The sequence below is a fragment of the Polynucleobacter sp. Fuers-14 genome, assembly GCF_018882045.1.
Classification (GTDB): domain Bacteria; phylum Pseudomonadota; class Gammaproteobacteria; order Burkholderiales; family Burkholderiaceae; genus Polynucleobacter.
The window spans coordinates 1-55,552 of record NZ_JACVPG010000011.1 but is presented as its reverse complement, the minus strand read 5'-3'; the positions used below and the strand labels follow the sequence as shown (position 1 = coordinate 55,552).

64 protein-coding genes, 1 pseudogene and 1 riboswitch (1 of these 66 cut by a window edge) are annotated in these 55,552 nt (G+C 46.0%); of the genes and pseudogenes, 23 read left to right on the top strand and 42 right to left on the bottom strand.

The genetic code is table 11. The features are described 5' to 3' along the window. The 4 genes in view from glmU to ICN40_RS07320 are tightly spaced (at most 23 nt apart) and all read right to left on the bottom strand, a layout consistent with a single transcriptional unit that may run on beyond the window. Positions 1–960, bottom strand: the 5' portion of a protein-coding gene (gene glmU, locus ICN40_RS07335) for a bifunctional UDP-N-acetylglucosamine diphosphorylase/glucosamine-1-phosphate N-acetyltransferase GlmU (RefSeq protein ID WP_216243162.1). 534 nt of this gene lie to the left of the window's left edge; 960 of the gene's 1,494 nt are visible here — the first part of the coding sequence; its start codon is at positions 958–960; the stop codon falls past the left edge of the window. Then, positions 957–1,865 (bottom strand): tRNA 2-thiocytidine(32) synthetase TtcA, encoded by a 909-nt coding sequence (ttcA, locus tag ICN40_RS07330; RefSeq protein ID WP_216243161.1) that lies wholly within the window; start codon positions 1,863–1,865, stop codon positions 957–959. Before ttcA ends, glmU begins: the two co-directional genes overlap by 4 nt. 23 nt (positions 1,866–1,888) lie before the next feature. Further along, the gene (locus tag ICN40_RS07325; protein ID WP_072582625.1) at positions 1,889–2,284 is read right to left on the bottom strand and encodes a dihydroneopterin aldolase; all 396 of its coding nucleotides are present in this window, start codon (positions 2,282–2,284) and stop codon (positions 1,889–1,891) included. 23 nt (positions 2,285–2,307) lie between these two features. After that, positions 2,308–3,117 carry an SDR family oxidoreductase gene (locus ICN40_RS07320; protein WP_216243159.1) on the bottom strand — a complete coding sequence of 270 codons (810 nt, stop codon included), beginning with the start codon at positions 3,115–3,117 and terminating at the stop codon, positions 2,308–2,310. A 25-nt stretch (positions 3,118–3,142) separates the two neighbouring features. On the opposite strand from ICN40_RS07320, the gene ICN40_RS07315 reads away from it, so the two are divergent. Continuing rightward, positions 3,143–4,330, top strand: coding sequence for a class I SAM-dependent methyltransferase (locus ICN40_RS07315; protein WP_216243157.1), 1,188 nt, complete (start codon positions 3,143–3,145; stop codon positions 4,328–4,330). Between the two features lie 9 nt (positions 4,331–4,339). Here ICN40_RS07315 and ICN40_RS07310 read toward each other — a convergent pair whose 3' ends face one another. From ICN40_RS07310 to ICN40_RS07300, 3 genes are read right to left on the bottom strand one after another with little or no spacing between them, the layout of a single operon-like run. Further along, positions 4,340–5,470 carry a polynucleotide adenylyltransferase gene (locus ICN40_RS07310; RefSeq protein WP_216243155.1) on the bottom strand — a complete coding sequence of 377 codons (1,131 nt, stop codon included), beginning with the start codon at positions 5,468–5,470 and terminating at the stop codon, positions 4,340–4,342. Further along, the gene (locus ICN40_RS07305; RefSeq protein WP_216243153.1) at positions 5,470–6,378 is read right to left on the bottom strand and encodes a complex I NDUFA9 subunit family protein; all 909 of its coding nucleotides are present in this window, start codon (positions 6,376–6,378) and stop codon (positions 5,470–5,472) included. The genes ICN40_RS07310 and ICN40_RS07305 overlap by 1 nt, the downstream gene beginning before the upstream one ends. A 36-nt stretch (positions 6,379–6,414) precedes the next feature. After that, entirely contained in the window at positions 6,415–8,373 is a 1,959-nt protein-coding gene (locus ICN40_RS07300) for a lytic transglycosylase domain-containing protein (protein WP_255561283.1), read from the bottom strand. A 93-nt stretch (positions 8,374–8,466) separates the two neighbouring features. On the opposite strand from ICN40_RS07300, the gene ICN40_RS07295 reads away from it, so the two are divergent. Further along, positions 8,467–9,084: a 5-formyltetrahydrofolate cyclo-ligase gene (locus ICN40_RS07295; protein WP_255561282.1), complete on the top strand. Its 618-nt coding sequence runs from the start codon at positions 8,467–8,469 to the stop codon at positions 9,082–9,084. A gap of 1 nt (position 9,085) precedes the next feature. Here the strand turns inward: ICN40_RS07295 and metF are convergent, their stop codons facing one another. The 3 genes from metF to metK form a co-directional block, all read right to left on the bottom strand. Next, on the bottom strand, positions 9,086–9,916 hold the full coding sequence (gene metF / locus ICN40_RS07290; RefSeq protein ID WP_216243149.1) for a methylenetetrahydrofolate reductase [NAD(P)H]: 831 nt from the start codon (positions 9,914–9,916) through the stop codon (positions 9,086–9,088). 37 nt (positions 9,917–9,953) lie between these two features. Next, complete coding sequence (ahcY, locus tag ICN40_RS07285; protein ID WP_072582617.1) at positions 9,954–11,399, bottom strand: adenosylhomocysteinase; 1,446 nt, start codon at positions 11,397–11,399, stop codon at positions 9,954–9,956. 61 nt (positions 11,400–11,460) lie between these two features. Beyond that, a riboswitch (S-adenosyl-L-homocysteine riboswitch) is annotated at positions 11,461–11,573 on the bottom strand. Between the two features lie 67 nt (positions 11,574–11,640). Continuing rightward, entirely contained in the window at positions 11,641–12,807 is a 1,167-nt protein-coding gene (gene metK, locus ICN40_RS07280; RefSeq protein WP_216243147.1) for a methionine adenosyltransferase, read from the bottom strand. Positions 12,808–13,010: 203 nt separating this feature from the next. Here metK and ICN40_RS07275 point away from each other — a divergent pair, with 203 nt between their 5' ends. From ICN40_RS07275 to dapF, 3 genes are read left to right on the top strand one after another with little or no spacing between them, the layout of a single operon-like run. Beyond that, positions 13,011–13,871 carry a lysophospholipid acyltransferase family protein gene (locus ICN40_RS07275; protein ID WP_216243144.1) on the top strand — a complete coding sequence of 287 codons (861 nt, stop codon included), beginning with the start codon at positions 13,011–13,013 and terminating at the stop codon, positions 13,869–13,871. Between the two features lie 23 nt (positions 13,872–13,894). Continuing rightward, entirely contained in the window at positions 13,895–14,794 is a 900-nt protein-coding gene (locus ICN40_RS07270) for a lipid A biosynthesis acyltransferase (RefSeq protein WP_216243142.1), read from the top strand. A gap of 59 nt (positions 14,795–14,853) precedes the next feature. Further along, positions 14,854–15,711: a diaminopimelate epimerase gene (dapF, locus tag ICN40_RS07265; protein ID WP_216243370.1), complete on the top strand. Its 858-nt coding sequence runs from the start codon at positions 14,854–14,856 to the stop codon at positions 15,709–15,711. Positions 15,712–15,723: 12 nt separating this feature from the next. On the opposite strand, the gene pyrE is transcribed toward dapF, so the two are convergent. Continuing rightward, on the bottom strand, positions 15,724–16,392 hold the full coding sequence (gene pyrE / locus ICN40_RS07260) for an orotate phosphoribosyltransferase (RefSeq protein WP_216243140.1): 669 nt from the start codon (positions 16,390–16,392) through the stop codon (positions 15,724–15,726). Between the two features lie 8 nt (positions 16,393–16,400). Here pyrE and ICN40_RS07255 point away from each other — a divergent pair, with 8 nt between their 5' ends. Next, positions 16,401–17,183 (top strand): exodeoxyribonuclease III, encoded by a 783-nt coding sequence (locus ICN40_RS07255; RefSeq protein ID WP_072582611.1) that lies wholly within the window; start codon positions 16,401–16,403, stop codon positions 17,181–17,183. 40 nt (positions 17,184–17,223) lie between these two features. On the opposite strand, the gene ICN40_RS07250 is transcribed toward ICN40_RS07255, so the two are convergent. The 12 genes from ICN40_RS07250 to gatC form a co-directional block, all read right to left on the bottom strand. Then, entirely contained in the window at positions 17,224–18,477 is a 1,254-nt protein-coding gene (locus ICN40_RS07250) for an MFS transporter (protein ID WP_216860755.1), read from the bottom strand. A gap of 70 nt (positions 18,478–18,547) precedes the next feature. Continuing rightward, positions 18,548–19,141 carry a methionine biosynthesis protein MetW gene (gene metW, locus ICN40_RS07245; RefSeq protein WP_216243137.1) on the bottom strand — a complete coding sequence of 198 codons (594 nt, stop codon included), beginning with the start codon at positions 19,139–19,141 and terminating at the stop codon, positions 18,548–18,550. After that, positions 19,138–20,277, bottom strand: a complete 1,140-nt coding sequence (locus tag ICN40_RS07240) for a homoserine O-acetyltransferase (protein ID WP_216243135.1) — start codon at positions 20,275–20,277, stop codon at positions 19,138–19,140. Before ICN40_RS07240 ends, metW begins: the two co-directional genes overlap by 4 nt. After that, positions 20,274–20,924 (bottom strand): nucleoid occlusion factor SlmA, encoded by a 651-nt coding sequence (gene slmA / locus ICN40_RS07235; RefSeq protein ID WP_216243133.1) that lies wholly within the window; start codon positions 20,922–20,924, stop codon positions 20,274–20,276. Before slmA ends, ICN40_RS07240 begins: the two co-directional genes overlap by 4 nt. Before the next feature lie 10 nt (positions 20,925–20,934). Next, positions 20,935–21,837: an acetylglutamate kinase gene (argB, locus tag ICN40_RS07230; protein ID WP_072582606.1), complete on the bottom strand. Its 903-nt coding sequence runs from the start codon at positions 21,835–21,837 to the stop codon at positions 20,935–20,937. Positions 21,838–21,850: 13 nt separating this feature from the next. Continuing rightward, positions 21,851–22,228 (bottom strand): RNA polymerase-binding protein DksA, encoded by a 378-nt coding sequence (gene dksA / locus ICN40_RS07225; protein ID WP_072582887.1) that lies wholly within the window; start codon positions 22,226–22,228, stop codon positions 21,851–21,853. Positions 22,229–22,450: 222 nt separating this feature from the next. Continuing rightward, complete coding sequence (locus tag ICN40_RS07220) at positions 22,451–23,521, bottom strand: GTP-binding protein (protein WP_216243131.1); 1,071 nt, start codon at positions 23,519–23,521, stop codon at positions 22,451–22,453. 69 nt (positions 23,522–23,590) lie between these two features. Continuing rightward, entirely contained in the window at positions 23,591–24,592 is a 1,002-nt protein-coding gene (locus ICN40_RS07215; RefSeq protein WP_216243129.1) for a tyrosine recombinase XerC, read from the bottom strand. Next, positions 24,573–25,247, bottom strand: a complete 675-nt coding sequence (locus tag ICN40_RS07210) for a DUF484 family protein (protein ID WP_216243127.1) — start codon at positions 25,245–25,247, stop codon at positions 24,573–24,575. The genes ICN40_RS07215 and ICN40_RS07210 overlap by 20 nt, the downstream gene beginning before the upstream one ends. A gap of 27 nt (positions 25,248–25,274) precedes the next feature. Next, on the bottom strand, positions 25,275–26,744 hold the full coding sequence (gatB, locus tag ICN40_RS07205) for an Asp-tRNA(Asn)/Glu-tRNA(Gln) amidotransferase subunit GatB (protein ID WP_216243369.1): 1,470 nt from the start codon (positions 26,742–26,744) through the stop codon (positions 25,275–25,277). Continuing rightward, entirely contained in the window at positions 26,744–28,261 is a 1,518-nt protein-coding gene (gene gatA, locus ICN40_RS07200) for an Asp-tRNA(Asn)/Glu-tRNA(Gln) amidotransferase subunit GatA (protein ID WP_216243126.1), read from the bottom strand. The genes gatB and gatA overlap by 1 nt, the downstream gene beginning before the upstream one ends. Further along, positions 28,258–28,551: an Asp-tRNA(Asn)/Glu-tRNA(Gln) amidotransferase subunit GatC gene (gene gatC, locus ICN40_RS07195; RefSeq protein WP_216243125.1), complete on the bottom strand. Its 294-nt coding sequence runs from the start codon at positions 28,549–28,551 to the stop codon at positions 28,258–28,260. Before gatC ends, gatA begins: the two co-directional genes overlap by 4 nt. Before the next feature lie 59 nt (positions 28,552–28,610). Here gatC and ICN40_RS07190 point away from each other — a divergent pair, with 59 nt between their 5' ends. From ICN40_RS07190 to rodA, 5 genes are read left to right on the top strand one after another with little or no spacing between them, the layout of a single operon-like run. Then, positions 28,611–29,654 carry a rod shape-determining protein gene (locus ICN40_RS07190; protein ID WP_068319852.1) on the top strand — a complete coding sequence of 348 codons (1,044 nt, stop codon included), beginning with the start codon at positions 28,611–28,613 and terminating at the stop codon, positions 29,652–29,654. Between the two features lie 24 nt (positions 29,655–29,678). Further along, positions 29,679–30,614 carry a rod shape-determining protein MreC gene (gene mreC / locus ICN40_RS07185; protein ID WP_215358759.1) on the top strand — a complete coding sequence of 312 codons (936 nt, stop codon included), beginning with the start codon at positions 29,679–29,681 and terminating at the stop codon, positions 30,612–30,614. Then, positions 30,611–31,135 carry a rod shape-determining protein MreD gene (gene mreD, locus ICN40_RS07180; protein WP_216243123.1) on the top strand — a complete coding sequence of 175 codons (525 nt, stop codon included), beginning with the start codon at positions 30,611–30,613 and terminating at the stop codon, positions 31,133–31,135. Before mreC ends, mreD begins: the two co-directional genes overlap by 4 nt. An 8-nt stretch (positions 31,136–31,143) precedes the next feature. Continuing rightward, a complete protein-coding gene (gene mrdA, locus ICN40_RS07175) occupies positions 31,144–33,051 on the top strand; it encodes a penicillin-binding protein 2 (protein WP_216243121.1) in 1,908 nt (635 codons plus the stop codon). Continuing rightward, positions 33,033–34,184 (top strand): rod shape-determining protein RodA, encoded by a 1,152-nt coding sequence (gene rodA / locus ICN40_RS07170; RefSeq protein WP_216243119.1) that lies wholly within the window; start codon positions 33,033–33,035, stop codon positions 34,182–34,184. The genes mrdA and rodA overlap by 19 nt, the downstream gene beginning before the upstream one ends. 89 nt (positions 34,185–34,273) lie before the next feature. Here the strand turns inward: rodA and ICN40_RS07165 are convergent, their stop codons facing one another. Both ICN40_RS07165 and ICN40_RS07160 read right to left on the bottom strand, forming a co-directional pair. Beyond that, entirely contained in the window at positions 34,274–34,594 is a 321-nt protein-coding gene (locus ICN40_RS07165) for an HU family DNA-binding protein (RefSeq protein ID WP_011903860.1), read from the bottom strand. Between the two features lie 77 nt (positions 34,595–34,671). Continuing rightward, positions 34,672–35,037 carry a hypothetical protein gene (locus ICN40_RS07160; RefSeq protein ID WP_072582885.1) on the bottom strand — a complete coding sequence of 122 codons (366 nt, stop codon included), beginning with the start codon at positions 35,035–35,037 and terminating at the stop codon, positions 34,672–34,674. A gap of 157 nt (positions 35,038–35,194) precedes the next feature. Here ICN40_RS07160 and ICN40_RS07155 point away from each other — a divergent pair, with 157 nt between their 5' ends. Next, positions 35,195–36,091, top strand: a complete 897-nt coding sequence (locus tag ICN40_RS07155) for an aspartyl/asparaginyl beta-hydroxylase domain-containing protein (protein WP_216243367.1) — start codon at positions 35,195–35,197, stop codon at positions 36,089–36,091. Between the two features lie 15 nt (positions 36,092–36,106). Here the strand turns inward: ICN40_RS07155 and ICN40_RS07150 are convergent, their stop codons facing one another. After that, a complete protein-coding gene (locus ICN40_RS07150) occupies positions 36,107–36,403 on the bottom strand; it encodes a DUF167 domain-containing protein (RefSeq protein WP_216243117.1) in 297 nt (98 codons plus the stop codon). Positions 36,404–36,425: 22 nt separating this feature from the next. Between ICN40_RS07150 and can the strand changes: the two genes are divergently transcribed. The 4 genes from can to ICN40_RS07130 are packed head-to-tail and all read left to right on the top strand — an operon-like array spanning position 36,426 to position 40,198. Further along, a complete protein-coding gene (can, locus tag ICN40_RS07145) occupies positions 36,426–37,097 on the top strand; it encodes a carbonate dehydratase (RefSeq protein WP_072582594.1) in 672 nt (223 codons plus the stop codon). A 1-nt stretch (position 37,098) separates the two neighbouring features. Further along, positions 37,099–37,998 carry a lipid A biosynthesis acyltransferase gene (locus ICN40_RS07140; RefSeq protein WP_216243114.1) on the top strand — a complete coding sequence of 300 codons (900 nt, stop codon included), beginning with the start codon at positions 37,099–37,101 and terminating at the stop codon, positions 37,996–37,998. A gap of 25 nt (positions 37,999–38,023) precedes the next feature. Beyond that, complete coding sequence (locus tag ICN40_RS07135) at positions 38,024–38,776, top strand: metallophosphoesterase (RefSeq protein WP_216243112.1); 753 nt, start codon at positions 38,024–38,026, stop codon at positions 38,774–38,776. A gap of 3 nt (positions 38,777–38,779) precedes the next feature. Next, positions 38,780–40,198 carry a protein kinase gene (locus ICN40_RS07130; protein WP_216243110.1) on the top strand — a complete coding sequence of 473 codons (1,419 nt, stop codon included), beginning with the start codon at positions 38,780–38,782 and terminating at the stop codon, positions 40,196–40,198. Between the two features lie 3 nt (positions 40,199–40,201). On the opposite strand, the gene ICN40_RS07125 is transcribed toward ICN40_RS07130, so the two are convergent. After that, the gene (locus ICN40_RS07125; RefSeq protein ID WP_216243108.1) at positions 40,202–41,530 is read right to left on the bottom strand and encodes a dicarboxylate/amino acid:cation symporter; all 1,329 of its coding nucleotides are present in this window, start codon (positions 41,528–41,530) and stop codon (positions 40,202–40,204) included. Positions 41,531–41,630: 100 nt separating this feature from the next. Between ICN40_RS07125 and ICN40_RS07120 the strand changes: the two genes are divergently transcribed. After that, positions 41,631–42,368: a pseudouridine synthase gene (locus tag ICN40_RS07120; protein WP_072582590.1), complete on the top strand. Its 738-nt coding sequence runs from the start codon at positions 41,631–41,633 to the stop codon at positions 42,366–42,368. 57 nt (positions 42,369–42,425) lie between these two features. Further along, positions 42,426–44,054, top strand: a complete 1,629-nt coding sequence (locus ICN40_RS07115; protein WP_216243365.1) for a peptide chain release factor 3 — start codon at positions 42,426–42,428, stop codon at positions 44,052–44,054. A gap of 22 nt (positions 44,055–44,076) precedes the next feature. On the opposite strand, the gene ICN40_RS07110 is transcribed toward ICN40_RS07115, so the two are convergent. The 3 genes from ICN40_RS07110 to ICN40_RS07100 are packed head-to-tail and all read right to left on the bottom strand — an operon-like array spanning position 44,077 to position 44,937. Continuing rightward, a complete protein-coding gene (locus ICN40_RS07110; protein WP_216243106.1) occupies positions 44,077–44,322 on the bottom strand; it encodes a hypothetical protein in 246 nt (81 codons plus the stop codon). 22 nt (positions 44,323–44,344) lie between these two features. After that, positions 44,345–44,545, bottom strand: a complete 201-nt coding sequence (locus ICN40_RS07105) for a DUF2798 domain-containing protein (RefSeq protein WP_255561294.1) — start codon at positions 44,543–44,545, stop codon at positions 44,345–44,347. A 32-nt stretch (positions 44,546–44,577) separates the two neighbouring features. Further along, a complete protein-coding gene (locus ICN40_RS07100) occupies positions 44,578–44,937 on the bottom strand; it encodes a DMT family protein (protein ID WP_215358772.1) in 360 nt (119 codons plus the stop codon). A gap of 128 nt (positions 44,938–45,065) precedes the next feature. Here ICN40_RS07100 and ICN40_RS07095 point away from each other — a divergent pair, with 128 nt between their 5' ends. Further along, the gene (locus tag ICN40_RS07095) at positions 45,066–45,248 is read left to right on the top strand and encodes a hypothetical protein (RefSeq protein ID WP_072582586.1); all 183 of its coding nucleotides are present in this window, start codon (positions 45,066–45,068) and stop codon (positions 45,246–45,248) included. Here the strand turns inward: ICN40_RS07095 and ICN40_RS07090 are convergent, their stop codons facing one another. After that, positions 45,249–45,479: an EamA family transporter gene (locus tag ICN40_RS07090; protein ID WP_216243103.1), complete on the bottom strand. Its 231-nt coding sequence runs from the start codon at positions 45,477–45,479 to the stop codon at positions 45,249–45,251. A 77-nt stretch (positions 45,480–45,556) separates the two neighbouring features. Here ICN40_RS07090 and ICN40_RS07085 point away from each other — a divergent pair, with 77 nt between their 5' ends. The 4 genes from ICN40_RS07085 to ICN40_RS07070 are packed head-to-tail and all read left to right on the top strand — an operon-like array spanning position 45,557 to position 47,921. Beyond that, positions 45,557–46,060, top strand: a complete 504-nt coding sequence (locus ICN40_RS07085) for an MOSC domain-containing protein (RefSeq protein ID WP_255561281.1) — start codon at positions 45,557–45,559, stop codon at positions 46,058–46,060. 1 nt (position 46,061) lies between these two features. Continuing rightward, positions 46,062–46,457 (top strand): GNAT family N-acetyltransferase, encoded by a 396-nt coding sequence (locus tag ICN40_RS07080; protein WP_216243101.1) that lies wholly within the window; start codon positions 46,062–46,064, stop codon positions 46,455–46,457. A gap of 21 nt (positions 46,458–46,478) precedes the next feature. Beyond that, complete coding sequence (locus ICN40_RS07075; protein ID WP_216243099.1) at positions 46,479–47,123, top strand: histidine phosphatase family protein; 645 nt, start codon at positions 46,479–46,481, stop codon at positions 47,121–47,123. Positions 47,124–47,150: 27 nt separating this feature from the next. After that, on the top strand, positions 47,151–47,921 hold the full coding sequence (locus ICN40_RS07070) for a MipA/OmpV family protein (RefSeq protein ID WP_216243096.1): 771 nt from the start codon (positions 47,151–47,153) through the stop codon (positions 47,919–47,921). Positions 47,922–47,954: 33 nt separating this feature from the next. On the opposite strand, the gene ICN40_RS07065 is transcribed toward ICN40_RS07070, so the two are convergent. From ICN40_RS07065 to ICN40_RS07015, 11 genes and pseudogenes are all read right to left on the bottom strand, one after another. Beyond that, positions 47,955–48,479, bottom strand: a complete 525-nt coding sequence (locus tag ICN40_RS07065) for a sulfite exporter TauE/SafE family protein (RefSeq protein ID WP_216243094.1) — start codon at positions 48,477–48,479, stop codon at positions 47,955–47,957. Between the two features lie 129 nt (positions 48,480–48,608). Next, entirely contained in the window at positions 48,609–48,770 is a 162-nt protein-coding gene (locus tag ICN40_RS07060) for a hypothetical protein (protein ID WP_216243092.1), read from the bottom strand. A 38-nt stretch (positions 48,771–48,808) separates the two neighbouring features. Continuing rightward, positions 48,809–49,909 (bottom strand): patatin-like phospholipase family protein, encoded by a 1,101-nt coding sequence (locus ICN40_RS07055; protein ID WP_216243090.1) that lies wholly within the window; start codon positions 49,907–49,909, stop codon positions 48,809–48,811. Positions 49,910–49,964: 55 nt separating this feature from the next. After that, entirely contained in the window at positions 49,965–50,363 is a 399-nt protein-coding gene (locus ICN40_RS07050; RefSeq protein ID WP_216243088.1) for an MAPEG family protein, read from the bottom strand. 10 nt (positions 50,364–50,373) lie between these two features. Then, positions 50,374–51,057, bottom strand: a complete 684-nt coding sequence (locus tag ICN40_RS07045; protein ID WP_216243087.1) for a haloacid dehalogenase type II — start codon at positions 51,055–51,057, stop codon at positions 50,374–50,376. Positions 51,058–51,094: 37 nt separating this feature from the next. Beyond that, positions 51,095–51,778: a DUF2461 domain-containing protein gene (locus ICN40_RS07040; RefSeq protein ID WP_216243086.1), complete on the bottom strand. Its 684-nt coding sequence runs from the start codon at positions 51,776–51,778 to the stop codon at positions 51,095–51,097. 25 nt (positions 51,779–51,803) lie between these two features. Beyond that, positions 51,804–52,235, bottom strand: a complete 432-nt coding sequence (locus tag ICN40_RS07035) for a DUF3106 domain-containing protein (RefSeq protein ID WP_216243085.1) — start codon at positions 52,233–52,235, stop codon at positions 51,804–51,806. Positions 52,236–52,300: 65 nt separating this feature from the next. Then, a pseudogene (locus tag ICN40_RS07030) lies at positions 52,301–53,256 on the bottom strand (sodium-dependent bicarbonate transport family permease). 56 nt (positions 53,257–53,312) lie between these two features. Next, positions 53,313–54,209: a cation diffusion facilitator family transporter gene (locus tag ICN40_RS07025; protein ID WP_216243084.1), complete on the bottom strand. Its 897-nt coding sequence runs from the start codon at positions 54,207–54,209 to the stop codon at positions 53,313–53,315. 282 nt (positions 54,210–54,491) lie between these two features. Further along, positions 54,492–55,253 (bottom strand): YoaK family protein, encoded by a 762-nt coding sequence (locus ICN40_RS07020; protein WP_216243083.1) that lies wholly within the window; start codon positions 55,251–55,253, stop codon positions 54,492–54,494. Positions 55,254–55,355: 102 nt separating this feature from the next. Beyond that, positions 55,356–55,552 (bottom strand): IS3 family transposase (locus ICN40_RS07015; RefSeq protein WP_216243082.1); only part of this gene is annotated, 197 nt, incomplete at its 5' end.

Genomic DNA, 55,552 nt, shown 5'->3' with positions numbered 1-55,552 from the left:
AACGCCTTTGCCGATCACGCTATTGCGAATCACGCAATATGGTCCAACCTTAGTACCAGCATCTAGAGTTACACAACCTTCAAATACACAACCAACATCAATTGATACATCAGTGCCGCACTCTAAGGTGCCACGTACATCAATACGCGCAGGATCAGCAAGCGATACGCCTGCATCCATTAATTGATAAGCATTATTGAGTTGGTGTACACGCTCTAATGCAGCAAGTTGATCACGACTATTGACACCAATAGTTTCAAACTCATCATCAGCTTGCGTTGTTCGAATCGGCACGCCATCTTTAACAGCCATAGCAATCACGTCAGTCAAGTAGTACTCGCCTTGTGCATTGCTGGCGCGTAAAGACTTGAGCCACTTCTTTAATGAGTTCGTTGGCAATACCATGATGCCGGTGTTAATTTCTTGAATCGATTTTTGCGCTGGCGTTGCATCCTTCTCTTCAACAATCTCTTTTACAGAGCCGTCAGCATCACGAACAATCCGGCCATATCCAGTTGGATTGGCAAGGTTTTGCGTGAGGAGCGCAAGTGCACTGTCTTGACCGCGAACACCATCAGCTAACTTCGCTAATTTGGCTAGCGTCTTTTTTGTAGTGAGGGGAACATCGCCATACAAAACTAAGGTTGGCTCTTGAACATCTAATTTAGGCAGGGCTTGCAATAGCGCGTGACCCGTGCCTTTTTGTTCAGCTTGCAGCGCAGTGCTTACTTTGTCAAAGCTTGGATCTTCCTTGCCAGCATTTAATAAGAATGTCTTTACATCTGCCGCACCATGACCAACCACTACAACGGGGCCAGATTTAGACTTTTTGTCTTGTAGTGAAAGCGCAGTACTGAGAACGTGCTGGAGCAGGGGTTTGCCTGCGAGAGTTTGCAGGACCTTGGGCAGAGCGGATTTCATCCGCTTTCCTTGCCCAGCAGCCAAAATGACGATATTCATAAAGGGGGATTATAAGTCCCCTGAATCATGGTTCCACAGGCTAATTCATCTAATTCGGCCTCATCAATTGCCCTGTCGCCAGAAGATCTAGAAGCAATACCCGCTAACTCGGTGGAAATCTCCAGGTTTTTGAAATCAAAGGCTTCGCCGTCCATTAAATGAGATGGAACAATATGATGCATAGAGCGAAATAGATTCTCCACCCGACCAGGATGCTTCTTCTCCCAATCGCGCAGCATTTCTTTCATGACCTGGCGCTGCAAATTGGGCTGACTTCCACATAAATCACAAGGAATAATCGGGAAGTTCATATCTGCCGCATAACGTTCAAGCAGTTTCTCAGGGACATATGCCAAGGGGCGAATCACAATATGCTTGCCATCATCAGAGCGCAACTTGGGCGGCATCCCCTTTAGCTTGCCCGCATAAAACATATTGAGCATCAAAGTTTCTAGAATGTCATCACGGTGATGGCCTAAAGCAATCTTTGTTGCCCCCAACTCATCCGCCACACGATACAAAATTCCTCGGCGTAAGCGTGAGCACAATCCACAAGTTGTTTTACCCTCAGGGATCACACGCTTCACAATGCTGTAAGTATCTTGTTCTTCGATGTGATACTGAACACCTAATTTCTTCAAGTAATTGGGCAAGATTTCGGCGGGGAAATTAGGCTGCTTCTGATCTAAGTTCACCGCAATAATTTCAAAATTGATTGGTGCACGCTCACGCAGCTTCATCAGAATATCGAGCATGGCATAGCTATCTTTACCGCCCGATACACACACCATCACTTTGTCACCATCTTCAATCATGCCAAAGTCACCAATGGCCTGACCTACCAAGCGGCAGAGTTTCTTCTCTAGCTTGTTTTCTTCGAAGACAACTTTACGAATATCGCCCATAAGAGTTCTTTTCTAAATTCTATTTAAGAAGTCTTGATACGAAATACTTCAACGCCTACCGAGTGGCAATCTGGATAGACATCTGGCTTAGCCGTACTTACACGCGCAGCCAACACCTTTGGGTGAAGCAACATTGCCGTCACGATGTCATCGCAGAAGGTTTCCTGCAAATGAATATGCCCCTGAAAGGCCCGAGCCTTAATAGTTTCGCGCATGAAGTCGTAATCCACCACTTCATCCAACTGATCATTCGTTGGCGTATTCATATCAAGGGGAATATATAAGTCCACATTGAGGATGACGCGCTGCTCTGCTTTTTTCTCAAAGTCATGAACTCCGATGTTGATATAAATCTCATAGTCCCGGAGAAATAAACGGCGACAGTCAACAAGAGCGGGATGAGAAAGAATAGCGTGCATGTATGTTTGCTTTTTAAAAATACTTAATTAGTTTTGAACATCACATCACGTGATGATGGCAATAAATGTTGCCCGCCGTCCACATATAAGGTGGTTCCGGTGATGGCGCTAGAGTCCGCCAAAAATACGGCTGCCTTTGCAATATCTGCTGGTGTTGAGGATCTTCCCAGTGGCGTCATTTGATGTGCTTTGGAAAAACCATCCATTGTTTGATCGCCTGATGGCAAAGAGATTCCTGGTGCTAATCCGACTACACGCAGATGGGGCGCGAAATCCATTGCCAATAATTCAACCGAGGAAAGCAATGCTGCCTTAGATAATGTGTAGGACAAATAATCTGGATTAGGGTTAATCAACTTTTGATCTAGCAGTTGAATTACCGCTGGAATGACACCAAATATATTTGGGTTACTTTTTTGAAACTCAAACATCTGCTGAGATAGCAAAATTGGCGCGGTTAAATTGACTTGCATATGGTCTTGCAAACTTTTTCCACTTGACGGGGTGCTGGAGTTAGCGCGATCGTATTCAAAGATAGATGCGCTATTTACTAAGCAGGCTAAATTAGGGAATGCTTTGCTGACAGCCAAGAAAAGATCTTTGGTGGCAGCCTCATCAGCCAAGTCAGCCTGGAAAGCTTGGACTTTCACACCCATCATTTCGATTTCTCTGATGGTTTCTTGAGCCTCTTGCTCGGATCGCCCATAATGAACGGCAACATCCCAGCCCTGACGGGCAAACTGCAAGGCAATTTCTCGACCCAGGCGCTTGGCGGCGCCAGTCACTAAAACTGCTTTTCCTTGCTGGGATGGGGGCGTTGAACTAGGGTTCAATTAAATTCTCTTAGACTAGCGAGCTATGGATATTACCTTGACCAGCCTTGAAACGGAGCATAGTGCGCTTCTAAAGGCCCAAATAGCCTCTCAAATCGCCTTACAGGGCGGCTGGCTGCCATTCTCTCGCTATATGGAAATGGCTTTATATGAGCCCGGCATGGGCTATTACAGCGCTGGCGCTCACAAATTAGGTGCCGGCGGCGATTTCACTACTGCCCCCGAATTAAGCCCTCTCTTTGGCGCAGCCATTTGCTCAACCCTCCTACTGGTACTTGAGGGACTCAAGGAAAAAGGCCTTCCCACTCAAATCTTGGAGTTTGGCGCTGGAACAGGCAAGCTTGCTACCTCAATACTGACCCGCCTCAATGATCTTGGCTTTCATTTGGATCGTTACGACATTATCGAAATTTCACCAGACTTAGCACAGCGCCAACAAGAAAGAATTAGAAATACTGTTGGACAACTTCATCTTAAGACCCAATGCAATTGGTTAACGGAGTTACCCGAAAATTTCAAAGGCATCATTCTGGCCAACGAAGTGATTGATGCGATTCCTTGTGATGCCATCATTTATCAAAATGGATTTTGGTATTGGTACGGTGTTGCATTTGAGAATGACAAACTGATCTGGAAAGTAGGCCCTCCAGTCGAACAACAATTACTTCCTGAAAACCTTCTCAACGGCAACTTCTCAGAAGGCTACATCACTGAACTACAAACGCCAGCAAATGCTTGGATGCAGCAAGTTGCCAAACATTTAGACACCGGCCTATTCCTCACGTTTGACTATGGATTTCCTGAGAGCGAGTACTATCACCCGCAAAGGCTTGAGGGCACCCTCATGGCCCATCATCGCCACCATGCAATTCAAGATCCATTTCATCTACCTGGTCTTTGCGATTTAACAACGCACGTTGAATGGTCCCAAATTGCTCGTAGCGCGTTGGCTGAAAATGTGGATGATGTATACCTTACCAACCAGGCTGCGTATCTATTAGATGCTGGCATTGGTGACATTGCTTTAGAAATTGGTGACCCAAGTAATCCAGAAACATTTCTACCGATATCCAACTCTTTGCAAAAGTTATTGTCTGAAGCGGAAATGGGCGAACTCTTTAAGGCCTTTGCATTTTCTAAGAAATTAGATAGCCTGCTACCGGGACATGTACTTGAAGATCTGCCTGGTCTACGCGGCAGAAATAGGCTGTAGACGCTTGTTTTAAGAAGCTAGAGCCATAGTAATTGCAGACAACCGCGCAGACTCAAATGCACCGCCAATGCGCTCACCATTAGATCGATCTTCTGCAGAAACGCCAGCAATAATTTCGGCGGTATTGATAGCTTGAGTAGTACGCATTGCATTGATCAAAGGGGAAACAGGCATTCCCAATTTATCCGCAAGATTCAAAAGTGCTTGTGCTCGATCTGGCTTACGCCAAACATCTGCACGGTTGAACCAATTCAAAACGTCAACCGCCTGATAAGAAGCATTGGGATACTTGTTTATCAAGACCCTAAGATCGCTGAATATTTCACTGAAATCTCGCACATCAATTGGCATGCGCACACATTCAGCCCATGAACGAATTTCATTTGCGGGCAAATTCATTAAGGCAATTGCGCAGCGCTCTTCAATACTATTTCCAGCTAAGGAAAAATACGCGATGAGCTCTTCACGAAACGACTCTTCAGACAGTTGGGTGGTCAATGAAGGTCCCAGTATCGTTCTGGCAGCACCGGCATCCAATAAAACCTGAAATAGGCGCATCGGCTTAGAAGCAACTAAGCCCCTGGCTAATTCCTGCCAAATACGCTCCGCCGATAAAGCATTTAGCTCACCTGATTGGACAATTGCCTTTAGGGCGCTGAGCGTTTCAGGAGCAACACTAAATTCAGGAAAGCGTGCAGCAAAGCGAGCAATACGCAGGAGCCGCAATGGATCTTCTGCAAATGCATCTGACACATGACGAAATACTTTGGCAGCCAAATCTTCTTGACCGTTATAAGGATCAATAATAGGGCCGAATTGCTTTCCATCAGCGCCCACTTCTTGCGCCATTGCATTGATTGTTAAATCACGACGCTCTAAGTCTTGCTCCAGAGTGACAGAAGGGTCGGCATAGAAGTTAAAGCCTTTGTAGCCTTTACCAGTCTTGCGCTCAGTGCGCGCCAGTGCATATTCAGCCTGCGTCTCTGGATGCAAAAATACTGGGAAATCTTTGCCTACAGGACGAAAGCCCTTAGCAATCATCTCATCTACGCTGGAACCCACCACAACATAATCAATGTCGTGCAAAGGCAAGCCCATGAGGGTGTCCCTAATGGCTCCGCCTACTGCGTAGATTTTCATTACTGCATACCCTCTAGGCTGCGACGACTCATTTTGAATACTTCCGGCAACGCATCAACACTATTCACTGGCAAAGTATTGGGTACTTGCATAGATGCAATATTGTCACGAGACATCAATGTAGGACCTGGCAAGAATTCGAATGCCAATGCCTGTAGATAACCCACAAAAGCTGGCACGGGAATGATGAGGCACGAGGTTTTAGCCTTACGAGCGGCAAACTCAACAATCTCTTTCATGGTGTAAACCGTTGGGCCAACCAAGTCATAGGACTGACGAATTGTTTGAGGCATCGATAAGGATTTAACAAATGCACTTGCAACATCATCTACGCTCACCGGCTGAAACTGCGCCTGGGAATTTGCCAAAGGCATAGCTGGAAACAACTTAGTCAACTTAGAAAACAAATTAATAAATTGATCCTGCGCCCCAAAAATGACTGAAGGCCTAAAGATAGTCCAATCTAAATTACTGGCCTTGACTGCAGCCTCGCCATCACCTTTGCTGCGCTGATACATCGATGGACCATGAGAGTCGGCACCCAATGCGCTCATATGTAAATAGCGCTTTAAGCCATGGAGCTGCATTGCCGTAATGATGTTTTTAGGCAGCTCCACATGCGCAGCTTTAAATACCTTTCCATAAGGCTTAGCCGGCTTATCGTGAAGTACTCCGACCAAATTGATCACGGCACCATTTTGCTTAATGCGCTCACAAAGGCTCTGCAGCTCATCAAACTCATGAACATCAGCCTCTTCGACATGCACCTTGGGCAACAGGCGTAATTCACGTGCAGCGCCTAAATGGCTTGTTGGAACCAATACGGAATAACCTGCTAGTTGAAGTTGCGCAGCAATGACTCGCCCCACAAATCCATTGCCACCGATTAGAAGAATGTCATATTTCATAGGAAGCTTTCTTTGCTTAGCTCGGTGTTTGATTGTTTAAGGAAGCTCAGATTGAGTAGCAGCCTTGGGTGTAATAACACCTAGGCGCTGTTTTAAAGATTGTGGCTGACCACTCATCACCGATGAATAGTAATTTGCATTAGAGAGCACATTCTTCACGTACACACGTGTCTCAGTAAACGGAATAGTTTCAGCAAAAATAGCACCCTCTGTAGGGCCAGATAATTTTTCCCGCCAAGCCTTTGAGCGCGAAGGGCCTGCGTTATAGGCTGCAGAGGCCAAAACCCAAGACCCATCTAAATCGATCAAAACCATATTTAAATAATTACTACCTAAAGTTAAATTGGTATTCATATCACTCAATTTGTCATTGGTGTAATTGGGCATCCCAATTTTCTTAGCTACGTACTTTGCAGTATTCGGCATCACCTGCATTAAGCCAGATGCACCCACAGAAGAGGCAGCATTCATAATGAAGCGTGACTCTTGACGAATTAAGCCGTAAGCCCAAGCAAGATTGAGATCTATTTGACGCGCAATTGGAGATAGCTCTTCTTTGTACGGAGTTGGGTAGCGCAAGCTAAAGTCATGCTCTTGCTTGGTACGATCGGCAGTGTTGACGACGCGGTCATATAAATTGATTCGCTTTGCATACTCGGCAGCGGCCAATAATTGCTTGTCAGTCATATTGCGCAGCTCCCAATTCCATTCACGATTACCTTCGAAGCGAAGATTCATGGAATACAAGCGCTCACCACGAATAAAGCCCTTGCGGCTGGCCATTGCATCTATCTCCTGCTCAGTCACTTTCGTTTTAGCAGGCGCATTATTCGATTTGCCTAATTCTTCACGCGCAAGCTGGCCGTAGAAGTTATATTGATCCGCAATCATTTCAAAACTGTCTTTGGCCTTTGCGTCCTGCCCTTCAGCTTTGAGCGCACGACCATACCAATAGGTCCATGCGGGATCTTTAGCCCGCACCGCTGGGTTCATGCCATCAATCGCATTTTTAACTAGAGCCCAATCTTTAGCGCGCAAGCCTGCGCGCACTTTCCACTCTTGTGATTCGACCGAAAGGAGTTCGTTATAGCCCAGCTCTTGCTGTAAGCGATAGGCATCATCCGCATTGGGATCTAATTTTTTGGCTAAAAATTGTCCGATCACGCCCCAAGCAACGGCTTGGTTTTCTTTGCTATAGCGTGAAGCGTTTTGAGAAAAGTCGCGATAGGCCTTTGATGGATCAGCTTTTACAGCCTTAACAATATCTGCGATCGGATCTTCACCGCCAAGGCGACGTGCCATCGTGTCATAACCCCTCTCGCTAGCCGCACGCCCAATAGCTTTAGCCTCACTCGGGGACATGCCACCTGCGGCCACCAAAGATGGAACCAATTCTTGGCATGCTTGCCCAAAATAACTTGGGTCAAGCAACACTGCTCGTGAATCAATCGCTAATTTAGTTGGGTTCTCGCCTTGTGATAATTTTGATAACAGGGAATAGCACTTCACTTGTGTATCGTCATCCAATACAAACTTAGCGTACTCCATATCAAAGCGTGCCCAGTCCCTACGCTTACCCAAAACCAATAACCAATCATTGCGCATACGGTCAGCCAATGCTGTGCCTTGATATTGATTTAAGAATGCGACTACTTGAGCATCTGCGCCATAGTCATTACGTGCGCCGCCAGCACTATCAAATAATTGCGGCTTGATTCGGAAGTAGGCTACATAGTCATCAAATGGGTAATTAACCAAATTGGATGAAAGTTGTTGCGTACGAAATACATCATTCTTCTTTGCAGCTTCGCGCAAATCGATAAACATCCGATCGGTATCGGTAATTTCAGCTGGAGCAACCTTGCTTTCATAGGACTTGGGCAGACTTGGCTTCTTCAGCTTTTCAGCATAGGAATTGGACGCGCCTAACGCTAGGCCCAAAACCAGAATTTTGGCCCACTCAAGGTATTTGCTGTTTACTGTTACAAACTTCATTCTTCCGATTCAACCCTATCTCTATTTGCAAGGCTAGAGGCCTTGCAGTAATTGATTACTATATCCTTTAATTTTCGCCTGATAATGGTCGATATGCACGGTAATTCACCAAAAACTCTTCGCCAAGATTTATTAAAACAACGCAAAGAAATTGCTGCTGGGAATGGCTATGCTTCTGTAGAAGCGGGCTTGATTGCAGGCCTCAATCATTTTTTAGCAAATGAAGGCAAACTCATTCGCTCAATCGCCCTTTATTGGCCCATTCAAGATGAAATTGATTTACGCCCCACTTTATTAAGCTGGATGAAGAATGTCCCTCAGCGTCGCTTAGCGCTGCCCTATGCACGCCCGGATAAGCATCTTGAATTCTACGAGTGGCAAGAGGGCGATGCATTAATTCCAAGCGCTCACGGAGTTCCTGAGCCTAGCCCAGAAAATACCGCCAGGCCACAACTCATTCCTGACTGTATCCTGATTCCCTGCGTTGGCTGGTCTAGCTCTGTTGTGAGCGGTAAAGCACACTACTGGCGACTAGGCTATGGCGGCGGGTATTTTGATCGAACCCTAGCGCAGTTGCGAAAAGACAATCCAAACCTCATTTGCATGGGGGTTGGATTTGATTGGCAAAAATTAGATGATTCTCAATGGGCTGCTCAAACACATGACGAGCACCTGGATATGCTGTTGACGGAGTCTGGCTTACTTATTTGATTTACTTCGTTAAATCCAAATTGTCTGCAATCGCTAAAACTGCATCAGCCTGATTTAGCGAGTAAAAATGAATGCCAGGTGCGCCAGCAGTTAACAACTGATCGCACAAGTCGGTCACCACTTCTTCACCAAATGCACGAATAGACGCGACGTCATCACCGTAGGATTGAAGGCGTAAACGAATCCAGCGTGGAATTTCTGCGCCACAGGCATCAGAGAATCGCAATAATTGGCTGCTATTGGTAATCGGCATAATGCCGGCAATAATTGGCTGTGTAACGCCTAATTCATAAGCCTCGTCTACGAAGCGGAAGTAAGCATCGCTGTTGTAAAAATACTGAGTAACCGCGGAGTTAGCGCCCGCCTTCATCTTTTGCACAAAGAAATCGATATCACTAGCAGGTGACTTCGCTTGTGGGTGCGTTTCTGGATAAGCAGCTACATCGATATGGAACCAATCGCCTGTTTCTGAGCGAATAAATTCTACCAATTCATTGGCATGATGAAACTCGCCATACTGACCCATGCCAGATGGCAAGTCACCGCGCAAAGCCACAATTCGCTTTACGCCCAAGGCTTGATATTGCTTGAGCATCTCGCGCACGCTTTCACGTGAGCTGCCAACACAAGATAAATGGGGGGCAACGGCTGCACCAGCAGCATGAATGTCACTCACCACTTTTAATGTGCCAGACTGAGTAGAACCACCGGCACCAAAGGTCACGGAATAAAACGCTGGCTTGAGTGTTTCAGAAAAACGCTCGCGCACCAGATGCAACTTACTCTCACCCTCAGGTGTTTTTGGAGGAAAGAATTCGACGCTTAATTCCATGATTTTGGGCCTAGGTATCTATTGAAAAGTAATTGGATTAATAACGGTAATGGTCAGCCTTATATGGACCTTCCTTCGTTACGCCAATGTAAGAAGCTTGCTGATCTGACAACACGGTTAACTCAGCATTGAGAGTCTTGAGCTGTAAGCGTGCAACCTTCTCATCCAAGTGCTTGGGCAATGTGTAAACGCCAACTGGGTATTTATCTGTGCCGACTGCATTCCACAATTCAATTTGTGCAATCACTTGGTTTGCAAATGAAGAGCTCATGACATATGAAGGGTGTCCCGTGCCACAACCCAGGTTGACCAAACGACCTTTAGCCAAAATAATGATGCGCTTTTCAGGCTTGCCATTGGCAGCTGGGAAAATCACATGGTCAACTTGTGGCTTGATTTCTTCCCACTTGTATTTCTCAATACCAGCAACATCAATCTCATTATCAAAGTGGCCAATGTTACAAACGATAGCTTGATTCTTCATCTTGGCCATGTGGTCATGTGTAATCACATGGTAGTTGCCTGTTGCAGAAACAAAGATGTCCGCTTTATCAGCAGCGTAATCCATCGTCACAACACGGTAGCCTTCCATTGCCGCTTGCAATGCACAGATTGGATCTACCTCAGTTACCCAAACCTGAGCTGATAAAGCGCGCAATGCTTGAGCTGAACCCTTACCCACATCCCCATAACCACAAACCACGGCGACCTTACCGGCCACCATCACGTCAGTAGCACGCTTGATCGCATCTACTAAAGACTCACGGCAACCATAGAGGTTGTCGAACTTACTCTTAGTAACAGAGTCATTTACGTTGATTGCCGGGAATTTCAAATCACCCTTGGCAAACATTTGATACAGGCGATGTACGCCAGTAGTCGTTTCTTCTGTAACACCCTTAACTTTTTCTAAGCGTGTTGAGTACCAAGTTGGATCTTGCGCCAATTTTTTCTTGATAGCAGCAAACAAAATAGTTTCTTCTTCGCTAGTTGGATTGTTCAAGCAAGCTTGATCTTTCTCAGCGCGCGCTCCAAGGTGCAACAACAAAGTAGCATCGCCACCATCATCCAAAATCATATTGGTGTAGCCGCCATCAGCCCACTCAAAAATGCGGTGAGTAAAGTCCCAATACTGCTCAAGGGTTTCACCTTTAATAGCAAATACTGGCGTGCCGTTAGCAGCAATGGCTGCAGCAGCATGGTCTTGTGTAGAGAAAATATTGCAAGATGCCCATTGAACTTCAGCACCGAGTGCCTCTAGCGTCTCGATCAACACTGCAGTTTGAATGGTCATGTGCAATGAACCAGTAATGCGTGCGCCACGCAATGGCTGTTGTGCAGCAAATTCATCACGAATGGCGATCAGGCCAGGCATTTCAGTTTCAGCAATGGCAATTTCTTTGCGGCCAAAGTCAGCCAAAGAAATATCAGCAATTGCGCAACGAGTTGCAACAAAGTTATTTAAATCAGAAACGGTATTCATTAATGCTCCAGCTAAATACGATCCAATGCTGGAGTAAAAACTCGCTAGCCATTGAATCATGGGTTAGCGAGCGCGGTTGCAATTAGCAAACTCCGGGGGTTACCTTAGAGCCCACTCCCTTCAAGCCTGGGGAAGTGCTGGGTCTCAGCATTCCTTGCAACGCTCCTTGAAGGTATGCCGTAATTGTAAACAATTACGGCATATTTCGCCTCAATACACCTACAAACTGCGTATTTCCTACTTACAGACCAGCTGCAGCACGTAATGTGGCTGCTTTGTCTGTTTGCTCCCAAGTAAATTCTGGCTCTTCACGACCAAAGTGGCCATAAGCAGCAGTCTTTTTATAAATTGGGCGCAAGAGGTTAAGCATCTTCACAATTCCTTTAGGACGCAAGTCAAAGTGCTCAGAAACCAATTGAGCAATCTTCTCATCCGAAATCTTGCCAGTACCAAAAGTGCTCACCATCACTGAAGTTGGTTTAGCAACACCAATCGCGTAAGAGATCTGAATCAAGCACTTGCTTGCCAAACCAGCAGCAACCACGTTCTTCGCAACATAACGACCAGCGTATGCAGCAGAGCGGTCAACCTTAGATGGGTCCTTACCAGAGAAAGCGCCGCCGCCGTGAGGGGCCGCACCACCGTAGGTATCCACAATAATTTTACGACCAGTTAAACCACAATCACCCTGTGGGCCACCGATAACAAAACGTCCAGTTGGGTTTACCAAGAAATTAATAGCGCCTTTGATCAAATGCTTAGGCAATACTGGTTTGATGATTTCTTCGATGACTGCTTCACGTAATTTTTCGAGAGAAATTTCTTCATCGTGTTGAGTAGACAACACCACAGTATCAATAGAATCCGGCTTGCCATCCACATAGCGCAAGGTCACTTGTGACTTCGCATCAGGACGCAACCAGTTCAAACGGCCATCGCGACGCAATTGTGATTGGCGCTCAACCAAGCGGTGTGATAAGTGAATTGGCAAAGGCATGAGCTCTGCAGTTTCATCACAAGCGTAACCAAACATGAGGCCTTGGTCACCAGCGCCTTGATCTAAGCCGTCATCATGGGCTTTATCAACACCTTGAGCGATATCAGGGCTTTGCTTATCGTAAGCAACCAATACTGCACAACCTTTGTAGTCGATACCGTAGTCAGTGTTGTCGTAACCAATTTCACGCAAAGTGTTGCGAGCAACTTGAATGTAGTCAACGTTAGCGTTTGTAGTGATTTCACCAGCCAAAACGACTAAGCCGGTGTTGCACAAAGTTTCTGCTGCAACACGCGCAGTCGGATCTTGAGCCAAGATGGCATCGAGAATCGAATCAGAGATTTGGTCTGCTACTTTATCGGGGTGACCTTCAGAAACCGATTCTGAGGTAAAGAAGTAATCATTTGCCATTGCATATTCCTTTAATAATTAACACGATCATTGGGACAACTCGACGTGCCAGGAACTACAACGGCGACGCTTTAGCAGAATTTATGAATCGCCCTGCAAGTTGCCTTAACTCAGCGATAGAGTGATTTTATCCGAAAAATGCCTAATTCAGCAACGCATGCTGAAATCCACACACTGAGAGCGGCATTGAATATCATTAGAGGGTGCGAAAACTCCTTCTCAAGCTCTGCCTTAATGCGATTGCCGTGCTTCCTCTTGCGCTAGTGCAAGTGATTGGGGCCTTTTTAGGCACGCTTGCCTATCTAGGGTCCAAACAATATCGCTCACTCTTTAGACCCCAATACGAAGCAGTAGTTGACGCACGGGGCCTGCCATTCAAGCTTTGGGATGCAGTAAGGGCCTCTGGAATGCTGTTTTCAGACAGCTTGTGGATTTGGCGCAACCCTGCAAAAGCACTGAAATTAGTGGAAGTGCAAAACTGGGATGTGGTTGAGGCGGCGATAGGCGAAGGGCACGGCTTAGTCATGCTGACTCCTCATCTTGGTGGCTTTGAGATCATTCCTCGTGTTCTCGCACAGCATTTCCCAGCAACTATTCTCTATCGACCTTCACGCCAAGAATGGCTCAATGAAGTAGTAGAAGAAGGTCGCGCTTATCCGAATATGCATTTCGTGCCGACCAACCTCAATGGCGTGCGCCAAATGACTAGAGCGCTCACCAGAGGCGAGGCGATTGGCATTCTTCCGGATCAAGTACCCAGTGGTGGCGAAGGTGTTTGGGTCCCATTCTTTGGGCGTCCTGCATACACAACGCCATTACCAGCGCGTCTAGCCAATCGGAATAACACGCCAGTAGTCATGTTTACCGCTAAGCGCAAAGGTATTGGCCAAGGATGGCTCATGCAGGCTACTCGTCTTGCGCCTTTATCTGAAGATGCCAATCTTGCCGCTGCAGAACTCAACGTTGCAATTGAAAATGCAGTTCTGGTTGCGCCAGAACAATTTATTTGGTCATACAACCGCTATAAGCATCCCGCCGGTGCAGAATTACCCCCAAGCAATTAAATAAATTCGTTATCATTTTTGAAATGACCTGGTTACAAAACCTCTTCAATTTCTTGGCGCTCAGTCTTTTGCGTCTCTTTGCCTTCCTGCCTTATACGATCACCATCCATGTGGGCTACGGCCTGGGCTGGCTTGCCGCCCATATTCCAAACAGCCGCACCCACGTAGTGAACACCAATTTACGTTTGTGCTTTCCCAATCTTAGCGAAAAAGAACTTGAAAATCTGGCGCTTGAGCACTGGAAATTATTTGGCCGCAGCGTATTAGAGAGAAGTCGCATTTGGCTGGGTAGTGGCAAACAAATTACCGATATCGTCACCATTGAATCAGCGATTACTTTGGGAGATCGCAAGCCACGCCTACTGATTAATCCACACTTTGTTGGGCTTGAAGGCGGCTTTATGGCGCTTTCAGTATTGGCCAATCAACACGACTGGCCCCGAGGCGCAGGCCTTTATCAAAACATGAAGAATCCCTTCTTCAATCAAAAAATGATTGAGTGGAGAAATCGTTTTGGTGGGAAGTCCATTGAGCGACAGAGCCGCTTACGTGACCTGATTCGTGAAATTCAAACGGGTAACTTTATTTTCATTGCACCCGATATTGACTTGGGTCCACGTGACTCCGTCTTTGTGCCCTTCTTTGGCATACAGACCAATACCATTACCTCAGTCTCTCGCCTGGCAAGACTCAGTGGCGCTGAAGTATGTTTAATGACAACTACCTTAAACAAAGACCGTAAAGGCTATACCTGCCATATTAGTGAGCCATTGCCAAACTTCCCTAGCGATGATGTTGAAAAAGATACTGCTCGCCTAAATCAATATATCGAGGAACTTGTTCAAGAAAGACCAGCAGAGTACTATTGGGTTCATAAGCGTTTTAAACACAGGCCCGAAGGCGAACCCAGTCTTTACGATTAAACGGAATTATTTTGAGCACCAATACCAACAATTCAGTACGCAAGCTTCGCTTCACCAAAATGCATGGTGCTGGCAATGATTTCATTGTGCTCAATGGTATCGACCAAGACTTAAGCGGTATCACCAAGGATCAATGGCAAGCCTTAGCCCATCGTCAATTTGGCGTTGGTGCCGATCAAATTCTCCTGGTTGAAAAAGCCACGCGCCCTGATGCTGATTTTCGGTACCGCATTTTTAATTCGGATGGCGGTGAAGTTGAACAATGCGGTAATGGCTCGCGCTGCTTTGTACGATTTGTGCAAGGCCAGGGCGGCCTATCCAATAAGAATCCTTTGCGCGTGGAAGTGGCACACACCGTTCTGACTCTCAAGTCCCATCCGGATGGCCAGGTGGAGGTGGATATGGGTGCGCCAATTTTTGAACACAGCCATATTCCATTTAATGCGACTGGTTTGGCAAGCGTTCAAGAATTTCAAGAAACCCTCTATGCACTCCCTTTGAATTACCCCGCTACCCACGACAGTTTGGTTGGCGTCCTCTCAATGGGCAATCCACATGCGGTCCAAGTAGTTGGTGATATCGATAGTGCGCCCGTTTTAGAAGAGGGTCCTGAAATTGAAAAGTTTGCTGCGTTTCCAAAAAAGGTAAACGTAGGTTACCTACAAGCGATCAATCGCAATGAAATCAAACTTCGCGTCTTTGAACGGGGCGCTGGAGAAACCTTGGCCTGCGGTACCGGCGCTTGTGCAGCCGTGGTTTCAGGGATTCGCAGAGGCTTGCTAGACTCGCCTGTAAAAGTGCATACCCGCGGTGGAGATTTGCAGATTGCTTGGGGCGGAATAATTAATGGCGTAGCCCAGCCCGTCATCATGACTGGACCAGCCGTTACTGTCTTTGAAGGTGAAACAACAATCTAAAAGTAGCTGCTTTTAGATTCCATATTGATCGCGATAGGCTTTAACAGCGGGCAAGTAATGAGTGAGCTGAGCATCACTAGAAGAGGTTAGGAAAGACATTAAGCCAGCTAAGTTAGCAATCGTGACAACTGGCAAACCAAACTCTTGTTCTACGGCCTGCACTGCAGACTTGTCTCCAATTTCAACAGCATTCCCTGAGCGCTCCATCCGATCCAAAGCGATCAATACTGCTGCAGGCTCTCCTCCCGCTTTGCGAATAAGATCTACGGATTCCCTAACTGAAGTGCCAGCAGAAATCACATCATCAATGATGACCACTTTGCCTTTTACAGGCGCACCAACCAGCATGCCACCTTCCCCATGATCTTTAGCTTCTTTGCGGTTGTAAGCATATGGAACGTTAATCCCATCATCTGCCAGTGCAATGGCTGTTGCCGCTGCAAGTGTGATTCCCTTATATGCCGGTCCATAAAGCATATCGAACTGGATACCCGATTCTTGCAAGGCTTTGGCGTAATAACGACCCAATGCACTTAGACGAGCTCCATCATTAAATTCACCAGCGTTAAAGAAATAAGGTGAGAGTCTTCCCGCTTTGGTTTTAAACTCCCCGAAGGACAAAACCTTTGCCTCTAAGGCAAAACGAATAAAGTTATCTTGATTTGAATTATTTGAGCTCATAGGCCTACATGTTACGCATCATTTCCGCGAACCTCAACGGTATCCGTTCCGCAGTCAAAAAAGGCTTTCTGCCATGGGCTGTGAAGCAAAAGGCTGATTTCATTTGTATGCAGGAGCTTAAGGCTCAGCGCGATGATCTAGAGGACGCCATTCTGAATCCCGACGGCATGCATGGCTACTTCCATCATGCGGAGAAAAAGGGCTACAGCGGTTGCGGTATTTATACGCCCCATAAGCCAGATGAGGTCTTGTACGGCTATGGCAATGAAGAGTTTGATGCTGAAGGGCGCTATGTTGAAGCCCGCTTTAAAGGTTTATCAGTGATCTCTGTTTATATGCCCTCAGGCTCAAGCTCTGAGGAGCGCCAAGAGGCTAAATATCGCTACCTCGACAGCTTTCTGCCACATCTCGTCTCTCTCAAAAAATCAGGTCGTGAAATAGTCCTATGCGGCGATGTCAATATTGCCCATCAAGAAATTGACCTGAAGAACTGGAAAGGGAATCTCAAAAATTCTGGCTTCTTACCTGAGGAGCGCGCGTGGCTTACCAATCTCTTTAGCAAAGTAGGTTACGTAGACGTCTATCGACATCTTGAACCAGAGGCAACAGAAACTTGCTACACCTGGTGGAGTAATCGAGGCCAAGCCTATGCTAAGAATGTTGGCTGGCGAATTGACTATCACATCACCACCCCTGGTATTGCTGCTACAGCCAAGAAAACTGCGGTGTACAAGGACGAGAAATTCTCAGACCATGCACCACTTACCGTGGATTACGACTGGAAGATTTAACAAGTAACGGGGAGAATTTACTTTCCCCATCACTCCGCTTTTACTCCCCCTCTTTTTTGGTCTGCACGATCTTGAAATGAATCGTTGCCCAAATAAGAAGTAGGACTGGGGCGCCAATAATGGCAGTGCCGTAGAAGAATGCTTCGTACCCAAAGTTATCAACAAACACTCCGGAGAAGCCCGCCAACCATTTGGGCAAGAGCAGCATCATCGAACTAAACAGGGCGTACTGGGTAGCTGAGTAACGGATATTAGTAAGTGATGACAAGAAAGCTATAAAGGCTGCACTAGCGATACCAGAACTTAAATTATCTGCAGAGATGACCCAAATCAAACCATGTAAATCATGTCCTTGAGTGGCCAGCCAAGCAAACAATACATTGCTGACCGCCGAGAGAACTGCACCCACAAATAGAATTCGCAGCACGCCAAAACGCAATGTGAGCACACCGCCTACAAAAGCGCCGACCAAGGTCATCACCACACCGAATACTTTACTGACGGCTGCAACTTCATCTTTGGTGTAACCCATATCAACATAAAACGGATTGGCCATGATGCCCATCACGACATCACTAATACGGTAGATGGCAATTAAAGACAAAATCAAAATGGCATGCCAGCGATAGCGCGTAATAAATTCTGCAAATGGCTCAACCAAGGTTTGATAAAGCCAGGCCTTAGCAGTGCGTACTTTGGCTAATTCGTATCTTGCTGGCTCTTTACTCAAGAGCGTTGTAATCACTCCCACCCCGATAGAAGCTGCCATACAAAGATAAGCAAACTGCCATGCGCTGGCGTCGTAGCCGCTGCCTGTTTCAGCCCGAGCAGCAAGCCAAAGCACGCCGGCGCCAGCCCAAATTAGGGCAAGACGATATCCAGTTTGATATGTAGCAGCAAGGGCTGCTTGATGGTCACTATTGGCTGACTCGATACGAAAAGCATCTAATGCGATATCTTGAGTGGCAGATCCAAAAGCTACCAAGAGCGCACACCAAACAATGGAATTGAGTGCCAGCTTGGGATCTAAAGTCGACATACCGACCAGGCCCAAAATAATGAGTGCTTGCGCAAAGAGTAGCCAGCTGCGGCGGCGTCCAAAAAATTTAGTTAAGAGCGGGATTTGTAGGCGATCAACAAGTGGAGCCCAAACCCACTTAAAAGCATAGATCAAACCAACCCAAGTTAAGTAACCAATGGTGCTGCGATCAATGCCGGCTTCACGCAACCAAAAGCTCAGTGTTCCCAGAATAAGTAGTAAAGGGAGGCCCGCGGAGAAACCCAAGAACAACATGCGCAAACAAGGCCATTCGAGATAAACCCGAAAGTCTTGAAGCCAGGACTTCACTACATGGAGTTGCTTGTTAGGCACGACGAATGCGGAATAAAGCGAGGCTACCAAATAAATTTGGCATCAAAGTCACTTGGCGACCCTCATGCAAGATGCATTGATCGATTACCTTCAGGCCAAGGCTTGAGGCTAACTTCTCAAAGTCAGCAACGGTGAGCACGCGCACGTTGGGCGTGTTGTACCACTGATAAGGCAAACTCTTAGATACTGGCATGCGGCCCAGGCCAACGGCCAATCGATGAGACCAATGTCCAAAGTTTGGAAAGGAGATCACTGACTCTTTACCTACACGAACGACCTCACGCAAAATCTTTTCAGTTTGATGAATGGTTTGCAGAGTTTGTGACAGCACAACCGTGTCAAAACTACCGTCCTCAAAGAGAGCTAAGCCGCCCTCTAAATCTTGCTGAATAACATTCAAGCCTTTTTGCACGCAAGAGAGTACGCGAGAATCATCAATCTCAACGCCATAAGTGTGAACAGGTTTTTGTTTCTGCAAAAATTCTAAAAAGCTACCATCACCACAACCGAGGTCCAGCACTTGAGTATTTGGTGCAATCCAATTAGCTATGGCAGCAAAGTCGGCGCGCTTATTGAAATGACTCATGCTTGAACCTCGCGCATTTGCTTAAAGTAAGCTCTAACAAGATTGTGATAACGCTCATCATCCAATAAGAATGCGTCGTGTCCATGTGGCGCATCAATCTCCGCATAGGTCACTTCACTCTTGTTACTCAGCAAAGATTGCACAATCTCGCGACTGCGATCAGGCGAGAAACGCCAGTCGGTTGAAAAGCTGACAACCAAAAACTTGGCTTGTACTTCCGCTAAAGCGCGATTCAGACTGCCATCGTAACGACGTGCCGGATCAAAATAATCTAGCGCACGCGTAATCAATAAATAAGTATTGGCGTCAAAGTAGCTTGAAAACTTATCACCTTGATGACGTAAATAACTCTCAACCTCAAACTCAACATCAAAGCTGAAGCGATAGTCATTTGACTCGCCATTAGGACGCTGCAATTCTCGTCCAAATTTTTCTGCCATGTCATCATCAGACAAATAGGTGATGTGACCAACCATACGCGCCAAACGTAAACCGCGTTTTGGTACAACGCCATGCTCGTAATAGTTACCACCATGAAAATCAGGGTCAGACAGAATGGCATTACGCGCCACTTCATTGAAAGCAATGTTTTGTGCGCTCAGCCTTGGGGTAGAGGCCACCACCACGCAGTGATCTATGCGCTTAGGAAACTGAATGGCCCAAGCCATAGCCTGCATGCCGCCCAAGCTTCCGCCCATCACCGCAGCAAACTTCCGAATGCCCAATTTATCAGCCAGGCGGGCCTGAGTATTCACCCAATCCTCAACCGTGACTACAGGAAAATCAGCGCCATATGGCTTGCCGGTAGCGGGATTGATGCTCATTGGCCCAGTAGAACCAAAACAAGAACCTAAATTATTAACGCCTATGACAAAAAAGTGATCGGTATCCACCGGCTTGCCCGGACCAATCATGTTGTCCCACCAACCAATATCTTCTGGATCTTCTGGACTTGGTCCCGCTACGTGGTGAGATGCGTTGAGCGCATGACAAACGAGAACAGCATTACTTTTATCGGCGTTGAGCTTGCCATAAGTTTCAATCACTAAATCATAGCCAGACAAGATGGCGCCACTCTGCAAAGGCAGGGGCTCGGCAAAATGAATAGTATTTCTAGAGAGGTGTAGCTCGCTCATTCTGACAGGAGAAGGCGCAGACTAACATCAGAGGCTTCAGTTGGCAGTTTCTTAAATCCGCTACGGGCAAAGCGATGCCAACGACCCAAAACAAAACTCATCAACATGGCCGCACGGATGCTGACCTCTTCCTGACCCAGCTGCGCCCAATTACCACCTTGGGTTTGGGCGATACGCAGAGCTTGCTTAAGAGATGCCTCGACACGATCGAGCACTTGAGTAATGCGCTCTTGAAGACGATCATCTTCTTGCAATAAAGCATCGCCCAATAAAACACGAGTCATGCCAGGATTCTTTTCAGCAAAGAATAAAAGCATTTGCAAGATACCGCGCGCCTGAGCAAGACCAGACTCTTCTTTTTGATTAATTTGATTAATCAATCCAAAAACAGTTTGCTCAATAAAAGAAATTAGGCCCTCGAACATTTGCGCCTTGCTGGCGAAGTGACGATATAGAGCCGCTTCTGATACTTCAATCTTGGCTGCTAAAGCCGCCGTAGTGACACGCTCACCCTTAGGGTTTTGTAACATCTCAGCAAGCACTTGTAGAATCTGTAAGCGGCGTTCGCCTGGGCGAGGGCGCTTACGAGCTACACCAGCGTCAGCGTTTCTGTCGTTGATGTTTGCTGGATCTAAGGACTCGCGCATGTTTATCTACTTATCTAGAGCGGATCATCGTACCAAACGCTTGCTCGGTCAGAATTTCTAACAATAAAGAATGCTCAATGCGGCCATCAATGATGTGCACTGAATTCACGCCGCTCTTAGCCGCATCTAATGCAGAAGAAATCTTCGGCAACATGCCGCCAGAAATAGTGCCATCAGCAAAGAGTGCATCAATTTCTCGCGCAGTTAAATCTGTCAGTAACTTACCGTCTTTATCCATCACGCCCGGAATGTTAGTCATCATGACCAACTTCTCCGCGTGAAGAATTTCAGCCATCTTGCCAGCCACCAAGTCAGCGTTAATGTTGTAAGCCTGGCCTTCTGCACTAAAGCCAATAGGAGAAATCACCGGAATAAACGCGTCATCTTGCAGAGCCTTAACGACAGCAGGATTAATTGCTTCAATTTCACCAACAAAACCGATATCTATTTTTTTGCCTGGCTCCGTGTCACTCGGAATCATCATTTTTTTAGCATGAATCAAGCCGCCGTCTTTACCTGTCAAGCCAACAGCCTGGCCACCAAAGTGGTTGATCAACATCACAATATCCTGCTGCACCTCGCCACCTAGAACCCACTCCACTACTTCCATGGTTTCTTCATCGGTTACGCGCATACCTTGAATAAAAGTGCCGGTCTTACCAATCTTCTTTAAGGCCTCATCAATTTGTGGGCCTCCGCCATGAACCACTACTGGGTTCATGCCGACCAGTTTTAACAAGATAACGTCGCGCGCAAAACTTTCTTTGAGGCGCTCTTCCACCATCGCGTTTCCGCCGTACTTAATCACAATAGTCTTGCCGTGATACGCGCGGATATAAGGCAAAGCCTCAGCAAGAATCTCCGCCTTTAATAGAGGAGAGATATCACTAATAGTTGGTAAATGCTTAGTCATCGCTACTTAAAATTTATTCGCCAAATAATTTTTGACGGAGTTCACGACGCTCTTGAGCCTCAAGAGATAGATTGGCTGTAGGCCTTGCAATTAAACGGTTCAAGCCGATTGGCTCACCAGTTTCTTCGCACCATCCATAGTCGCCAGACTCAATGCGCGCCAATGCTTGCTCTACTTTTTTGAGCAGCTTGCGCTCACGATCACGCGTGCGCAATTCCAATGCATGCTCCTCTTCGATCGTTGCACGATCAGCGGGATCAGGAACCAAAATATTTTCACGCAGATGCTCTGTTGTCTCAGAGGCATTCTTCAAAATGTCGTTTTTTAGAGTGAGCAGTTTTTGACGGAAAAAATCTAACTGCGCAGCACTCATGTAGTCCTTGTCGGACATCTTGAGCAACTCTGCCTCAGTTAATGGAGCACCTTTTGCAACCTTAGCGCTTGCAGCCTTGCTACTAGCTTTTGCAGCGGTTGCTGGTTTTGTTGCTGTTTTTACCGTCATCTCATTCTTTCCTGGTTTGAAGCATTATTGCCTCATTCTGCCAAACTTTTACGGCCCTTTTATTAATATTCATCAATATGGGCCGTGGCGGCGGATTGTACCCGAATCTTGCTAGGCCAAACAGCCCTCAAGCCCTGCCAATAGGGTGTCCTTGGGCAAATCGATGCCTATGAAGACCATACGGGTTTGCTTGGGTTCTGTGCCCCATGGGCCAGCTAAATCACTGCCCATCATCTGGTGAACGCCCTGGAACACTACTTTTCGGCTGCTTCCCTTCACGTAGAGCACGCCTTTATAGCGCAACATCTTCTCTCCAAAGACCTCCAAAATGCCCCCCAGGAAGTCTTCCAACTTTTTGTGATTAAAGGGTTTATCACTACGAAAAACAAAGGATTGGATGCGATCAGTATGGCCAGCATGGCCATGGTGTTGGTGCTGGTGGTCGTGACTATGATCATGGCCACAGGTACTATGATCATGATCGTGACTATGGTCGTGACCACAATCCGCATGGTCATGGTCGTCCTGCTCCAAGAAATGAGGGTCAATATCCAGCTTGGCATTGAGATTGAAGCCCTTGAGGTCTAAGACAGCATTCAAGGGCACCACACCCTTAGAAATGCCTGTAATAGGCGCCCTTGGATTCATATGCATCAGGCGATTACGTAAGGCATCCACTTCAGCAGGCGTCACTAAATCGGTCTTAGTAATAAATATTTGGTCGGCAAAGCCAACTTGGCGCTGAGCCTCTTCGTGCTCATTGAGTTGTTGCTGACCGTGCTTGGCATCCACCAGAGTCACTACAGCATCTAAAACATAATGATCCGCTACATCATCATCCATAAAGAATGTCTGAGCGACGGGGCCAGGATTGGCAACACCTGTGGTTTCAATGACAACGCGATCAAAGCTAATCTTCTTATCTTTGCGCTGCTCCCAAAGCTCATTTAAAGCATCCACGAGATCGCCGCGAATGGTGCAGCAAATACAGCCATTGCTCATTTGCACAATGTTCTCTTGGTTATCCTGCACCAAGATGTCGTTATCAATATTCTCTTCACCGAACTCATTCTCAATGACGGCAATTTTTTTGCCATGCTCTTCAGTCAAGATGTGTTTAAGCAAAGTGGTTTTGCCGCTTCCCAAGAAGCCCGTCAAAATCGTTACCGGAATTAATGCCATGGATGATCCAATCAAAATCTAAAAGCCAACAATTCCCAAAGTGGGAAACCTTCTATCTTACCGAGTTCCTCAGCCTTTGCCAGCCTTTGCGCGGGGATGCGCTTTATCGTATGCCTGAGCTAGGTGCTGAAAATCTAAAGACGTATAAATCTGGGTACTAGCAATGCTAGCGTGCCCCAGCATCTCCTGCACCGCTCTTAAATCTTGTGAGGATTGCAGCACGTGGCTGGCAAAGCTATGGCGCATCATATGAGGGTGCACATGAGTGGGTAAACCAGCACGCATGGCTAAAGTACGCAATCTCGCTTGCACCGTACGCGGCGATAAGCGCTTACCTGTTGCCGACAAAAACAAGGCGATGGATTCTTCTGGATAAGTTCCAGCATCGCGCAGCTCTCGCCATGTAGCAAGTGATTTCATGGCAGGGGCTCCAACTGGAACAGAGCGTCGTTTGCCGCCCTTACCTAAAACCGTTACTTCAGCAGCATCCCAATCGAACCAGCCAGCAGATTCCTGTTGGCGATCTTTGCTTTGCATTACATCAATCCCCAAGAGCTCTGAAAGGCGCAAGCCAGAGGAATATAGCAAATCAATAATGGCAGCGTCGCGGATGGATTCCAAATCCTTTTTTTCTTCGGCCTCTTTGACTGCTTGGTTTACCAAGGAAAGCGCCTGCTCGACGGATAATGCCTTGGGTAAAGACTTCAGACGCTTGGGTGCCTTGACGTCGTCAACCGGATTGGCAATTAAATTGCTGGTTACCTTGCCGGCACGGGCATCGCGTCTGGCATCTTTTTCAGTAAGCCAGTCATACCATCCTCGCCATGCTGAAAGGGCTCTCGCAATACTTCTTGAAGATTTACCTTTGGAATGCAAGCGGCCAGCCCAACGACGTACATGGCCGTTACTCACTCTTAACAACTCAATACTGTCTTCAAGAGCAAAGTTTTGCAGGTCACTCAGGTCCATGCCGTACGCTTTAAGCGTATGCGGCGAAAGTTGACGCAACACATGTAACTCATGCAAATACTCTTGCATGAGAGGATGTAGTTCAGTCGACTTTAATTTCATAAGCCTGGATACGATCCAAAGCTGCAGCAGTTAATTCGGCAATTTGACGCAAATAGAAAGCGCCCATATCCGCCGTAAAGCGGGATTCATCCTTGCTGGCTAACAGCAACACCGCGGGCGATTGAGTGGCACCAATACTTTTGCCTAATGGCAACCCAATGGCCACCATGCTTTGCCATTCAGGATTAATGCTTGTCTGGCTTGCTAACAAATCTACGCTAGCTGCTGCCAACTCCTTAGCAGAGCCGCATAACGGGGTATCTACCCAAGGGCCAAAAGCAGAGTTAGGCGATAGTAATTGCGCAGACTCTACTTCGAATACTTCGGCTAAGCCCGAAGTTATCGCAGACTCCACATCAGCCTTATTGTTGGCCTTCATCAAACGCAATAACCAAGCAACCAAACTTTGTTGGGTTTTGTCATTACGACTTCCAAAGTGCAACATCTCACTTAAGCGACGATTGAGCTCTTGATTTTGTGTACGCAATACCGTCATCTGACGCTCTTGCAAAGAGATCGCACGATCCTCATGTGGATGCTTAATCCGAATCTCATTAAAGAGATCAGCGTAACGCTCAAAGAAGCCTGGGGTTACACGTAACCACTCTGCAACCAATTCTTCTTGTTCGGCTTGCTTTGGATCGATTGCACTCATGTATTTCTTTCTAAATATGTTCTTTGGTTAACCAAGCTTTTTACGTAAGAGCTCGTTTACCTGACCAGGGTTTGCCTTGCCTTGCGAGGCTTTCATGATCTGGCCAATGAGAGCGTTAAACGCCTTCTCTTTGCCCGAGCGGAACTCTTCAACCGATTTCTGGTTAGCTGCTAACACCTGATCAATGATGGCCTCAATGGCTCCACTATCACTAATTTGTTTCAGCCCTTTGGCGTCAATCACCTGATCAACGGTACTGATAGCTTTACCTGCAATCGCTTCTTCCCAAAGAATGGCAAAGATATCTTTAGCGATCTTGTTGGAGATAGTGCCATCAGCCACACGCGTTAGTAATGGCGCTAAATGCTCCGCTTTTAATGGCGCCTCAGCAGTAGCAATACCTGCACGATTTAAGGAGGAAGCAAATTCACCAGCAATTAAATTGGCTGCGGCTTTTGCCAATGGCTTACCTACAATTACTAATAGCTCTTCAAATACTTTTGCGGTGTCTCGGTCCTGCGTTAGTAGCTGCGCATCGTATGCACTTAAGCCAAACTCGGTTTGCCACTGCTCGCGTAATTGGGCTGGCAGCGCAGGCATTTTACTAAGGACATCTGTAATCCATGCATCATCAATCACAACGGGCAATAAGTCAGGATCGGGGAAGTAGCGATAGTCGTTTGCATCTTCTTTACTACGCATACTGCGGGTTTCTTGCCGATCAGGATCGTAAAGTCGGGTTTCTTGAACAACGGTACCGCCATCCTCAATCAACTCGATTTGACGACGCACTTCATATTGAATGGCTTCTTCCAAAAAGCGGAAGGAGTTCAAGTTTTTAATTTCGCAACGGGTACCAAATTCAGTCTGGCCTTTGGGACGCACAGAGACGTTCGCATCACAACGGAAAGAGCCTTCTTGCATATTGCCGTCACAAACCCCAAGCCATACCACCAAGCCATGCAAAGCCTTGGCATAAGCAACGGCTTCAGCGGCGCTGCGCATGACTGGCTCAGTCACGATCTCGAGGAGTGGTGTACCTGCGCGGTTCAGATCAATCCCGCTAGAAGGTTCGCCATGAGGACCTGTAAAGCCCTCTTCATGGACGGATTTACCAGCATCCTCCTCCATATGGGCGCGAGTCAATTCAACTACTTTTATTTCATCCCCGACCAAGATCGCCAGATGACCACCAACAACCACTGGGATCTCCATCTGACTGATTTGATAGCCCTTAGGTAGATCAGGATAAAAATAATTTTTGCGGGCAAAGATACTTGCTGGCGAAATCTTCGCATTCACTGCCAAACCAAAACGAATCGCATGTTCAACAGCCTGACGATTAAGCACCGGCAAAACACCAGGTAGTGCTAAATCCACTGCGCATGCTTGCGTGTTTGGGGCTGCACCAAAGCGTGTACTTGCACCGCTAAAAATCTTGGATTGAGTTTGTAGCTGAGCGTGGGTCTCTAGACCAATGACGACTTCCCATTGCATCATGCCACCTCGCTTGCTGGACGCAAATGCCAATCGCTGGCTTGCTGATATTGATGCGCCACTTGCAACAAGCGTGCTTCAGAAAAATAATTGCCAATGAGCTGCATGCCAATAGGCAAAATATTTCCATTAAATCCACATGGGACACTCATCGCCGGTAAACCTGCCAAGTTTGTAGAAAGCGTATAAATATCTTCTAGATACATTTGCACGGGATCTTTAGATTTCTCGCCCAAACGCCAAGCCACATCAGGGGCTACAGGCCCCAGGATGACATCGCACTGATTGAATGCAGCCTGAAAGTCTGCCGCAATAATGCGACGAATTTTTTGTGCCTGCAGGTAATAAGCATCATAGTAACCATGACAAAGAACATACGTTCCAATCATGATGCGGCGTTTAACTTCGGCACCAAAACCTTCGGTACGTGACTTGGCATACATATCATTGAGATCGCGATACTCATTGGCACGAAACCCATAACGCACGCCATCAAAGCGACTCAAATTACTCGATGCTTCTGCTGGCGCTAAAACGTAATACACTGGTATGGATAACTTGGTTTTAGGCAAACTCACTTCAACCAACGATGCACCTAAGTTTTCTAAAAGCTTGGCTGCTTCATTAACGGATTTCGCTACATCACTTGCCAAACCTTCAGCAAAGAATTCTTTTGGCAAACCAACACGCAAACCTTCCAATGGTTTTGCGGGATTGGTATTACCTTCCTTCCAATGTTGATTGAGATAACGACCGTAATCTTCACCAGAATCAGCCAAGGAGGTAGAGTCACGCGGATCATGCGAAGACATTGCAGACAGCAACAAGGCGCAATCTTCTGCAGTTTTGCCCATCGGCCCAGCTTGATCTAGCGAGGAAGCGTAAGCAATCATGCCGTAGCGCGACACGCGCCCATAACTGGGCTTAATACCGGTTAATCCACAAAATGCTGCTGGCTGACGAATGGAGCCGCCCGTATCTGTGCCAGTCGCAATTGGAGCCAAACCAGCCGCAACAGCTGCAGCCGAGCCACCCGATGAACCGCCGGCCACGTGGGCAGAATTCCATGGGTTTAGTACAGGGCCATAGGCAGAGTTCTCGTTAGACGAGCCCATCGCAAACTCGTCCATATTGGTTTTACCCAAACAAACCATTCCAGCGCCATGGGGATTACCTTCGTCTGGGATTCCCAGATTGGCAACCACCGTGGCATCAAAAGGACTTTGATATCCAGCCAAGATTTTGGACGCCGCAGTGGACTTCCAGCCACGCGTTACAAAGACATCTTTGTGGGCAACAGGGATGCCCGTCAACTTACCAGATTTTCCAGATAAAATAAGCTGATCTGCTTTATTTGCTTGCTCTAAGCTTAAGTGAGCATTCACATCAAGGTATGCATTCCACTGTTTTCCAGCCTCAATACGATCCAAAAAGTATTGGGTTAATTCCTTGCTGGAGACCTCTTTTGCAGCCAGTGCTTTTGCCATCAAAGCGATAGGGGTGTTGTGCCAACTCATTCGATCACCTTTGGCACCAAGAAATAGCCGTCATGCTGAGCAGGGGAAGATTGCATGTTTTCGGCACGATGGTCTGATTCGGTAACCTGGTCAACACGCATGGGTTGGGCCAAATCACGCAAAAAGAGAATTGGGTGAGCCAAAGGCTCAAGACCACTTGTATCAACGGCTTGCATTTCCTCAACCAAGGAAAAAATGGCCTGTAATTGAGGCAAAACTGCCTCGGCTTCTGCCTGGTTTAACTCAAGCCTAGATAGGTGCGCAATGCGCTGGACATCATCAAGTTTCATGGGACGAGAGTATCATTCCTATATATTTTCATTAACACTTTCTATTTTCCCACTACATCATGTTTGGTTTTTTCCGCAGCTACTTTTCCAATGACCTAGCCATCGACCTAGGAACCGCTAACACCTTAATTTATATGCGTGAGCGGGGTATTGTCCTCGATGAACCTTCTGTTGTGGCAATTCGCCAAGAAGGTGGGCCAAACGGCAAAAAGACCATTTTGGCCGTCGGCAAAGAGGCAAAAGCGATGTTGGGTCGTGTTCCAGGGAATATTGAGGCCATTCGCCCAATGAAGGATGGCGTTATCGCTGACTTCACCATCACCGAACAAATGCTCAAGCAATTTATCAAACTTGTGCATGAAAGCAAATTATTAAAGCCGAGTCCACGCATCATCATTTGCGTTCCTTGCGGATCTACCCAAGTTGAACGTCGTGCGATTCGCGAATCTGCATTAGGCGCTGGTGCATCACAAGTATTTCTGATTGAAGAACCAATGGCAGCTGCAATTGGTTCTGGCTTGCCTGTCTCAGAAGCTGCGGGTTCGATGGTTGTCGACATCGGCGGCGGTACAACTGAAGTTGGCGTCATGTCATTAGGCGGCATGGTTTACAAAGGCTCTGTTCGTGTTGGTGGCGATAAGTTTGATGAAGCGATTACCAATTACATTCGTCGTAACTACGGGATGTTGATTGGCGAACAAACTGCTGAGCTGATTAAGAAAACGATTGGCTCAGCTTTCCCTGGCGCTGAAGTGCGCGAGATGGAAGTAAAGGGTCGCAATCTTTCTGAAGGTATTCCACGTAGCTTCACCGTTACTAGCAACGAAATTCTGGAAGCATTAACTGATCCATTGAATCAAATCGTGACTGCGGTAAAAGCAGCTCTCGAGCAGATTCCACCTGAGTTGGCATCCGATATTGCTGAACGCGGCATGATGCTTACTGGCGGCGGAGCCTTATTGCGCGACCTCGATCGCCTCTTGCTTGAAGAAACTGGTTTGCCAATTCATGTGGCAGAAGATCCCTTAACTTGCGTGGCTCGTGGTTGCGGTATCGCACTCGAGCGCATGGATAAGTTAGGCGGAGTGTTCTCGCACGAGTAAGCGACATACACGTCGACCAGGGAATTGCAACATAGCGCTCCACCACTTTTCAGACAGGGCATTCCGGCCTTACTTAAACTGATTGTCTGTCTGTCGATCAGCATCGCTCTGATGCTGATCGATTTTCGTTTCAAAGCACTCGACCCCATTCGCAACAACGTCAATTGGATTTTGCGTCCACTTGAATATGTCATGATGGCGCCGCGCAATGCCTTCGAAGCGACGTCTGAGTATTTCACAACCAGATCGACTCTTGATCAAGAAAACCAAGTAATGAAAGTGCGTCAAGCAGAACTTTCTTTGCTGGCAAATCAATCTGAATTTTTGATGGTGGAAAACCAAAACCTGCGCGAGCTCATGACTTTGCAAAAACAGGTTCCATTCAAAACATTGCCGGTAGAAATTCTGTTTAACCCACCCAATCCAATTTCACAACGCATCGTAATCAATCGCGGCAGTAATGATGGTCTAAAGCTTGGCAACCCGATTGCCAATGATTCCGGGATTTTGGGCCAAGTGGTCCGTCTCTATGAGCGCTCTGCTGAGGTTTCCCTGTTGGAGGACCGTGATTTTGCCGTTCCAGTCCAAGTGGCCCGCAACGGCCTTCGTGCAGCCGTATTCGGCGCAGGGCGCGGCAACCCACTGGAACTTCGCTATTTACCGGTAGCCAGTGATTTGGAAGTTGGCGATATTTTGCTGACCTCGGGGATCGATGGCGTTTACCCTCCAGGGTTTGCAGTAGCAGTGATTAGCAAAATAGAGCGCAATGTTGATAAGAACTCTTCTAACGTCTTTTGTGTTCCCGTTGCGGCAGTAAATCGCTATCGTCAAGCGCTTGCACTGTTGTACGATCCGCAACTTGATGCCAAAGCGGCAACTGTGAATAACAAATCCACTTCTGGTGCGCCGCTCAGCAATACGCCGGGCAGACGCCAAACTCGCGCGCGAGGCATGCAATGATCGATTTCCAGAGCGGCTATATTCTGCGCCCGGTAAATCCGGTCTTTATTTATTTCAGCCTATTTTGTGCGCTGCTATTAAACCTATTACCCATTGGTAATTACGGTTGGGTGCCAGATTGGTTAATCCTGTGTATTGTTTTTTGGAATATTCATCAGCATCGCTATGTCAGTGTCATCACGGCCTTCATTTTGGGCTTGATGATGGATGTACATAATTCCGATTTATTAGGATTGCACGCCTTTAGTTACTCTCTGGTCGCCTACCTTGCTATCTCATGGCACAGGCGTATCGTGGCCCTTACTGTTCTTTCGCAAGCCCTACACCTACTTCCCATTTTCTTATTGGTATCGCTATTTCCTGTGCTGGCACACTGGCTGCTCAGCGGTGAAGTCTATTGGTGGGCCTTAACAGGCGCGATCCAGGCTTTGATTGAAGCAATACTTTGGCCGCTAGCTACCCGCATCTTGCTTGCGCCGCAACGTCGCCCTATAGATGTTGATCACAATCGACCCCTTTAAGAAGCGGCATGGTTTCTTTTAAAAAACCGGATCTCGACTCTTTTCAAGAGCGCATTCATATTGCGACTCTATTTGTCACGTTTTGCTTTTTACTACTCATTACCCGTCTTGTATGGCTACAACTAATAAGCCACGGAAAATACGCACTTCTGGCTGAAAGCAATCGCATTGCCTTGGTTCCAGCGCCGGCAAATCGCGGGCTCATTATTGATCGCAATGGCATCGTTATTGGTCGAAATTATTCTGCCCTTACCTTGGATGTGAACGCTGAAGAAGTCAAAGGGAATGTAGATCAGCTCATCAATGATCTTTCTGAAATCGTTGCTATTTCGCCTCGGGATCGTCGCAATTTCAAGCGCTCCCTGGAGGATTCTCGCAATATGGGCACTTTCCCCCTGCGCTCCATGCTCAACGAGACCGAAACTGCCCGATTTATGGCCAATCGCTATCGCTTTCCTGGGGTAGAAATCCGGGCTAGAAGCTTTCGGGAGTACCCATACAACGAATTAGCCTCTCACCTGATTGGCTATATTGGCCGCGTTTCGCAACGCGACAAAGAGCGCATGCAGACTGAAATTGAGGACGCCAAGGCCGATGATCCCGATGCTTTGCAGGCTTCCTTTTTGCGTGGCATTCAGTACGTAGGCAAGATTGGTTTAGAGCAAAGCTATGAAAATGTTTTGCGTGGCGTGCCTGGTTACGATCAAGTAGAAATTACTGCGGGCGGCAAACCGGTGCGTACACTTTCAAGCTCCCCTTCAGTTCCCGGCAAAAATGTAGTTCTCTCCGTTGATATCAAGCTCCAATATTTAGTTGAGCAACTATATGGAAATTTCCGCGGTGCATTTGTGGCCATTGAACCAGCGACAGGTGATGTATTGGCTTTTGTCTCTAAGCCCAACTTCAATCCGAATGATTTTGTGGAAGGCATTGATTCGGTGACTTGGAAAGAGTTGAATGACTCTCCACAGAAGCCGCTCTATAACCGCCCACTAAAAGGAATCTATCCACCCGGATCTACTTACAAACCTTTCATGGCATTAGCCGCTTTAGAAAATAAAAAGCGTACTCCATCACAAACAATTTCGGATCCTGGCTACTTTGACTTTGGCAACCACACCTTCCGGGATGATAAAAAAGGTGGTCACGGAATTGTCGATATGCAAAAGTCGATTGTTGAATCTTGTGACACGTATTACTACATGCTTGCTCGAGACATGGGGGTAAACATGATTGCCGATTTTATGAAGCCATTGGGCTTTGGTCAAATCACTGGCATTGATTTACAAGGCGAAGCAAGGGGTGTTTTGCCATCCACCGAGTGGAAGAAAAATACTTTCAAAAAACCTGAGCAGCAAAAGTGGTACGAGGGTGAAACTATTTCCTTGGGTATTGGACAGGGTTACAACGCTTTCACAATCTTGCAATTAGCCCATGCCATGGCAAACGTAGCTAATAACGGTATTGTGATGAAGCCGCACTTAGTCAAAGCCATTGAAGATCCATTTACTCGCAACAGAGTGCTGACAACCCCAAAAGAAAGTTATCGGATCGATCTCAATGCTGAGAATATTGAAGTGATTAAGAAGGCCATGGTCGAGGTTAATAACTCTGGCACATCTGCCGCAGCATTTAAAGGAACTGGATATCAAGCGGGCGGAAAAACCGGAACTGCGCAGGTATTTAGTTTGAACTCCAAAGATTACAAACATGGATCCACAGCAGAATTTTTGCGCGACCATGCCTTGTATATCGCATTTGCTCCAGCGGATAAACCAACCATTGTGATTGCGATGGTTGTAGAGAACGCAGGCTTCGGCGCGCAGTATGCCGCTCCGATTGCACGTCAAGCATTGGACTACTACATTGAGGGCAAGTGGCCCAAGGAGGTTCCGGAATGGAAAAGAGCCCCTTAATCAAAGTTAAAAGATTTTTCTCCAGCATCTTCGCTGGTTTAGACCGCCAGCTAGGCTTTATTCTGCTTGGCTTAGCGGCTGTTGGCTTTTTTACTTTTTTATCTGCAAGTCAAAATACTCCCGTACAAATTACAGATGAATTGCGCAATCTCGCACTCTCGTTTTTAGTGATGTGGATCGTTTCACGCATTCCACCAAAGTGGCTAGAGATGGGTGCAGTTTGGATTTATGGATTTGGTGTTGCCCTCTTAATCGCAGTAGCCGTATTCGGACTCATTAAAAAGGGTGCTCGTCGCTGGCTCAATATTGGAGTTGTCATTCAGCCATCCGAGATCATGAAGATTGCGATGCCACTGATGCTTGCTTGGTACTTTCAAAAGCGAGAAGGCATTCAAAAATCCTGGGACTATGGTGTTGCTACTGTGATTTTAGCGATACCCGTTTTTTTAATCGCACGCCAACCAGACCTGGGAACTGCGTTACTCGTTTTTGCAGCAGGACTATACGTCATCATCTTGGCGGGCCTGCCGTGGAAATGGATACTGCCATTTGTTGGCTTGGGCGCCATTGGCATTTTGTTAATTATTATTTTTGGCGGCACTATTTGTGCCAATGATGTAGTGTGGCCATTTGTGCACGACTATCAAAAGCATCGCATATGCACTCTGCTAGATCCGACTAGCGACCCACTCGGTAAAGGCTTTCATACCATTCAATCCATGATTGCTATTGGCTCTGGCGGATTCTTTGGCAAAGGTTGGTTCCAAGGAACGCAAGCGCATCTAGAATTTATTCCAGAAAAACATACTGACTTTGTCTTTGCAGTGTTCTCTGAGGAATTTGGTTTATTAGGCAACCTGGTATTGATTGCCTTGTTCTTCGCACTCATTAAAAGAGGCTTAGCGATCTCGGCGAGCGGGCCAAACTTATTTACGCGCCTCTTAGGTGCGTCAGTGACTTTAATTTTCTTTACCTATGCATTTGTCAACATTGGTATGGTGAGCGGTCTCTTGCCGGTAGTTGGAGTGCCACTTCCATTTATTAGTTATGGTGGCACTGCATTGGTGACACTTGGCTTTGGCGCAGGAATATTAATGAGCATCCATCGTCACCGTCGTTTAGTGCAAAGCTAACTCAGCGTAGTGATGAATTGAATTGATTGAGATTTTTGATGCAATAAAAAAGCCCGGCATGCCGGGCTTTTTTATCAACAAAGGAAGAATTACTTCTTACGCTTGTTAACTGAATCTTTAAATGCTTTGCCAGCAGAAAACTTAACAGTTTTTGCAGCAGCAATTTTGAGTGGCTCGCCAGTTTTTGGGTTACGACCCATACGTGCAGCACGTTTGCCAGAAGCAAAAGTACCAAAGCCGATCAGTTGTACTGAGTCACCTTTAGTAACAGCTTTGATAATTGTGTCGATTGCAGAATTCAATGCGAATTCAGCTTTGGCTTTAGAAATCTCCGCGTCGTCAGCAATCGCTGCGATTAGTTCGGCTTTGTTCAAGTGAAGCTCCTTATAGATATTGATGTCAGCGCACATTACGCTTACATGATTTTAACCACAAAAAATTACAAAAATAAAGTTGCGTTACAGCAATTTTTTACTACGACTACAAATTACTCATCCAAAACGGTGATATCAGAAACAAAATACTCGGTATCGCCAAAACAGGTAGTTGGCAAACCAATGTGTTGCTCATACTTAAGAGCCACCTTTTTACCCAAATTAGCATTTATTTTTTGCGCTACAGCATCTTCACGCACCGTAAAGAAGAATTTTTCTGACATTGTGCCTGGCATAGAAACCATGGCTAATTCGCCTTCCCAGGTTTTGCATACGTAACCGCGATTAGAGAATTTCTGGACATACCCCGCACGCTCACCACTGCCATAGCTCCAAGTTAGCATTCCCCACGTATAGACTGAAATACCCACTAACCCAATTAAAACAAGGCTTAAGAGCCACTTTATAAAGCTATTCATAAGATCATCCTTAGCAAAACTCCACATAAACCCTAGGCCGGTTTTCAAACCCTCTGCTTGAAGTATATGAGCATCCGAGCATAAGAAATAGTCAATTTAGGGCTGATATACAAATTAAAATATTAACAATTACCCCACTTAGACAAAGCTCATGGAAATTCGCCACATCATCTTTTTTATTTTTATAGCATCGGCCGTTTACGTCTATTTCAGAGGAAAGGTTCGTTTTGGGGTCATTAGATCTCTTACCGACTACCAAGTGCTTTTGGCTCCCGTAAATGCACTTTTGTATTTATTTTCAAAAGTAAAACCCGGTGCTTTTATTCCAGTAAGCCAATTTCCTGAAATGCAGCTCATCCAAGATAACTGGGAAATGATTCGACAAGAAGCGCTTTCACTGCAGGAAGGCGGATCTATTGCTGCGGCAACTGGATACAACGATATTGGCTTTAACTCCTTCTTTCGTACTGGATGGAAGCGTTTTCACCTCTGCTGGTATGGAAAAGAGGTGCCCTCTGCTCAAGCAGGTTGCCCCAAAACGGTTGCACTGCTTAAATCAATTCCCTCAGTCAAGGCTGCCATGTTTGCCTCACTACCGCCTGGAGCAACGCTGGTGCGCCACCGTGACCCCTATGCGGGCTCCTTGCGGTATCACATTGGCCTAACTACTCCCAACAACCCCAAATGCTTTATTGATGTAGATGGGGAGCGTTATTTCTGGAAAGATGGGGAAGCGGTCATGTTTGATGAAACTTACATTCATTTCGCTGCTAATGAAACAGATCAGCAAAGAATCATCTTATTTTGCGATGTCGAGCGCCCGGTTCACACTAAGGCAGTTACTCTATTCAATCGCTGGTTTGGGCGCTATGTAATGAGCGCTGCATCATCTCAAAATGTTGAAGGTGAAAAAATAGGCTTTGTAAATATTCTGTTTACCTATTTTTACCATCTCCGTGCACAAGCCAAAAAGCTCAAAGCAAAACATCGCTCCGTTTATTACATAGGCAAGTGGGTGCTTATTTTGGGAATCTTATGGGCAATATTTTGGTAAGCGCCGACCTTTAAATCAAGGGCTCAACAACTGTACAATTTGCTCGGGACTGATGGGGCCCCAAATTTCTACTCGTTTCTTGCGGCTATTTTGACCAGAAACGAATTGAATTTGTTTTTGAGGCACCCTTAATTGCTTAGAAAGCCAAGTCAATAAGAGCTCGTTAGCCTTATTTTCCAAGGCAGGCGCCTGTAAAGAAATCTTTAAACAGCCGTCATGCAGGCCAACGACCTTGGTTACTTTGGCTCCTGGCTGACAATGCAAATTTAAGATTATTCCGGCGGGGGTTTGTTTTAACCAATTAGGCGTCATTAAAGTACTTTAAACTGAAAACATGCCATACAAAAATTCTCAAGCCCTAGAGCATCTCTTTACAAGCAACCGAGAGTGGGCCGAAGGCATGATCGCAAAAGATCCCGACTTCTTTAAGCGCCTAGTTAACCAACAGGCACCAGAGTATCTCTGGATTGGCTGCGCAGATAGTCGCGTACCTGCAAACGAAATCGTAGACCTATTGCCAGGCGAGCTATTTGTTCACCGCAACGTGGCTAACGTTGTAGTTCACACTGATCTAAATTGTTTATCCGTTATTCAATTTGCAATTGACTTGCTTAAGGTCAAGCACATTCTGGTGGTTGGTCACTATGGATGTGCCGGTGTCCACGCGGCACTAAGCGATCAACGCGTAGGTCTTGCTGATAACTGGTTGCGTCATGTAAAAGACGTACATCAAAAACATGAGCGTTATTTAGGTGAAGCTATTCCAACTCCTAAGCGTCAAGATCGACTTTGCGAACTCAATGTTATTGAACAAGTAGTTAACGTATGCGAAACAACTATCGTGCAAGATGCTTGGGCGCGTGGACAAGATCTCACTGTTCACGGCTGGGCATATCGTCTTGATACGGGCCTAGTAAATGATTTAGGTATGTCGATCAGCTCTACAGAAGAAATGTTAGTGCGCTATAAGAAGTCCATCAACCGTTACGAATCAGAGCAAAACTAATTTGCTGAAGTCTTTTTCCAATCAAGTAGTCGTCGTTCTACTCAAGCTTCTTGCCCTCTTGCCTTATAGGCTTCTGGTTGCGCTGGGCTACGGCCTTGGATATATTGCGGCTCGAATTCCAAGCGATAGAAGTCGAGTGGTCAAAACAAATCTCCATTTATGCTTTCCAAGCTTAAGTCCGACTGAAGTCGACGATCTTGCCAAAGAGCATTGGCGATTGCTTGGACGCAGTCTCGTAGAGAAAAGTATTATCTGGTGCGGCAGCTCTAAACAACTGAGCAATATGATTGAGGTGAAATCAGCGGTTGACCTCTCAAGCAAGAAACCTCGCATCTTAGTAAACATGCATTTCACAGGGATTGAGGGCAGTATTATTTTGAGCGCGCTCTCCAAAACAAAACATTGGCCGCGCACTTCAGGATTTTTTCAGAGAATGAAGAATCCTTTCTTTAATAAACGAATTGTGGAATGGCGCAACCGTTTTGGCGGGAATTCAATTGATCGCCAAGGCAACGCAAAGGCGATCATCCGAGAAATTCGCAACGGAGACTTCATCATCATTGCGCCGGATCTTGATTTAGGCCTTAAGGATTCTGAATTTGTGCCATTTTTTGGAATTCAAACAAATACCATCACCACCATTTCTCGTTTAGCAAAAATTACTGGCGCTGACGTATGCTTAATGACCACCACATTAAAAGCAGATGAATCAGGTTACCTTTGCGAAATTGGGAAGCCTTTAGAGAATTTTCCTGGGGCAGACCCCAAGTCAGACACCGCACGCCTTAATCAATGCTTTGAGGCAGAAATTCGACTTCGGCCGGCCGAATACTACTGGGTTCACAAGCGCTTTAAAAATCGACCAGATAATGGTCCGAGCCCCTATAACCCTTCTTTCTAGGGGCCTTTTGTCCTATCATTAAGGGATGACTGAACGTATTGGGCTATTTGCCGATCTCCACAGCAATTTAGAGGCTTTTGATGCCTGCATGGCTCGTGCCGAGGAACTTGGCGTTACTCGCATGGTGTTTCTGGGGGACCTCGTGGGCTATAACGCCGACCCTGTTGCACTGCTTGAACGCGTTGCCGGGCTCGTAGAAAATAAAAAAGCGATTGCCCTTCTTGGCAACCATGATGAGGCTGTTTTTAAGGATAGCCGTAATCAAATGAACGCCAGCGCCAATGCCGCAATTGAGTGGACTAAATCTCAATTAAATAATGACCATGTAGATTTCCTTAAAAATCTTCCTCTGATGGTTCAAGAAGATCGGATTTGTTTTGTGCATGCCTCTGCTTACAATCCAGCCGAGTGGAATTACATTACTGACAGCATGAGTGCATGGCGTTGTGTACAAAGCTCTGGCAAAAATTACACTTTTGTTGGTCATGCACATGAGCAAGCGCTTTTTTATCAAAGCGCTGTTGGGAAACTCATTCGATTTGCACCACACCCTGGCGATGAAATTCCGGTACTACCTCATCGCCAATGGGTAGGTGTTGTTGGCTCTCTTGGTCAACCTAGAGATGGCAATCCAGAGGCCTGCTTTGCTGTTTTTGAGCCCGCTTCAGAAGCCCTTACATTTCATCGTACGCCCTACGATCACTACACTGCCGCAGAGAAAGTACGTCGCGCTGGCCTGCCAGAAGACCTGGCAAACCGCCTCATCACCGGCAAATAAACAATGCCCATCAATACCGACATTCAAGCAGTAGACGATATATTTCAAGAAGGCAAAATAGTAGATGGATTTGTTTTAGGCAAGGAAGTTCACCGCGGCGGAATGGCGAGCCTTTTTTCAGCAACTAAAGAGGGGATAGATGTCCCTATCTTGCTGAAAATCCCGCGTGTTGGCAGAGATCAACCGGTTGAAAGTTTGATCGGCTTTGAAACCGAACTCACTATCTTGCGCTCCCTAAAAAGTCCTTACGTTCCTCAATATTTAGGTTCAGGCAATATGGCCACGCGTCCTTATATTGCGATGGAAAGGTTTGAGGGCCGGCCATTAGAAGATTACATCAAGGAAGGTAAAGTATTTACGATTGATGAGGTAGTACGCATTGGGGCAGATTTAGCGCAAGCCGTTCAGTCACTGCACTCACAAGATGCCATCCACCTAGATGTCAAGCCTGAAAATATTTTGATTGATGAGAAGGGGAAGTTAACGCTCATTGATTTTGGTTTGTCGCACCACGCTCGATACCCAGACTTGCTTGCAGAAGAGATGCGAAAAGGTATCGGCTCTGCGCCTTATATTTCTCCAGAACAAGTAGCTGGCATTCGCTCTGATTCGCGAAGTGATATTTTTTCTATTGGCGTGATCATGTATGAGTTGCTGACTGGCGAACTGCCATTTGGTAACCCTCAAACAATGAGTGGTCTACGTAAACGGATGTGGGCAGAACCTTTTCCACCACGCGCTATTCGTAGAGAAATTCCTCGCTGGTTACAAGAAGTAGTGCTCAGATGTCTAGAGCCACGCGCTGCCGATCGCTATCAAAGCGCAGCGCGCTTACGTCAAGTGTTGCGAGACCCCGAGGGCGTTACGCTTACCGAACGTGCCGACCGGGTTGAGCCACCTAGCTTTTGGGAAAATCTCAAAGGCATGTTCAAAGCCGCTGGTTACGAGCCCTCTCCCAGCCCCCGGCCTAGTATGGGCAACCTTGACGCGCCCCTCATGATTGCTGCGATTGATACGCGTCAGTCTGATGAAGCTCTGCGTGAGCGCATGCAAGTTACAGCGAAAAATTTATTGCAGGCCTATCCTGAAAGTCGCCTAATTTGCTTGAGCACGATTGCCAGCACACCAACCTATGAAGGCAATCATGAAAGTCAAACAGCTAGCGGTATCGTCCGCGGCCACCTAGTGCAACTGATGGAGTGGGCTAAGCCACTCAAATTACCGCCCGAAAGAATTTCCTATCATGTACTTGAGGCACTTGATCCCGCCTCTCGAATCGTTGAATTTGCCAAAGACAATGATGCCTCCCTCATATTGATTGGAGCATCACATAAGCTACCTAATAAGGTAACACCTTGGAGAACCTCAATGACCAAAATCGTCGAAGAGGCTCCCTGTAGCGTTCATATTGTGCGCACTTAAATATCACCGCATTTTGTCTTGCTTTTGATCCAAGATCAATTCTGGCTCTTGTGCTTCAATCCAATTGTCGCGATTAAGGACGCTAGTTAACTGCTTTTGATCTAGCTCGCCAGTCCACTTGGCAACCACAATCGTAGCCACGCCATTGCCTACTAAATTCGTCAGTGCTCGCGCTTCAGACATAAAGCGATCGATACCCAAGATGATCGCCAAACCAGCAACCGGAACATCTCCAACAGCAGAAAGGGTGGCTGCCAAAACAATAAAGCCGCTACCGGTTACGCCTGCTGCACCTTTAGATGTGAGCAATAGCACTAGCAAGAGCGTGACCTCCTGCATGAGTGTCATCGGCGTATTGGTTGCTTGCGCAATAAATACTGCAGCCATTGTTAAATAAATAGAGGTGCCATCTAAATTGAATGAATAACCCGTTGGAATAACTAAACCAACGCACGCTTTCTTGGCGCCCAACAGCTCCATTTTTTCCATCATGCGTGGCAAGACGGATTCGGATGATGAAGTTCCCAAAACAATTAACAACTCTTCTTTAATGTAGCGCACGAATTTAAAAATATTGAACCCATTAATTCGCGCGATGATTCCTAAAACAATGAACACAAAGAGTAGGCAGGTTAAATAAAACGAGCCCATGAGTTTGCCCAAAGAGAATAAAGAGACTATGCCGTATTTGCCAATGGTGAATGACATTGCGCCAAATGCGCCAATAGGCGCAAACTTCATAATCACACCAATCATGTCAAAGAGAACATGGGATGTTTTTTCAATTAAGTCGAACACCATTGTTCCGCGACCACCAAACTTATGCAATGCAAATCCAAACAAGATTGCAATGAAAAGAACCTGCAAAATTTCACCCTTAGCAAATGCATCAACCGCACTGCTCGGGATAATATTCATTAAGAAATCTGTAGTAGTACCTATTTTTCCGGGCCCGGTATACGAAGCAATTCCTTTGGTGTCTAAGCTTGCTGGATCGATGTTCATGCCAGCACCAGGCTGAAGCACATTCACTACAACTAAGCCGACCATCAAAGCAATCGTGCTCACAATCTCAAAGTACAACAGTGCGAGTCCACCAGTTTTGCCCACCTTCTTCATGTCTTCCATGCCGGCAATACCTAGAACCACCGTACAGAAAATAATGGGGGCAATTAACATCTTGATGCCTTTAATGAAGGCATCCCCAAATGGTTTCATTTCTGTACCCAAGCTTGGGTAAAAATGACCCAGCAAAACACCAATTACAACAGCTGTAAGTACTTGAAAATAAAGGATTTTATAGATTTGTGGTTTTTTTAATGCAATAGTCATTTGGTCATCCTTTATTAAATTATGAGCAGGCTTTTTTATTTCGTCTGCCCCCATCTTAACTCCAGGCCAGTATTTAACCCTAATATCGGATAATGCAAGCATGGAAGAAAAAGTACGCGTCTCAAAATTACTCTCTGAGCTTGGTCTTTGCTCCCGTCGTGAAGCCGATTCATACATTGAGCAAGGTTTAGTCACAGTAGATGGCGAAGTGGTGAATGAATTAGGTGTTCGCGCCTACCGAGATCAAAAAATTGAGTTGCAATCTGGCGCCAAAGCACAGCAAGCCTCTCGCATTACCGTCATTCTGAATAAACCCGTTGGCTACATTTCTCACTATGACGACGAACAAGAATATCAACCGGCGGCCTCTTTGATTACCCCTGAAAATTACTTTGCCAGCCCGCTTGATAAAGGTAGAAGCCCTCGCTTTAATACCAAAGGGCTAGCGCCAGCAGGCAGGCTAGATATTGACTCTACAGGCATGCTAGTTCTGACTCAAGATGGTCGTATCGCCAAATTATTGATTGGTGAAAACAGCCCCATCGAAAAAGAATATTTAGTGCGCGTAGAGGGGGCTCTCTCTTTTGAAGATTTAGATCGCTTAAAACATGGTCTCTCTCTTGATGGAGTAGAACTCAAACCTGCACAGGTTAGCTGGCAGAACGAAGATCAGCTTCGCTTTGTATTGCGTGAAGGGCGTAAGCGCCAAATTCGTCGGATGTGTGAGATGGTGGGCCTCAAAGTGATAGGCCTCAAACGCGTCAGAATGGGTCGCATCTCATTGGGACCGCTTCCTCCCGGGCAATGGCGCTATGTAGGGGCTCATGAGCAGTTCTGAAGCACCTTGGCACGCTTATAATTGCCTCCGAACCTAGATACTCAACGCAGAATTACCATCGAAACTCTTACCTCCAGCACTCCAGGCGCAGAAGTACTTAGACGTCGAAGCTTTGCAATCATCTCTCACCCAGATGCAGGTAAAACTACGCTTACAGAAAAGTTACTGCTGTATGCGGGAGCTATTCAAATTGCGGGTAGTGTTAAAGCACGTAAAGCCAGCCGTCATGCAACATCTGACTGGATGGAAATTGAAAAGCAGCGCGGCATCTCTGTAGCAAGCTCGGTGATGCAAATGGAATACCGTGATTGCATCATTAACTTATTAGATACACCAGGTCACCAAGATTTCTCGGAGGATACCTATCGTGTGTTGACTGCGGTTGACTCCGCTCTCATGGTGATTGATGCTGCTAATGGTGTTGAATCTCAAACATTGCGCTTGCTTGAAGTTTGCCGTGCGCGTAATACGCCTATCGTGACATTCATCAATAAGATGGACCGCGAAGTTAAGCCCCCAATGGAATTAATGGATGAGATTGAAACTGCGCTTGGCATAGAAGTAGTACCCTTCACTTGGCCAGTTGGCATGGGCAAATCCTTTGCCGGAGTGATTGATATCGCCAATGCTCGTATGCGCATGTTCAAAGCAGGTGAAGATCGCGTGACCGAAGACTCACATGCAGTAGTTGCTATAAATGATCCAGCCCTTAAAGAGCGTCTGGGCACAGACTTAGAAAATGCCCTAGCTGAAGTGGAGCTGATCAAAGAAGCAATGCCAGCCTTTGATCTCGAAGCCTTTCTGGCTGGCCGCCAGTCACCGGTCTTCTTTGGTTCAGCTATCAACAACTTTGGTGTGCGGGAGATTCTCAATACATTGGTTGAGCTCGCACCATCGCCAGGCTCACGTAAAGCCTTGCAACGTGAGGTCAGCCCTGCCGAGAACAAGTTCTCAGCAGTTGTATTCAAGATTCAGGCCAATATGGATCCAGCACATCGTGACCGTGTAGCTTTTTTACGCATCTGTTCTGGCCATTTTCAGCGCGGCATGAAACTCAAGATTTGTCGCAACGGCAAAGAAGTACGAACCAACAATGCGCTATCTTTCTTATCCCAAAGACGGGATATTTTGGATGAGGCTTTTCCAGGCGACATCATTGGCTTGCCAAATCATGGCTTGCTGCGATTGGGTGACACCTTAACCGAAGGTGAGCAATTGCAATTTACGGGGCTCCCATTCTTTGCACCAGAAATTTTCCGCATGGTTGAGTCCGCCGATCCTTTGCGCTCTAAGCAATTACGCACTGGACTGATGCAATTGGGTGAAGAGGGAGCTATTCAGGTCTTTAGGCCAATGGCTGGGGGCACCATGCTACTTGGCGCCTTTGGTCAACTTCAATTTGAGGTGGTAAGCCATCGCCTCCAAACTGAATATGGCGCGGAAGTGCGCCTTTTGCCTGCCCGCTATAGCCTGGCTCGCTGGGTTAGTTCAGATGATCCAGTTGCCCTGAAAAAATTTACCCAAGAAAATATCCACCGCATGGCAGAAGACGTAGTGGGTGCATCCGTTTTCTTGGCATCACATAAATCAGAGCTGGACGTTGCCCAACAACGTTGGGAGTCCATTCAATTCCATGCCCTCAGAGAGCATGCTGGCTTAATTTATCAATCCGATATGGCAGGCTAATTCGCCCAGCGGTTGCATTAAATTAGCGCGTTGTTTTGCAATCAAAGACAGCAACCAACTGCGTATCACTACTTTTAAACGAGGCAACCTTGCCATACTGCGCACAATAGGCGCTCGCCTTCTGAGTTAATTGCTCAATTGATTCGCCGCTACTATTTAGAAAAGTAACATGGTTAGAATCTGATGCATCGGTATATACCGCAGCACAAGCGCTCAAAATAGATGAGCAACATATAGCCAAAACAGAAGACTTCATCAATGCATTCATTTAATCATTCCTCATCCATAACTTAGGGCTTATTGAGGCCCAGTACATTCATAATCTTTGCAGTGATTTTGCTAGCAAATGGCCTGTAAATCAGAATACAAACAATAGCCACTGGGTAAGCTACTGACCAAACTTCAAACCACACCCAGAAGAAATTTTCTGCAAGGCCAACACGAACAAAAGTAGTGGCGAGCGTAATGCTTAAAGACATTAAGCACCCCATAACTAAAGCAAAGATAAGGTTCTGTATCTGAATCATGATCTAAACATAAAGTAGACGGCGCCCAATAAGCATAATCCCGCCCAGATGTAATCGGTTTTAAATGGCTCGCCCATGTAAAACACTGCAAACGGAACAAATACACTGAGAGTAATCACTTCTTGAGCAATCTTGAGTTGTCCCAGACTAAAAAACTGATAGCCTATTCGATTGGCTGGAACCTGCAAGGCATACTCAAATAAGGCAATCGCCCAGCTCACTAAAACTGCAATCCACCATGGCTTGGCTGATAAGTTTTTTAAGTGTGCATACCAAGCGAATGTCATAAATACATTGGATAGCGCTAATAGGCCAATAAAACTAATTGGGCTATTGAATATAGATAGATTAATCATGGCTACATCATAGCTTCTAGGTTTGTTAACTGTTATTCTGGACTGTGATCACTATTGTGCGCCCTAGACAGGGGAATCTCTTAAGAAAGTCTTTGAGATTCATCATTCCATTACTCTAGGAAAACTCCATGGCTGTAGGCCAAAATCAAAGAACCAGAAAAAATGACTCTATGCTCACCAAAACAGGAAAAGCGCGCTTAGGCCCCCTGAATACCGCTCAACTTACTAAGTTACTAGAATCGAGCACCAAACCCAAAGAGAAAAGCAAAATCTTGCGTGCACTCAGCAAACACAAAGTTGTTGCCGCATAGTTAAAAAGCCCCGTTTAAACGGGGCTTTTTAACTTCATGGTTAGAAATAAAACCGCGCTCTTTTTTGTAAGCAAGATAGGCCAGAGCAACCAACCCTGCCAAGGTTGCTCTGCCAAAAGCAATGAAATACGGGTTAAAGCTTAAAACAGCAATCTTACTTACTGGTAGCGTTAAGCTAAAAATTAGAATACCGATAAAGCCAATCAGCATTCCCTTGCTTTCTTTATTCACCGTTGCCCCTTGTCTTGTGTTGTATTTATTGCATTAACAATCATCAAAGCATGAGTTGTAATATGTAAACACTCCTTATGAAATTCAATGCCTATATTCAAGCCATCTATCAAGCAGCGTCTGCTGGCAAGCAGATGCTATCTGTCAGCGCTGCCAAAGTCATAGTTGGCAGTGGCCTTGAAGGTGACCGTTATGCACTAGGTACGGGCGCCTATTCAGTCATCGAGCCAACTAAAGTGCGTCACGTCAGTATCATCGCCCTATCTGCTATCAATACAGCAAATGATTGGTTAACAGCTGGAGATGAACCGACTTTTGAGGGCTCTGAAACACGCCGTAATATTGCACTTGCAGGAATTACGGGGTCTGAACTAAATGCGCTCGTAGGCCAACGATTTCAGCTAGGTGACATTCAACTACTTGGCACAGAACTATGCGCCCCCTGTGAAAGACCGGCGCAATTACTGAGTAGGCCAAGCTTCATGGAGGCATTTGAAGGGCGCGGCGGCATTCGGGCCGAAGTTTTAAATTCTGGAGCTCTTGCTGTGGGTGATAAGCTCTTCGTAGGGGAAGAGGAATGACATGATTCAATATCACGACAACGCCACTATTACTGTGGAGCAAGCCATCGATCTTTACAAGCGCTCCACCCTTGGGGAGCGACGCCCTGTTCACAACGTTCAAACATTTGAGGAAATGCTCAAGAATGCTACCCTCACTATTACCGCATGGGACGGCAAATCTTTGGTGGGTATTTCGCGTTCGCTGACAGACTTTTCTTATGTGGCTTACCTTGCGGATTTAGCCGTTGATGAAAAATATCAACGCTCTGGAATTGGCAAGCAACTAATTGAGGAAACCAAAGCGCGCCTTGGTCCTGAATGCATGATCGTACTTTTAGCAGCGCCTAAGGCAAATGAATATTACGGACATATTGGCTTTGAACACAATCCGCGCGCCTGGACTCTCAAAAAGTAATTCCGTCTTTATCATTGCCATATGACTATTACTCGATTTTGCTTAGTTCGCCACGGTGAAACCGACTGGAATGCCACACGCCGCCTTCAAGGCCACACTGATATTGGCCTCAATGCCAAAGGATTAGCCCAAGCAGGGCAAATGGCGCGTGCCCTTAAAAATATGGGGCTTCAATTTGATGTTCTATATACCAGCGATCTTCAACGAGCAGCAAAGACTGCACAAGCGATTGAAGTTATATTCGAAACCTCTGCGATACCCAATGCCGGGCTCAGAGAGCGTCATCTTGGCGCTCTACAGGGACTCACTATCGATGAAGCCTCGATAAGTGAGCCAGAACTTTGGAAATCTCATCTCAGCAGAAATATTGAGGAGAACTTACGTAATGGCGAAAGCATTCAACAATTTGCAGATCGCATTAAAACTGCGCTTGTGGAAATCTGCGAACAACATTCAGGTAAAACTATTTTGCTGGTCAGCCATGGGGGTGCCTTGGATATGATGTACAGAATTGCGAACAATCAAGCTCTGGATGCAGAAAAGACCGTTACAGTGCCCAATGCCTCCCTCAACTGGATTAGCCATGATGGGCTTGCATGGAAAGTAAACGGCTGGGCAAATACAAGTCATCTGAAGGATTTGGCTCTAGATAATCTAGACCTCTAGTGGCCTACAAGGGCTTATGATGCCTACATGAAATCGATTTTTCGCATATCGGCTCTTTTAATTGCTGCTGCAGTCTGCATTCCGGCCTACGCCATGGATGATATTCCGGATACGCTTCCGGATCACATCGTTGGCGATATCGGTGTGGCCGCTTACACCACTAATTTACATATTGGCACTGAAGGGACTCAATCTTTGGCTGTGCCCTATGCCTTTTTTGACTATCAGCGTTTTTTCGCTCGTATAGATGAGGTGGGCATTAAGACTTTCAAGATGGGCTACGGCTATTTTGAAGTTATTGGAAAAATTAATTTAGATACCTACAAAGTAAAATCGTCAATCAACGGCAACTCTATCAATCGAAGTGATCCAATACCACTTGGCTTGGGAACTTTTCAAGAGACGCCGATCGGAGGATTTTTTGTTAATGCCTATCATGACTTTGGGAAGTCAAAAGGGGCGCTCTATGAATTTTTATACTTCGCCGAAATTGAAACCTATAAAAAAGTAACCGTCTATCCGCAAATTGGTGTGGAACGACAGTCAAGTCAATACGCTAATTACTACTATGGCATCAACCCTGGAGAGTCGATGGCTACTGGTTATGCGGCTTATAGCGCCCCCGCAACAAACAATCTTCTAGCGGGACTCATGGTGGAGATTCCAGTGGTGGATAACTGGTACATCAACGTATATGGCAAACGCAAATGGATGGGTGGCGGAATTAATAACAGTCCCGTCATGAATCGCTCATTCCAAGACAATATCTTTATGGCACTTGCGTATCGCTTTAAGTAAGCGGGAGATGTTAACTAACTCTAAGTGGCGGCTTTAGAAAGACATGGCAAGAATGGAAAAGCCTGAAATTAACATCACCAGCTCCATCAGTAATAAAAATTTCTTTTCTGGCAATGCTAAAACAATCTTCTTAGAAAAAATGGAGCCGGCCAAAACGCAGCTACCAATAAGTAGCCCCTGAATGATTATGGTGGCATTGAGAAAGCCTAGTTGATGAAATGCAATGCCCTTGGTAAACAGAATAGATAAGGTGCTGGCCGCCTCTGTTCCCAAGAAGGCACCCTTGGTGAGGCCGTAGGCTAAAAAGAAGGGGGTGTTGATAGCGCCAGTAGTCGCAACAATCCCAGTCAAATACCCAATTACAGCGCCAACCAAGGCCATCTGCCAAAGTTTTAGATAAAAATTTTGGTTGCGCATCCAGCGACGAATCGGTATCAATAGGATTAAAAATATTCCTAGAGTAATTTCTATTAATCGCTCATTAAGTTGAACAAGAGTATTCACCCCTAATATCGTGAACGGTATTGCAGCTAGGCTATAGACAAAACAAACGCGCATCAGGATGATAGTTATGCAAAACCAATGACGCCCCCTAAAACCCCAGCAGCCAGGCCCAATGAGCCCAGCACTAAGACTTGAAGAACTAAATCAGGCAACACTATTGATCTCGATTAAATTTAAAAAGAGTTAACGTCCACCCCGACAATCTAAAGGCATTTCCCACATAGGCTTGCCTTGACTAAAGTCACAATTCACTCCGTCTGGAGAGGTAGTGCTAGCAAGACAATCACTCAAGACCAGAGTAAATAAAGTCACAGTCAAAGCTAGGGATATTTTTTCATATTGCATTACCTCGCTTGAAATACAGTTTTGTAAATAATTTTGTATTAAGCCCAAAATGCTTTCATCATTGCTACATCAGCAATGCCCCTATCATTTCCATACTTCAAATAGGGCGCAATCCATTTTGGATCAAGAAGATTCTCTACCTTTGATAAGCCGGGCGGAAGACCAACAACAATATGTTTGGTCTTTGTGCCACCACCCTCTAAATCCTTCACCTCTTGATTAATCGTATTGGGCAGAGAAGACAAACGCAATCCCTGCTTTTGCTCGTTGATCGTTCCATCGCCTAAAGAAATCACAATGGCTCGTTTAACGCCGGCAATAACATCGCTATGCGTGCTACTCTGGCTCATGCCGCCATCCATACATAACCTATCTTTTATGAATGTAGGGCCAACCTGGCCTGGTGCTGAAGAGCTTGCGGCACAAGCAACGTTAATAGGAACATTATCGGCTTTTGATAAAACAATACGCTGTCCCGAAAAGCAATCAATAGCCGTAGTAAACATTCCATCTGAAGGCCAAGCAGAAGCCGTTAGTAGTTTCTTCACTACCTTGTAGTGATCGGCTACACCATCAGGATTAAATGAGGCCATCGCAGCTTTGCCGATGCGCTGAATAGATGCAAAAGATCCATCACGCACCGTCAGCTCGGCACGCTGCGCTCTTAATTGAGAAGCATTAAATTTCAATGCCGGCATCATTTCTGCAAGCAATTTTGGGAAATCAGCAAAAAGATCTATCTCATCCACAAGGCGCCACAAGTGCCCAGATGTCAGCATTGCACCAAATATTGAACCCGCAGAAGTGCCGACCACTACATCTGCACTGCTTAAATCTACACCAGCCTTCTTCAGTGCGTTGCAGTACCCGGCATACCAAGCAATTAATGGAGTTCCACCACCGCCCAATGCTAAACCTCGCTCCTTATCTTGCGCAAACGGATTCTTAAATGGAGCTGGATGAACCAAACCATCATTCCAACTCGCTGTAGATTCAACATCTTTTTTAGCTGCCAAGGCCTCAACTTCGGCGATGGTTTTTGGTGACAAATTTTGGGCCTGGGCTAGAGCTTGCGTACTGGCAACTGCGGCGATGCCAGCAGCAGAAGTTTTTAAGAAATTACGGCGTGATGTAGTCATATAGTTTCCATAAGTAGTGCTCGATTTATAGCAGGTCCTAATAGCAAAGAATCATTTAAACAGCGAGCCTATAGAGAGACCATGTCAAGTTCAAAGTCACTAATGCAATCAGCGTAAAAAAAGTAAATTTCATTCCAAGCACGCGCTTGCTGAAATCTGGCGGTGGAGTATTCATGCCTTTTGCATGAATCAAACGCCCAATGATGAGTGAGACGCCTGGAATAGCTACCAACCACCAGGGGGCGCCATTTAACTCAAGACAAGCAATTAAGATAACTCCCAAAGGAATGTATTCAGCAAAATTTGCCTGGGTACGAATAGCCGTCTCCAGATCTTCGTGACCACCACTTCCTAGACCAACCTTATTTTTTCTTCTTAAGCCAATGACCGCAAAAGAGAGCTTGATAAAAATGATTGTTAGGATGGCGGCAATGATTGATGTAATTAAAAGCATTCATATCTCCTTAGATAACTTCTAATACCTTGCTTAAAGAATTGCCTTCATAGTTTGGTTTTTCACCAATCTCCTCAAAAGGGTGACCAAGACGATTGACCCAAAATACATCAAAGCCATACCACTTTGCAGCTAGAGCATCCCAAGCATTGCTCGATACAAAGAGAATTTCTTCTTTCTTGACAGGAAATGCCTTTAATAGCAATTCATAGGCCTGTGGGGCCGTTTTGAATAAGCGCACATCCTCGATAGTGACAACTTTATCCAGGTAAGGCTTCAAGCTATTACTCTCAACTACGGTTGCCAACATTTCTCTGCTGCCGTTAGACAAAATTGCAGTAGATATTCCTTTCTGCTTTATTGTTTTGAGGACATTAAGACTATCTTCAAAGCCAGTGAGCTTGGCATACTGGTCCATCAACCGGCCCTCATAATCAGGGGTGAGATTTAGGTTCATACGCTTACAGACATACCGCAATGAACGAATGGTTAGCTCCCAAAATGGGAGATAGTGCGAACTGCCATTGGGATTCGGATCACTCATCGTCACCAAGCGGGTGTATTCAATTTGGCGATCGCGCCACATTAAAGCAAGGGCCTGCCCATGACCCGGAAATAATTCTTCTGCCAACTGCCCCATGGAATACACATCAAATAACGTGCCGTAGGCATCAAAAGCGATTAGCTTATACATGTGTTTCTTGCTTTCTAGTATGAATTTCTATTGTCATTTAATCAGAAAATTTAGCTAACGCATGCCACCCAAAGCTGAGAAGGGGGAGCATATCTTTAGCAAAACTAGTGACTTCTTTAATTAACTCTTTAGAGCAAATCGTTGATCTGGGCAACTGCTTTCTAATGATCCAACCCTTGAGCTTGATTGCTCGCTCAACCTCTAGCGGGACATCATTAAAGCCTCTCGGAATGCGGGCTAATGTGTTGGAATAATCCAGCTCATAGCCTTGTCTTTTTAGAGACTTCTCAAGCGAAAGCCAAGCCTTAGGGTTATCTAAAATTCCCTGTCTGAGCTTTTTTAGATTGCGGGCTTCTGGCTGCAAATAACCAGCGGCGCATCTGCTGCCCAGGGGGTCTAAACGAAAATAGAGAACCCCCGGAGAGTGCTTGTCGCCAGTTCTCGTAAAGAGCCCGCTGGCATGCATGTTGTAAGGATGCTTTGCTTTTGAAAACCGAGCATCTCGATTAATTCTAAAGAGGGATTTTTTGGGATCGCCCCATAAGGGCACATCTTTTTTAGCGAGACTCTCAGACAAGACATCTGTAAAGTGTTTCATGGGTTCGCGTACAAACTCTTCATATTCTGAACGATGCTCAGAAAACCAAACTCTAGTTTGATTATCGGTAAGCTCTTCAAGAAATTTGAAAGCCTTAGGACTAAATCCAATAAAGTCGCTCATTAAAGTAGGGGCGAAAATACCAAGCTTAGCCTGGTTGCTTGAACCACTTCTGCTTTTCTTCAGGGCTCATATTTTCCCATTTGGCTCTTCGGGCCTTCATTTCTGCCTGTTCATTTGGTGTTAACCCATCAAAGAACGCTTTTCTCTCGGCTTTCATTTTTTCTTTTTGCTCAGGAGTAATGGATTGCCATTGTGCCTTCATTTTTTCCTGAACTAGCTTGCGATCTTCGGGGCTTAAGGCCTTCATTTGATAGCGCCTCTGATGCCAATATGCTTTTCGCTCTTCTGGTGTTGCTTTCAGCAATGCGTCATCTATTTGCTTCATCTGCTCAAAGCGCTGATCAAAGGTGAGATTGATATTGGCTAAAGGATTTGGTGGCTCAGGGATAGCGGCACCAGCGAAGGAAATCACAGAAACACTAAATAGTGCTCCCACTACCCATTTTTTAGAAATCATTGCTTCATCTCCCGCTGGTTATGAACCATTCTAATCCCGGTCAAGCCAGAGTCAACTGGCCCTATCTAGTAAGTTAGGCCGGCAACATAAGCGTAAAGCGGAATGCCCAAAATAATATTGAATGGGAAGGTAATTCCCAAGGACATTCCCATATATAAAGCGGGGTTTACTTCCGGAAGTGCGTGTCTTAATACGGCTGGCACAGCAATATAAGAAGCGCTGGCAGCAAGCACCATCAATAGGACGGTATCGCCTAATGGCAAGCCCAATAGTTTGCAAAGCCCCAATGCAATTGAGGCGTGAATCAAAGGGGCGCCAATTGCATAAAGCAAAGTAATAGGCGGCTTACCCTTTAATCCCTCAAAGTTCTTGGCTGCCATCAAACCCATATCGAGCAAAAAGAAGGCCAGCATTCCCTTGAACAAATCGATTGAAAACGGAGCCATTATTTTTTGCCCGCTGTCACCACTGACTAAGCCAACCATCATTGAGCCCAAAAGCAGTAGCTGCGCACCATCAGTAAATGACTCATGAAGAATCTTAGACATCCCTGTCGACTGTGTTGAATTAGTAGCTGATGACCTCGCTTTATTCGCCAACAAGATTGCCAGAATGATTGCCGGCGACTCCATCAAAGCCATAGCGGCCGCCATGTGTCCACCAAACGCAATGCCATATTGATCAAGGCTTGTGTCGCAGTAATAAACGTAACGGCACTAACCGAACCATAAGTAGCTGCAATGGCTGCTGCATCATAGTTATTGAGTTTGGCTCTTAAAACCATATACCCCATGAGAGGAATGATGATTGCCAAAAATACAGCGAGCCCAAGAGCCAAACCAATCTCAAGAGTAAATCCTGATTTATGAAGGGCAAAACCACCCTTTAAGCCCAACGCCATCAATAGATAGAGCGATAAAAACCTAGCAATCGGCTGAGGAATTTCTAGATTAGATTTAACGGCACCAGCAAATGCACCAAAGACAAAAAAGAGAATTGCTGGATCCAAAAAATTATTCATACCAATATCTTAGGTAATTTTAGAAGTTCTTGTATTAGCCCTACAGTGCCTGAGGGCTATACAGGATCGATATGCGTCATGACATTGAGTACCGGCAATTGCTTCTTGATTTCATTGCCCGCGTTTAAAGCAATGTCGTGCCCAACCTTGACGGTAGCATTGGCATCCACATCGATATGGACGTCTACCAAAATCATATCGCCCATCTTGCGAGTACGCAGATCATGAAAACCTCTAACGCCATCAGTAGATTTGATAATGTCCTCTATTTGACGATGCTCTTCTTCTGATACCGCCCTGTCCATCAAGTCATGCAGGGCATCCCAACCAAACTTCCAACCCATTTTTGCCACCATTAAGCCAACTACTAAAGCACCAATAGCGTCAAAGATTGGGCGCCCAAATAGAGCGCCAACAATACCAATAGAAACGACTAATGAAGAAGCTGCGTCAGATCTGGCATGCCAAGCATTAGCTACCAACATCGAAGATCGCACGCGCTGTGCTACTACCAGCATGTATCTAAAAAGCAGCTCCTTTGCAACCAAAGAGGCCAACGCAACATACAAAGCTAGAATTTGAATTTGTCCGGCCGCCACTGGATTGATAATCTTTTCCCCGGCCTTAAAAAGCATGCCCGCACCAACAGCCAATAAAGAGATTCCTAAAAATAGAGAAGCGGCAGTTTCATATCGTTGATGGCCATATCGGTGATCTTCATCCGCATCTTTAGCGCTATGGTGATTGGCAAAAAGCACTACAAAGTCTGCAACTAAATCTGTCGCAGAGTGAATACCATCCGCAATCAAGCCCTGCGAGCCAGACACAATACCCGCAAATACTTGAGAAACTGTCAGGCCGATATTAACCAGGACGCTGACCAATGTGCTCTTCTTCGCAGCCTGTTGCTTCGCAGGCGTTTGTGATTCGTGATCTTCTATCTCTTTATCCATTTGCCCATGCTACCAAGTATTTATGAAATATTGGCATATATGTGTGCTGTAGAACACTTCAATTGAAATAAAGCTTATAAAGTGAATCGAGGAATGGTCAAGCAGACATTAGAGGATGCGATAAGTAAGAAGTTTTTCTGCTTTCCAACTTACGGCTAACAATCGCCAAATCTCCATTTCCTATAGTTTTGTATTTACTCTTGCTGGACGACCAAATGAAAAACCACCCGAAGGTTATTTTGGTATTTCTTTGGTGGATCTGGATAAAACTGAATCAGAAGTTCAGGGCAATCGATCCTTCATTACAACCCTAATATCTTGATAAATCTGTAAACCGGCAATGAAGATAAGGGAAAAGGATAAGGGCACTACCGAAATATAACCGACCCTCTTAAAACTCACTGCCCCAATGATTCCGCCCACCAAAAACATTCCAAAAATAAATAGATGGGTCTTGAGTTTCTCTCTGTTGGCTTTGACATAGCCACTCACATTGGCTTCTGGCGACTTATTCCAATAGATCAGCTTGCCCAACTCAATACCTATATCAGTAATTACGCCCGTCATATGCGTAGTTCTTATCTCCGCTCTAGAGGCTTTTGTAACTATGGCGTTTTGTAGGCCCATCACAAAACATAAAAGAAGGGCAATCGCCGGGACAGTTAAAGGCAAGTAGATATTCAGGTTAGCCCCCACTAAACCAAACACTAAGAGCAGGATGGCTTCGACCAATAAGGGCAAAGCAAACTCACTATGGATTTTTCTTCTATGCCCCCAGTTAACAAGAATGGCAGTGGTGGCTGCTCCAAACAGAAACGAGAGCAAAAGAGAGATGCCGCCTAAAACAGAAATAAAATTATTGAGAGCCAGGTCATCACCAATAGCGGAAATGATGCCGCTCATATGAGAGGTATAACGAGCAATAGCCAGAAACCCGCCCGCATTCACTGCGCCCGCTACAAATGCCATATAGGCGCCCAACTGAATATTGGTCTTATGAGAGCGCTGAGCACTAGTTAAAAGCTGAATGAACTTAATTGGCATTGAAGCTACATTCTAAGGCCCACACTGATTCGTCAATTAATGGGGCGCCTCAAATGAAAAAACCACCCGAATGAACTGACCCCCAAAAGTTGGACAGTTTAGTTAGGTTAGCACGAGGGATTGAGTTCGGTATTGCACCGGACTCAATCCCTTTAGTTTTTGTTTGATTCGATCATGGTTGTAGTAGTGGATATATTCCTCTAGTTCTGCCTTAAATGATTCGATAGTCTCAAACTTCTCTTGGTAGAAGAACTCGCTTTTCATGATCCCAAACCAGTTTTCCATGACGGCGTTATCTA

What these genes read in the sequence shown, in the direction of transcription:
- dksA (WP_072582887.1), bottom strand. Translation starts at nt 22,228, where the DNA reads ATGTCCGACAAGGACTACATGAGTGCTGCGCAGTTAGATTTTTTCCGT.
- ICN40_RS07210 (WP_216243127.1), bottom strand. Translation starts at nt 25,247, where the DNA reads ATGAGTGCAATCGATCCAAAGCAAGCCGAACAAGAAGAATTGGTTGCA.
- ICN40_RS07095 (WP_072582586.1), top strand. Translation starts at nt 45,066, where the DNA reads ATGGCTGTAGGCCAAAATCAAAGAACCAGAAAAAATGACTCTATGCTC.
- ICN40_RS07120 (WP_072582590.1), top strand. Translation starts at nt 41,631, where the DNA reads ATGGAAGAAAAAGTACGCGTCTCAAAATTACTCTCTGAGCTTGGTCTT.
- ICN40_RS07025 (WP_216243084.1), bottom strand. Translation starts at nt 54,209, where the DNA reads ATGGATAAAGAGATAGAAGATCACGAATCACAAACGCCTGCGAAGCAA.
- gatC (WP_216243125.1), bottom strand. Translation starts at nt 28,551, where the DNA reads ATGAAACTTGATGATGTCCAGCGCATTGCGCACCTATCTAGGCTTGAG.
- ICN40_RS07130 (WP_216243110.1), top strand. Translation starts at nt 38,780, where the DNA reads ATGCCCATCAATACCGACATTCAAGCAGTAGACGATATATTTCAAGAA.
- slmA (WP_216243133.1), bottom strand. Translation starts at nt 20,924, where the DNA reads ATGCGCGAGTCCTTAGATCCAGCAAACATCAACGACAGAAACGCTGAC.
- mrdA (WP_216243121.1), top strand. Translation starts at nt 31,144, where the DNA reads ATGGTTTCTTTTAAAAAACCGGATCTCGACTCTTTTCAAGAGCGCATT.
- ICN40_RS07060 (WP_216243092.1), bottom strand. Translation starts at nt 48,770, where the DNA reads ATGCAATATGAAAAAATATCCCTAGCTTTGACTGTGACTTTATTTACT.
- ICN40_RS07250 (WP_216860755.1), bottom strand. Translation starts at nt 18,477, where the DNA reads ATGTTGTTCTTGGGTTTCTCCGCGGGCCTCCCTTTACTACTTATTCTG.
- ICN40_RS07325 (WP_072582625.1), bottom strand. Translation starts at nt 2,284, where the DNA reads ATGCACGCTATTCTTTCTCATCCCGCTCTTGTTGACTGTCGCCGTTTA.
- argB (WP_072582606.1), bottom strand. Translation starts at nt 21,837, where the DNA reads ATGACTAAGCATTTACCAACTATTAGTGATATCTCTCCTCTATTAAAG.
- ICN40_RS07305 (WP_216243153.1), bottom strand. Translation starts at nt 6,378, where the DNA reads ATGAAATATGACATTCTTCTAATCGGTGGCAATGGATTTGTGGGGCGA.
- ICN40_RS07300 (WP_255561283.1), bottom strand. Translation starts at nt 8,373, where the DNA reads ATGAAGTTTGTAACAGTAAACAGCAAATACCTTGAGTGGGCCAAAATT.
- mreD (WP_216243123.1), top strand. Translation starts at nt 30,611, where the DNA reads ATGATCGATTTCCAGAGCGGCTATATTCTGCGCCCGGTAAATCCGGTC.
- ICN40_RS07295 (WP_255561282.1), top strand. Translation starts at nt 8,467, where the DNA reads ATGCACGGTAATTCACCAAAAACTCTTCGCCAAGATTTATTAAAACAA.
- ICN40_RS07080 (WP_216243101.1), top strand. Translation starts at nt 46,062, where the DNA reads ATGATTCAATATCACGACAACGCCACTATTACTGTGGAGCAAGCCATC.
- ICN40_RS07255 (WP_072582611.1), top strand. Translation starts at nt 16,401, where the DNA reads ATGTTACGCATCATTTCCGCGAACCTCAACGGTATCCGTTCCGCAGTC.
- ICN40_RS07165 (WP_011903860.1), bottom strand. Translation starts at nt 34,594, where the DNA reads ATGTGCGCTGACATCAATATCTATAAGGAGCTTCACTTGAACAAAGCC.
- ICN40_RS07160 (WP_072582885.1), bottom strand. Translation starts at nt 35,037, where the DNA reads ATGAATAGCTTTATAAAGTGGCTCTTAAGCCTTGTTTTAATTGGGTTA.
- ICN40_RS07050 (WP_216243088.1), bottom strand. Translation starts at nt 50,363, where the DNA reads ATGCTTTTAATTACATCAATCATTGCCGCCATCCTAACAATCATTTTT.
- ICN40_RS07065 (WP_216243094.1), bottom strand. Translation starts at nt 48,479, where the DNA reads ATGCGCGTTTGTTTTGTCTATAGCCTAGCTGCAATACCGTTCACGATA.
- ICN40_RS07110 (WP_216243106.1), bottom strand. Translation starts at nt 44,322, where the DNA reads ATGAATGCATTGATGAAGTCTTCTGTTTTGGCTATATGTTGCTCATCT.
- ICN40_RS07215 (WP_216243129.1), bottom strand. Translation starts at nt 24,592, where the DNA reads ATGAAATTAAAGTCGACTGAACTACATCCTCTCATGCAAGAGTATTTG.
- ICN40_RS07105 (WP_255561294.1), bottom strand. Translation starts at nt 44,545, where the DNA reads ATGGGGTGCTTAATGTCTTTAAGCATTACGCTCGCCACTACTTTTGTT.
- can (WP_072582594.1), top strand. Translation starts at nt 36,426, where the DNA reads ATGCCATACAAAAATTCTCAAGCCCTAGAGCATCTCTTTACAAGCAAC.
- rodA (WP_216243119.1), top strand. Translation starts at nt 33,033, where the DNA reads ATGGAAAAGAGCCCCTTAATCAAAGTTAAAAGATTTTTCTCCAGCATC.
- ICN40_RS07240 (WP_216243135.1), bottom strand. Translation starts at nt 20,277, where the DNA reads ATGAGCGAGCTACACCTCTCTAGAAATACTATTCATTTTGCCGAGCCC.
- pyrE (WP_216243140.1), bottom strand. Translation starts at nt 16,392, where the DNA reads ATGAGCTCAAATAATTCAAATCAAGATAACTTTATTCGTTTTGCCTTA.
- ICN40_RS07075 (WP_216243099.1), top strand. Translation starts at nt 46,479, where the DNA reads ATGACTATTACTCGATTTTGCTTAGTTCGCCACGGTGAAACCGACTGG.
- metK (WP_216243147.1), bottom strand. Translation starts at nt 12,807, where the DNA reads ATGGCAAATGATTACTTCTTTACCTCAGAATCGGTTTCTGAAGGTCAC.
- ICN40_RS07190 (WP_068319852.1), top strand. Translation starts at nt 28,611, where the DNA reads ATGTTTGGTTTTTTCCGCAGCTACTTTTCCAATGACCTAGCCATCGAC.
- ICN40_RS07040 (WP_216243086.1), bottom strand. Translation starts at nt 51,778, where the DNA reads ATGAGCGACTTTATTGGATTTAGTCCTAAGGCTTTCAAATTTCTTGAA.
- ICN40_RS07055 (WP_216243090.1), bottom strand. Translation starts at nt 49,909, where the DNA reads ATGACTACATCACGCCGTAATTTCTTAAAAACTTCTGCTGCTGGCATC.
- metW (WP_216243137.1), bottom strand. Translation starts at nt 19,141, where the DNA reads ATGAGTCATTTCAATAAGCGCGCCGACTTTGCTGCCATAGCTAATTGG.
- gatA (WP_216243126.1), bottom strand. Translation starts at nt 28,261, where the DNA reads ATGAGTTGGCACAACACCCCTATCGCTTTGATGGCAAAAGCACTGGCT.
- ICN40_RS07220 (WP_216243131.1), bottom strand. Translation starts at nt 23,521, where the DNA reads ATGGCATTAATTCCGGTAACGATTTTGACGGGCTTCTTGGGAAGCGGC.
- metF (WP_216243149.1), bottom strand. Translation starts at nt 9,916, where the DNA reads ATGGAATTAAGCGTCGAATTCTTTCCTCCAAAAACACCTGAGGGTGAG.
- ICN40_RS07035 (WP_216243085.1), bottom strand. Translation starts at nt 52,235, where the DNA reads ATGATTTCTAAAAAATGGGTAGTGGGAGCACTATTTAGTGTTTCTGTG.
- gatB (WP_216243369.1), bottom strand. Translation starts at nt 26,744, where the DNA reads ATGCAATGGGAAGTCGTCATTGGTCTAGAGACCCACGCTCAGCTACAA.
- ICN40_RS07270 (WP_216243142.1), top strand. Translation starts at nt 13,895, where the DNA reads ATGACCTGGTTACAAAACCTCTTCAATTTCTTGGCGCTCAGTCTTTTG.
- ICN40_RS07045 (WP_216243087.1), bottom strand. Translation starts at nt 51,057, where the DNA reads ATGTATAAGCTAATCGCTTTTGATGCCTACGGCACGTTATTTGATGTG.
- ICN40_RS07125 (WP_216243108.1), bottom strand. Translation starts at nt 41,530, where the DNA reads ATGACTATTGCATTAAAAAAACCACAAATCTATAAAATCCTTTATTTT.
- ttcA (WP_216243161.1), bottom strand. Translation starts at nt 1,865, where the DNA reads ATGGGCGATATTCGTAAAGTTGTCTTCGAAGAAAACAAGCTAGAGAAG.
- ICN40_RS07070 (WP_216243096.1), top strand. Translation starts at nt 47,151, where the DNA reads ATGAAATCGATTTTTCGCATATCGGCTCTTTTAATTGCTGCTGCAGTC.
- ahcY (WP_072582617.1), bottom strand. Translation starts at nt 11,399, where the DNA reads ATGAATACCGTTTCTGATTTAAATAACTTTGTTGCAACTCGTTGCGCA.
- dapF (WP_216243370.1), top strand. Translation starts at nt 14,854, where the DNA reads ATGCATGGTGCTGGCAATGATTTCATTGTGCTCAATGGTATCGACCAA.
- ICN40_RS07310 (WP_216243155.1), bottom strand. Translation starts at nt 5,470, where the DNA reads ATGAAAATCTACGCAGTAGGCGGAGCCATTAGGGACACCCTCATGGGC.
- ICN40_RS07150 (WP_216243117.1), bottom strand. Translation starts at nt 36,403, where the DNA reads ATGACGCCTAATTGGTTAAAACAAACCCCCGCCGGAATAATCTTAAAT.
- ICN40_RS07315 (WP_216243157.1), top strand. Translation starts at nt 3,143, where the DNA reads ATGGATATTACCTTGACCAGCCTTGAAACGGAGCATAGTGCGCTTCTA.
- ICN40_RS07135 (WP_216243112.1), top strand. Translation starts at nt 38,024, where the DNA reads ATGACTGAACGTATTGGGCTATTTGCCGATCTCCACAGCAATTTAGAG.
- ICN40_RS07085 (WP_255561281.1), top strand. Translation starts at nt 45,557, where the DNA reads ATGAAATTCAATGCCTATATTCAAGCCATCTATCAAGCAGCGTCTGCT.
- ICN40_RS07100 (WP_215358772.1), bottom strand. Translation starts at nt 44,937, where the DNA reads ATGATTAATCTATCTATATTCAATAGCCCAATTAGTTTTATTGGCCTA.
- ICN40_RS07020 (WP_216243083.1), bottom strand. Translation starts at nt 55,253, where the DNA reads ATGCCAATTAAGTTCATTCAGCTTTTAACTAGTGCTCAGCGCTCTCAT.